This is a genomic window from Leucobacter sp. 7(1), assembly GCF_900163635.1.
GTDB lineage: Bacteria > Actinomycetota > Actinomycetes > Actinomycetales > Microbacteriaceae > Leucobacter.
In genome coordinates, this window is the sequence record NZ_FUID01000033.1 from 1 (window position 1) to 55,821 (window position 55,821).

Annotated in this window: 54 protein-coding genes; 22 read left to right on the forward strand and 32 right to left on the reverse strand. The window is 64.4% G+C overall.

Going from position 1 to position 55,821, the window contains the following annotated elements; genetic code table 11:
* Positions 1 to 2,070: acyl-CoA dehydrogenase (locus FM113_RS07240; protein ID WP_140393302.1), on the forward strand; the 2,070-nt coding region annotated here is incomplete at its 5' end.
* Between the two features lie 182 nt (positions 2,071 to 2,252).
* On the forward strand, positions 2,253 to 3,155 hold the full coding sequence (locus tag FM113_RS07245; RefSeq protein WP_087013244.1) for a neutral zinc metallopeptidase: 903 nt from the start codon (positions 2,253 to 2,255) through the stop codon (positions 3,153 to 3,155).
* Positions 3,156 to 3,170: 15 nt separating this feature from the next.
* Here FM113_RS07245 and FM113_RS07250 read toward each other — a convergent pair whose 3' ends face one another.
* The 5 genes from FM113_RS07250 to FM113_RS07270 all read right to left on the reverse strand — a co-directional run bounded on the left by FM113_RS07250 (position 3,171) and on the right by FM113_RS07270 (position 7,795).
* Entirely contained in the window at positions 3,171 to 3,812 is a 642-nt protein-coding gene (locus FM113_RS07250; protein ID WP_087013028.1) for a LysE family translocator, read from the reverse strand.
* A gap of 33 nt (positions 3,813 to 3,845) precedes the next feature.
* Positions 3,846 to 4,634, reverse strand: a complete 789-nt coding sequence (locus tag FM113_RS07255) for a LysR substrate-binding domain-containing protein (RefSeq protein WP_087013029.1) — start codon at positions 4,632 to 4,634, stop codon at positions 3,846 to 3,848.
* Complete coding sequence (locus FM113_RS07260; RefSeq protein WP_087013030.1) at positions 4,631 to 4,966, reverse strand: MGMT family protein; 336 nt, start codon at positions 4,964 to 4,966, stop codon at positions 4,631 to 4,633. Before FM113_RS07260 ends, FM113_RS07255 begins: the two co-directional genes overlap by 4 nt.
* A 26-nt stretch (positions 4,967 to 4,992) precedes the next feature.
* Positions 4,993 to 5,715, reverse strand: coding sequence for a VIT1/CCC1 transporter family protein (locus FM113_RS07265; protein ID WP_087013032.1), 723 nt, complete (start codon positions 5,713 to 5,715; stop codon positions 4,993 to 4,995).
* 205 nt (positions 5,716 to 5,920) lie between these two features.
* Positions 5,921 to 7,795, reverse strand: coding sequence for an ABC-F family ATP-binding cassette domain-containing protein (locus tag FM113_RS07270; protein ID WP_087013034.1), 1,875 nt, complete (start codon positions 7,793 to 7,795; stop codon positions 5,921 to 5,923).
* A gap of 242 nt (positions 7,796 to 8,037) precedes the next feature.
* Here FM113_RS07270 and FM113_RS07275 point away from each other — a divergent pair, with 242 nt between their 5' ends.
* Both FM113_RS07275 and FM113_RS18095 read left to right on the forward strand, forming a co-directional pair.
* Positions 8,038 to 8,541: an SRPBCC family protein gene (locus FM113_RS07275; protein WP_254908914.1), complete on the forward strand. Its 504-nt coding sequence runs from the start codon at positions 8,038 to 8,040 to the stop codon at positions 8,539 to 8,541.
* A gap of 207 nt (positions 8,542 to 8,748) precedes the next feature.
* Positions 8,749 to 10,998, forward strand: a complete 2,250-nt coding sequence (locus FM113_RS18095; RefSeq protein ID WP_176387109.1) for an LPXTG cell wall anchor domain-containing protein — start codon at positions 8,749 to 8,751, stop codon at positions 10,996 to 10,998.
* A gap of 114 nt (positions 10,999 to 11,112) precedes the next feature.
* On the opposite strand, the gene FM113_RS07285 is transcribed toward FM113_RS18095, so the two are convergent.
* A complete protein-coding gene (locus FM113_RS07285; RefSeq protein ID WP_087013036.1) occupies positions 11,113 to 11,391 on the reverse strand; it encodes a pyrophosphorylase in 279 nt (92 codons plus the stop codon).
* Between the two features lie 290 nt (positions 11,392 to 11,681).
* Between FM113_RS07285 and FM113_RS07290 the strand changes: the two genes are divergently transcribed.
* From FM113_RS07290 to FM113_RS07310, 5 genes are all read left to right on the forward strand, one after another.
* Positions 11,682 to 16,100, forward strand: a complete 4,419-nt coding sequence (locus FM113_RS07290) for an FtsK/SpoIIIE domain-containing protein (RefSeq protein WP_140393303.1) — start codon at positions 11,682 to 11,684, stop codon at positions 16,098 to 16,100.
* The gene (locus FM113_RS07295) at positions 16,081 to 18,015 is read left to right on the forward strand and encodes a hypothetical protein (protein WP_087013041.1); all 1,935 of its coding nucleotides are present in this window, start codon (positions 16,081 to 16,083) and stop codon (positions 18,013 to 18,015) included. The genes FM113_RS07290 and FM113_RS07295 overlap by 20 nt, the downstream gene beginning before the upstream one ends.
* Before the next feature lie 83 nt (positions 18,016 to 18,098).
* Positions 18,099 to 18,521 (forward strand): hypothetical protein, encoded by a 423-nt coding sequence (locus FM113_RS07300; RefSeq protein ID WP_087013043.1) that lies wholly within the window; start codon positions 18,099 to 18,101, stop codon positions 18,519 to 18,521.
* A gap of 24 nt (positions 18,522 to 18,545) precedes the next feature.
* Positions 18,546 to 19,169: a class I SAM-dependent methyltransferase gene (locus tag FM113_RS07305; RefSeq protein WP_087013045.1), complete on the forward strand. Its 624-nt coding sequence runs from the start codon at positions 18,546 to 18,548 to the stop codon at positions 19,167 to 19,169.
* Positions 19,163 to 19,672 (forward strand): GNAT family N-acetyltransferase, encoded by a 510-nt coding sequence (locus FM113_RS07310; protein ID WP_176387110.1) that lies wholly within the window; start codon positions 19,163 to 19,165, stop codon positions 19,670 to 19,672. Before FM113_RS07305 ends, FM113_RS07310 begins: the two co-directional genes overlap by 7 nt.
* Before the next feature lie 9 nt (positions 19,673 to 19,681).
* On the opposite strand, the gene FM113_RS07315 is transcribed toward FM113_RS07310, so the two are convergent.
* Positions 19,682 to 20,731 (reverse strand): FAD-binding oxidoreductase, encoded by a 1,050-nt coding sequence (locus tag FM113_RS07315; RefSeq protein ID WP_176387111.1) that lies wholly within the window; start codon positions 20,729 to 20,731, stop codon positions 19,682 to 19,684.
* A 165-nt stretch (positions 20,732 to 20,896) separates the two neighbouring features.
* On the opposite strand from FM113_RS07315, the gene FM113_RS07320 reads away from it, so the two are divergent.
* Positions 20,897 to 21,919, forward strand: coding sequence for an ECF transporter S component (locus FM113_RS07320; RefSeq protein WP_140393306.1), 1,023 nt, complete (start codon positions 20,897 to 20,899; stop codon positions 21,917 to 21,919).
* A 145-nt stretch (positions 21,920 to 22,064) separates the two neighbouring features.
* Positions 22,065 to 23,639 (forward strand): S-layer homology domain-containing protein, encoded by a 1,575-nt coding sequence (locus FM113_RS07325; RefSeq protein ID WP_087013054.1) that lies wholly within the window; start codon positions 22,065 to 22,067, stop codon positions 23,637 to 23,639.
* Between the two features lie 114 nt (positions 23,640 to 23,753).
* On the opposite strand, the gene FM113_RS18610 is transcribed toward FM113_RS07325, so the two are convergent.
* On the reverse strand, positions 23,754 to 24,725 hold the full coding sequence (locus tag FM113_RS18610; protein WP_254908915.1) for a tetratricopeptide repeat protein: 972 nt from the start codon (positions 24,723 to 24,725) through the stop codon (positions 23,754 to 23,756).
* Between the two features lie 10 nt (positions 24,726 to 24,735).
* Entirely contained in the window at positions 24,736 to 25,962 is a 1,227-nt protein-coding gene (locus FM113_RS07340; RefSeq protein ID WP_087013056.1) for a benzoate/H(+) symporter BenE family transporter, read from the reverse strand.
* A 22-nt stretch (positions 25,963 to 25,984) separates the two neighbouring features.
* Between FM113_RS07340 and FM113_RS07345 the strand changes: the two genes are divergently transcribed.
* Positions 25,985 to 26,500, forward strand: a complete 516-nt coding sequence (locus FM113_RS07345) for a helix-turn-helix domain-containing protein (RefSeq protein ID WP_087013058.1) — start codon at positions 25,985 to 25,987, stop codon at positions 26,498 to 26,500.
* Positions 26,501 to 26,540: 40 nt separating this feature from the next.
* Here FM113_RS07345 and FM113_RS07350 read toward each other — a convergent pair whose 3' ends face one another.
* Entirely contained in the window at positions 26,541 to 26,966 is a 426-nt protein-coding gene (locus FM113_RS07350; RefSeq protein WP_087013060.1) for an SdpI family protein, read from the reverse strand.
* 91 nt (positions 26,967 to 27,057) lie between these two features.
* Positions 27,058 to 28,038, reverse strand: coding sequence for an arsenic resistance protein (locus tag FM113_RS07355; protein ID WP_087013062.1), 981 nt, complete (start codon positions 28,036 to 28,038; stop codon positions 27,058 to 27,060).
* 228 nt (positions 28,039 to 28,266) lie between these two features.
* Between FM113_RS07355 and FM113_RS07360 the strand changes: the two genes are divergently transcribed.
* The gene (locus FM113_RS07360; RefSeq protein ID WP_087013064.1) at positions 28,267 to 28,587 is read left to right on the forward strand and encodes a hypothetical protein; all 321 of its coding nucleotides are present in this window, start codon (positions 28,267 to 28,269) and stop codon (positions 28,585 to 28,587) included.
* 92 nt (positions 28,588 to 28,679) lie between these two features.
* The gene (locus tag FM113_RS07365; protein WP_087013249.1) at positions 28,680 to 29,414 is read left to right on the forward strand and encodes an SDR family NAD(P)-dependent oxidoreductase; all 735 of its coding nucleotides are present in this window, start codon (positions 28,680 to 28,682) and stop codon (positions 29,412 to 29,414) included.
* A 51-nt stretch (positions 29,415 to 29,465) separates the two neighbouring features.
* Here the strand turns inward: FM113_RS07365 and FM113_RS07370 are convergent, their stop codons facing one another.
* Positions 29,466 to 30,311 (reverse strand): LLM class flavin-dependent oxidoreductase, encoded by an 846-nt coding sequence (locus tag FM113_RS07370; protein WP_254908916.1) that lies wholly within the window; start codon positions 30,309 to 30,311, stop codon positions 29,466 to 29,468.
* Between FM113_RS07370 and FM113_RS07375 the strand changes: the two genes are divergently transcribed.
* From FM113_RS07375 to FM113_RS07395, 5 genes are all read left to right on the forward strand, one after another.
* Positions 30,310 to 31,746: a recombinase family protein gene (locus FM113_RS07375; RefSeq protein ID WP_087013068.1), complete on the forward strand. Its 1,437-nt coding sequence runs from the start codon at positions 30,310 to 30,312 to the stop codon at positions 31,744 to 31,746. The two genes, FM113_RS07370 and FM113_RS07375, sit on opposite strands and share 2 nt — an antisense overlap.
* A gap of 187 nt (positions 31,747 to 31,933) precedes the next feature.
* Complete coding sequence (locus FM113_RS07380; RefSeq protein ID WP_087013070.1) at positions 31,934 to 32,125, forward strand: hypothetical protein; 192 nt, start codon at positions 31,934 to 31,936, stop codon at positions 32,123 to 32,125.
* 100 nt (positions 32,126 to 32,225) lie between these two features.
* The gene (locus FM113_RS07385) at positions 32,226 to 32,450 is read left to right on the forward strand and encodes a hypothetical protein (protein WP_087013072.1); all 225 of its coding nucleotides are present in this window, start codon (positions 32,226 to 32,228) and stop codon (positions 32,448 to 32,450) included.
* Positions 32,451 to 32,478: 28 nt separating this feature from the next.
* Positions 32,479 to 34,116 carry an N-6 DNA methylase gene (locus FM113_RS07390; RefSeq protein ID WP_217895972.1) on the forward strand — a complete coding sequence of 546 codons (1,638 nt, stop codon included), beginning with the start codon at positions 32,479 to 32,481 and terminating at the stop codon, positions 34,114 to 34,116.
* The gene (locus FM113_RS07395) at positions 34,085 to 35,047 is read left to right on the forward strand and encodes a XamI family restriction endonuclease (protein ID WP_217895973.1); all 963 of its coding nucleotides are present in this window, start codon (positions 34,085 to 34,087) and stop codon (positions 35,045 to 35,047) included. The genes FM113_RS07390 and FM113_RS07395 overlap by 32 nt, the downstream gene beginning before the upstream one ends.
* 18 nt (positions 35,048 to 35,065) lie before the next feature.
* Here FM113_RS07395 and FM113_RS07400 read toward each other — a convergent pair whose 3' ends face one another.
* The 3 genes from FM113_RS07400 to FM113_RS07410 are packed head-to-tail and all read right to left on the reverse strand — an operon-like array spanning position 35,066 to position 35,794.
* Positions 35,066 to 35,398 (reverse strand): hypothetical protein, encoded by a 333-nt coding sequence (locus FM113_RS07400; RefSeq protein ID WP_087013074.1) that lies wholly within the window; start codon positions 35,396 to 35,398, stop codon positions 35,066 to 35,068.
* Positions 35,395 to 35,601 (reverse strand): hypothetical protein, encoded by a 207-nt coding sequence (locus FM113_RS07405; protein WP_087013076.1) that lies wholly within the window; start codon positions 35,599 to 35,601, stop codon positions 35,395 to 35,397. The genes FM113_RS07400 and FM113_RS07405 overlap by 4 nt, the downstream gene beginning before the upstream one ends.
* A gap of 13 nt (positions 35,602 to 35,614) precedes the next feature.
* On the reverse strand, positions 35,615 to 35,794 hold the full coding sequence (locus FM113_RS07410; protein WP_087013078.1) for a hypothetical protein: 180 nt from the start codon (positions 35,792 to 35,794) through the stop codon (positions 35,615 to 35,617).
* A 129-nt stretch (positions 35,795 to 35,923) separates the two neighbouring features.
* On the opposite strand from FM113_RS07410, the gene FM113_RS07415 reads away from it, so the two are divergent.
* Positions 35,924 to 36,124 carry a hypothetical protein gene (locus tag FM113_RS07415; protein WP_087013080.1) on the forward strand — a complete coding sequence of 67 codons (201 nt, stop codon included), beginning with the start codon at positions 35,924 to 35,926 and terminating at the stop codon, positions 36,122 to 36,124.
* Positions 36,125 to 36,195: 71 nt separating this feature from the next.
* On the opposite strand, the gene FM113_RS07420 is transcribed toward FM113_RS07415, so the two are convergent.
* Entirely contained in the window at positions 36,196 to 37,179 is a 984-nt protein-coding gene (locus FM113_RS07420; RefSeq protein WP_087013083.1) for a site-specific integrase, read from the reverse strand.
* 221 nt (positions 37,180 to 37,400) lie between these two features.
* Between FM113_RS07420 and FM113_RS07425 the strand changes: the two genes are divergently transcribed.
* Positions 37,401 to 39,131, forward strand: a complete 1,731-nt coding sequence (locus tag FM113_RS07425) for a DUF723 domain-containing protein (protein WP_087013085.1) — start codon at positions 37,401 to 37,403, stop codon at positions 39,129 to 39,131.
* A 121-nt stretch (positions 39,132 to 39,252) separates the two neighbouring features.
* Here FM113_RS07425 and FM113_RS07430 read toward each other — a convergent pair whose 3' ends face one another.
* The 6 genes from FM113_RS07430 to FM113_RS18105 form a co-directional block, all read right to left on the reverse strand.
* On the reverse strand, positions 39,253 to 39,543 hold the full coding sequence (locus FM113_RS07430) for a hypothetical protein (protein ID WP_087013087.1): 291 nt from the start codon (positions 39,541 to 39,543) through the stop codon (positions 39,253 to 39,255).
* Between the two features lie 323 nt (positions 39,544 to 39,866).
* Positions 39,867 to 40,019 carry a hypothetical protein gene (locus FM113_RS18100; protein WP_176387112.1) on the reverse strand — a complete coding sequence of 51 codons (153 nt, stop codon included), beginning with the start codon at positions 40,017 to 40,019 and terminating at the stop codon, positions 39,867 to 39,869.
* Between the two features lie 68 nt (positions 40,020 to 40,087).
* Positions 40,088 to 40,729, reverse strand: coding sequence for a hypothetical protein (locus FM113_RS07435; RefSeq protein WP_140393307.1), 642 nt, complete (start codon positions 40,727 to 40,729; stop codon positions 40,088 to 40,090).
* A gap of 2 nt (positions 40,730 to 40,731) precedes the next feature.
* A complete protein-coding gene (locus tag FM113_RS07440; protein ID WP_087013091.1) occupies positions 40,732 to 41,256 on the reverse strand; it encodes a hypothetical protein in 525 nt (174 codons plus the stop codon).
* The gene (locus tag FM113_RS07445) at positions 41,249 to 42,031 is read right to left on the reverse strand and encodes a hypothetical protein (RefSeq protein ID WP_087013094.1); all 783 of its coding nucleotides are present in this window, start codon (positions 42,029 to 42,031) and stop codon (positions 41,249 to 41,251) included. Before FM113_RS07445 ends, FM113_RS07440 begins: the two co-directional genes overlap by 8 nt.
* Positions 42,024 to 42,176, reverse strand: a complete 153-nt coding sequence (locus tag FM113_RS18105; RefSeq protein ID WP_176387113.1) for a hypothetical protein — start codon at positions 42,174 to 42,176, stop codon at positions 42,024 to 42,026. The genes FM113_RS07445 and FM113_RS18105 overlap by 8 nt, the downstream gene beginning before the upstream one ends.
* 458 nt (positions 42,177 to 42,634) lie before the next feature.
* On the opposite strand from FM113_RS18105, the gene FM113_RS07450 reads away from it, so the two are divergent.
* Positions 42,635 to 44,080 (forward strand): type IV secretory system conjugative DNA transfer family protein, encoded by a 1,446-nt coding sequence (locus tag FM113_RS07450; protein ID WP_140393308.1) that lies wholly within the window; start codon positions 42,635 to 42,637, stop codon positions 44,078 to 44,080.
* Between the two features lie 70 nt (positions 44,081 to 44,150).
* Here FM113_RS07450 and FM113_RS07455 read toward each other — a convergent pair whose 3' ends face one another.
* The 10 genes from FM113_RS07455 to FM113_RS07500 all read right to left on the reverse strand — a co-directional run bounded on the left by FM113_RS07455 (position 44,151) and on the right by FM113_RS07500 (position 55,805).
* Positions 44,151 to 44,399, reverse strand: coding sequence for a hypothetical protein (locus FM113_RS07455; RefSeq protein WP_087013098.1), 249 nt, complete (start codon positions 44,397 to 44,399; stop codon positions 44,151 to 44,153).
* A 2-nt stretch (positions 44,400 to 44,401) separates the two neighbouring features.
* Positions 44,402 to 44,761, reverse strand: a complete 360-nt coding sequence (locus FM113_RS07460; RefSeq protein WP_087013100.1) for a hypothetical protein — start codon at positions 44,759 to 44,761, stop codon at positions 44,402 to 44,404.
* A 25-nt stretch (positions 44,762 to 44,786) separates the two neighbouring features.
* Complete coding sequence (gene mobF / locus FM113_RS07465; RefSeq protein WP_087013102.1) at positions 44,787 to 48,080, reverse strand: MobF family relaxase; 3,294 nt, start codon at positions 48,078 to 48,080, stop codon at positions 44,787 to 44,789.
* 371 nt (positions 48,081 to 48,451) lie between these two features.
* Positions 48,452 to 50,362: a hypothetical protein gene (locus FM113_RS07470; protein WP_087013104.1), complete on the reverse strand. Its 1,911-nt coding sequence runs from the start codon at positions 50,360 to 50,362 to the stop codon at positions 48,452 to 48,454.
* Between the two features lie 6 nt (positions 50,363 to 50,368).
* The gene (locus FM113_RS07475; RefSeq protein ID WP_087013106.1) at positions 50,369 to 50,890 is read right to left on the reverse strand and encodes a hypothetical protein; all 522 of its coding nucleotides are present in this window, start codon (positions 50,888 to 50,890) and stop codon (positions 50,369 to 50,371) included.
* 406 nt (positions 50,891 to 51,296) lie between these two features.
* A complete protein-coding gene (locus FM113_RS07480; protein ID WP_087013109.1) occupies positions 51,297 to 51,596 on the reverse strand; it encodes a hypothetical protein in 300 nt (99 codons plus the stop codon).
* Between the two features lie 156 nt (positions 51,597 to 51,752).
* Positions 51,753 to 52,403 carry a hypothetical protein gene (locus FM113_RS07485; protein ID WP_087013111.1) on the reverse strand — a complete coding sequence of 217 codons (651 nt, stop codon included), beginning with the start codon at positions 52,401 to 52,403 and terminating at the stop codon, positions 51,753 to 51,755.
* A 35-nt stretch (positions 52,404 to 52,438) separates the two neighbouring features.
* A complete protein-coding gene (locus FM113_RS07490) occupies positions 52,439 to 53,503 on the reverse strand; it encodes a DUF2637 domain-containing protein (RefSeq protein WP_087013113.1) in 1,065 nt (354 codons plus the stop codon).
* A gap of 2 nt (positions 53,504 to 53,505) precedes the next feature.
* Entirely contained in the window at positions 53,506 to 53,910 is a 405-nt protein-coding gene (locus FM113_RS07495; RefSeq protein WP_087013115.1) for a hypothetical protein, read from the reverse strand.
* A 14-nt stretch (positions 53,911 to 53,924) separates the two neighbouring features.
* Positions 53,925 to 55,805 carry a phage/plasmid primase, P4 family gene (locus FM113_RS07500; RefSeq protein WP_087013117.1) on the reverse strand — a complete coding sequence of 627 codons (1,881 nt, stop codon included), beginning with the start codon at positions 55,803 to 55,805 and terminating at the stop codon, positions 53,925 to 53,927.
* Between the last annotated feature and the right edge of the window lie 16 nt (positions 55,806 to 55,821).

The following is a 55,821-nucleotide window of genomic DNA, read 5'->3' on the forward strand; positions in this document are numbered from 1 at the left end:
AACCCCCGCCTCAACACTGAAGTCGTCAGCGACGCGTTGCTCGGCAAATGGAAGCGCGAGCGCCTGGAATCGCGCGCCCTGGTCGCGGACCCGCGTCTGCAAACGATCAACGGCCAGTCCATGGACGATCACCGGGAACGGGTACTCGGTCAGCTCGGCATCCTTGTTGAGCACGGCGCGATCCAGCGTGCATTCCCGTCTGACCTTGGCGGGAGCGACAACCACGGCGGAAACATCGCTGCATTCCAGGAGCTTGTGCTCGCGGATCCCTCAATGCAGATCAAGAGCGGCGTACAGTGGGGCCTGTTCGGTGCCGCGATCCTGCACCTGGGTACGCGACCGCACCACGAGGCATGGCTACCGGATGTCATGAGCCTGAAGCTTCCCGGTGCCTTCGCGATGACCGAGATCGGCCACGGTTCGGACGTTGCCTCGGTGGGCACCATCGCGACCTACGACCCTGAGACCGAAGAGTTTGAGATCCATACGCCCTTTACCGGTGCATGGAAGGAGTTCCTCGGCAACGCCGCCCTGCACGGTCAGGCTGCGGTCGTGTTCGCGCAACTGATCACGCAGGATGTGAACCACGGCGTGCACGCATTCTTCGTGCCGATTCGCACCCCGGATGGAAAGCTCCTCCCCGGTGTGGGATCCGAAGATGATGGCGTCAAGGGAGGCCTGAACGGTATCGACAACGGTCGTCTGCATTTCACGCACGTCCGAATCCCGCGCACCAACCTCTTGAACCGCTACGGCGATGTCGCGCCGGACGGCAGCTACTCTTCGCCGATCGAGAGCCCAGGTCGCCGCTTCTTCACGATGATCGGCACGCTCGTCCAGGGACGCGTGTCCCTCGACGGCTCCGCGGTGAAGGCGATGATGGCGGCGCTGACGATTGCGATCCGCTACGGCAGTGAGCGGCGTCAGTTCCCCGGCGCCTCCGGCCGTGAGACCGTGCTCATGGATTACGGGCTGCACCAGCGCCGCCTGATCCCGCGCCTGGCACAGACCTATGCGATGGCGTTTGCGAGTGAGCGACTGCTGACGGTGTTCGACGAGGTGTTCTCCGGCGCGAAGGACACCGATGAGAACCGTGAAGACCTCGAAACGCTCGCCGCAGCATTCAAGCCGCTGTCGACCTGGGCTGCGCTCGATACGCTGCAGGAAGCGCGTGAGGCCACGGGCGGCGCCGGTTTCATCGCGAAGAACCGCCTGGTCGGGCTGCGTGCAGACCTCGACATCTATGTCACCTTCGAGGGCGACAACAACGTGCTGCTCCAGCTCGTGGGCAAGCGTCTCCTCACGGACTACGCGAAGCAGTTCGCCGGCGGGGACAAGGCAGCGCTCGCAAAGGCCGCGGCGAGCCAACTGGGGGACCGAGTAAGCCGGTTCGGGCTCCGTCAAATGGGCCAGAGCATCGCGGATCTGGGCCAGATGGCGCGCTCCGTCGAGAGCCTGCGCTCACCAGAGGCGCAGCGTGCGCTGCTCGCCGACCGCGTCGAGACGATGGTCTCCGAGATCGCTCAGGCGCTCCGCGAGGGCACCAAAAACGTCTCGAAGCGAGACACACAGAAGTACGCCCAGGCGAGCGAGGACGCGTTCAACGCGCAGCAGCACAAGCTCATTGAGGCAGCTCGTGCACACGCAGAGCTGCTGCAGTGGGAGGCATTCACCGACGGGATCGAGCAGATCACCGACCCCGGTTCGCGCCAGGTGATGACCTGGCTGCGGGATCTGTTCGGCTTCGAACTGATCGAGCGTCATGCGGCTTGGTACCTGGTGCAGGGAAGGATCTCTGGCCAGCGCGCTACCGCGGTCACCGCCTACATTGACCGCCTGATCGGGCGGTTGGGCGACCACGCGCTTGATCTCGTTGACGCGTTCGGGCTGAGCCCCGAGATGCTCCGTGCAGAGATCGCGACAGGTATCGAAGCAGAGCGTCAGGATGAGGCGCACGCCTATGTCGAGGCGGAAAAGGCGGCCGGGACCTGGCCAGTACACGAGAAGGAACTCCGCAAGCGTGCGCAGGAGGCGAAACGTCGGGAAGCCGCGGCGCAGCGCGCCTCGTAGCCTGCGGCGTATCGGCGCACATCACGGGGCCCGCCTGGGCTGCTCCACTGAGCAACCCAGGCGGGCCCCGTGATGTTGGGTGGCAGTGCCCCTGAGCAACTAGAATCAGCACCAGTGGAACTGCCGAGGCGCCGCACGACGTCAGTGCGAATTGCCCCGGGCAGCGGGAGATGGGAAACTCGGTGACCTTCAACGACAACGTGCGGATCGACACCAGCAAGGTGTCGAAGCGTGGCGGCGGTGCACGCCGCGGTGGCATGATCGCGGGCGGCGGGATCGGCGTCGCCCTCCTCCTCGCTCTGGGCTCGCAACTGTTCGGCGTGAACCTCAATGTGTTCGCACCGGCGCTGAACCAGGCGCTGGGATCCGGCAGCGTTATTTCCGAACCGCAGCCCGGCACCGGATCTCTTGAGGGGTGTGCAGCGGGCGCGGACGCGAACCGTGACGTGGAGTGCCGCATGGCGGCGGCGAGTGATTCGCTCGACCGGTACTGGGCGACGCAGGTCGGAAACTACCGCGCCCCGGCGCCCGTGGTGCTATTCAGTGGGCAGACACAGTCGGCATGCGGTGCCGCCTCGTCGGCGACCGGCCCCTTCTACTGCCCGGGCGACGAGACAATCTACGTCGACGTCTCTTTCTTCGACACCCTCAGCCGTGACTATGGTGCCTCCGGTGGCTCCCTGTCGCAGATGTATGTCCTCGCGCACGAGTGGGGCCACCATATCTCGAACCAGATCGGGACACTCCAGAGTGTGGGACGTGAATCGGGCCCCACCTCCGGCTCGGTGCGGCTCGAACTGCAGGCGGACTGCTTCGCGGGAGCGTGGGTGCAGAACGCGTCGACGGTCACCGACGACCAGGGTGTGCCGTTCCTGAAGCCCGTCACACAGCAGGAGATCGCGGATGCGATGAGTGCGGCAGCGGCGGTGGGTGACGACCGGATCATGGAATCTTCCGGCGTTCGAGTGAATCCTGAGCGCTTTACCCACGGCACATCGGAGCAGCGCCAGCGCTGGTTCCAGGTGGGCTACCAGCAGGGTCCCACGGCCTGCGGCACCTTCGACGTCCCGGCTGCGCAGCTCTAGCGGGCCGGCGCGGGCTCAGCTGCGATGCCCAGTGAGGGCGAGTCCGCCGCCCAGTCCCACCATGATCGCGCCGCCCGCGGCACGGGCCCTGATCATGCGGCGTGGGGAGCGCGCGAACCAGTGCTGCGCCGACCCGGCGAGTAGCGCCCAGGCCGCGTCGCATACGAGCCCGATTGTCACAAAGATCGTGCCGAGCAGCATGATCTGGGCGGGCACCGCGCCAGCACTCACCGTCACGAACTGGGGGAGTACGGCGACGAGAAACACGATCGCCTTGGGATTGGTGATGCCCACCACAACACCCTGCCGCAGCATCACGACGGGGGATATCTGGTGCGCGCCCAGGCTCGCAGCATCCTCGGTGCCCTCGGCTCGGTGTCGGATCGCCTGCACACCCAGGTAGACGAGATACCCGGCTCCGAGGAACTTGATAATCGTGAACAATAGGATCGACTGTGCAACAATCGCGCCGATTCCGAGCGCGACGGCAGCCACGAGCGGCAGCACGCCGAGACTGTTCCCGAGCACACTCATGAGCCCTCCGCGGCGCCCGTAGCTCAGGGACCGGCCAATCACGAACAGCACGCTGGGACCAGGGACTACGATGAGTGCGACGGACGCGAGGATGAACGCGGTGAGCGTTTCCGGAGTGGGCATGGAGTCATCGTAACCCCGTGCGGTCCCCGTGAACTAGCGCCGGCCGCGGTGCGGGGGTTTCTTACGGGTCGCCGCGAGCTGGGCACCACGCGACCCCGGCTTAGGTCCGGACTTCGCACTCTTTGTCGGCTGCTTGGTGACACGCTTCGCTGGCTTCGGGGCGGCCTCGACATCCGTGTTCGCCCGCGAGCTGCGCGCTGTGCGGCCCCGCAGTACGCCCACGAGCTCCTGCACGTCTGCGGCGTCTCGGGCCACGTCCCAAGTAGCCCACACGGTCGTCGAGGGGAGGGCATCCGCGTCGGTGATCGTGAGGAGGGCGTGCTCGCGCTTATCGCTCAGGTGGCGCGCGAGCATCGTGGGAAGGATGATCCCGCCCGAACCGGTGGCAACGAGCTGGAGCGCGGCGCGCAGCGTGGTCGGCATCCAACTCGGATCCGCCCACGGCTGGGGAGCGGGCCACTCCGCCGGGTGCAGGGGGTGATCCAGGAGCGCCACCGTCGCAAGATCGTCCAGGGACACAGCGTCCTGCTCGGCGAACTCGTGATCCCGCGCAACCACCAGGCTGAGTTTCTCGGTATAGAGCTGGATTGCGTGCCGGGTGCGCCCGGGCTCGGCATTCCCCGCCGGCAGCTCACTCGGAAGTACACGCTCGAGCGTGACATCGGACTCGACCCTGTCGTTGCGACCGTACGCAATGTTGACGGGGACGAGTTCGAGAGGGACGCCCGAAACCTGAGCCCAGCGCTCCGCCCACCGGGAGGGGGCCATGCCGCGTGCAAATGCGAGGCGCAGCGGGGTGGGGGACGGGGGGACGTCGCTCATAGCGCCACCTTCGCGTAGATTTCGTGCGTGTAGGGGAGACGGGCGGCTGACAGCGCGATCCGGTAATCGGGCGAATCCGCGTGTCGGAGCGGGGTGCCCTCCTCCCGGTACCGGGGCAGGGCGAGTGTCGTGTGTCCCTGTGGCGGAAGACCGCTCGCGGGAACGACCCGCCACCAGGGCACGGCGTGCCCAAAGAGGGCCATGACCTGCCCGACCGCGCGGGGCGCGTTCGAGCCGATTGCGAGCGCCACGTCACCGTACGTCATGACTCGGCCCGCGGGGATCCGCGCAACGACGGCGAGCGTCGCGTCGACGAATTCGGGGCTGGGCATAGCACTAGCCTACGGTGTGTGCAGGGTTAGACGACCCCGGAGACGCCGAGCAGCTTGCCAATCGTGAAGGTCGCTGCGACCGCAATCCCGCCGAACGTGAGCTGCCTGATCGCGCCAGCGATCCAGCTGCGGCGGGTGATTCGTGCGGCGAGTGCCCCGGCGAGCAGCAGGCCAAGCCCACCGAACGCCAGGCCCCAGCCGAGCGTGCCGAACCCGAAGAGGAACGGCAGGATCGGGATCAGGGCACCCACGCTGAACGACAGGAGCGACGACACCGCGGCGATCCAGGGCGACGGACGCTCATCCTCGCTCATGCCGAGTTCGTGAGAGAGGTGCACGCGCACGGCATGGTCCCCGCTCGTGTGCACCTCGCCCGCGGCGATCCGGGCCGTGTCTTCCTGCATGCCGAGCTTTTCGAACATGAGCGCCAGCTCAGCCTGTTCACCCTGCGGGTTGCGGCGGTGCGCGTCCTGCTCTGTGCGGACCTCCGCGTCGAGCTGCTCGTTGGCGGTGCGCACCGAGGTGAACTCGCCGAGCGCCATCGATACGGCACCCGCGATCAGCCCCGAGACGCCAGTGATGGCGACCATCCCGGGGGAGGCCCCCGCCGCCGCGATGCCGGCGATGAGCCCGACGTTGGAGACAAGCCCATCCATCGCCCCGAACACCGTGGCGCGCAGCCAGCCCGACGAGATATCCGCGTGCCGGTGGTCGTATTCGTGTGGGTGTGCGATATTAATCTCGCTCATCAGTCAGCCCCCTCAACACCCGCGCAATTTCGCGCGTAAACCGCTACCGTAGCAAGCATTCGCGGGGAGGGAGAACCTCGCTCGCGGCTTCGAAATGGCGCGCTGCTGCGCTTCGTCTGGCCGGGTCTCCACGCTTCGCGCAGCCGTGTTCGGTGATTCGGAACGGGGGCATGTTGGGTTCGGTATACCGAACTTCCGCGCCACCTCAGCCGTCTGATCTGGTGTCGGAGATCTCCCGCCGATGTGGCGGAACGATCGTCTGGATCTCACCCTGCCACCGGCGGCGTAGCCACCGGTCGTGTGTCGCGATGATCAGGGCCCCGGGGAACTGCGCAAGTGCCTGCTCCAACTCCTCGACGAGCGTGAGTGAGAGGTGGTTGCTGGGCTCATCGAGCAGCAGGATCTCTGGCGGATCAGCCACAAGTGTTGCGAGAGCCAGGCGTCGCCGCTGCCCCACACTCAGCACCCCGACCGGCCGATCGAGATCGCGTGCAGCGATGAGGCCGCTCTCGACCAGGGGGTACTGTTCGGCTCGGGCCGAACCCAGGGTGTCCTCGTATGCCTGCGTTGCAGTGCGCTCAGGGCGCGGGAATACGACCTCCTGGGGGAGGTAGCCGAGCGTCGCGGTGCGGTTCGTGCTGCCGGTGTCGGGTTCAAGGACACCAGCGAGGACTGCGAGGAGCGTAGACTTCCCCGCGCCGTTTGGTCCGGCGAGGAGGATGCGACCGTTTTCGGGGAGGGCCAGAGACACCGGGGCCAGCCGATTCGCCACGGCGACGCCTGTTGCCTCGATAACCGGCGCATGCCGAACGGGACGCGCCGAGTGTTCCGAATCCCCAAGCGCGGGTGCACCGCTGCCCGAGAACCCGGCGAAGTTGAGCGGCGCGGGAGGTCTGCGCACGCGCCGCCGCTCGAGCGTCTCGAGCCGCACGCGCGCATTCCGTGCACGCCGGGATGTCACCCGAGCATCCTTGTCGGCGTAGAACTTCTTGGTGATCCGGCTTTCCGACTTCGATTCGTGTTTCCGATTCACCTCGCGGGATCCAACCGCAATCTCGTGTCGCAGTGCCTCAAGCTCGGCGCTCTCCGCCGCGTACTGCGCCCGCCATCGGGCGAGTTCGGCCCGACGTTCGGCGCGCGCCGCCGAGTACCCCACGCCCCACATGCGCGCGCCGAAGCCCGCGCCGGGGTCGTCGGTTTCCGGTGCGTCCACAGCGGGGGCGTCAATCCCTGCCTGCGGGCGTGCCGGACTCGTGGTGGCGGCTGCGTCTGCGAGCTCGCTTGCCGGGAGCGGGAGGGGATCCAAGTCGAGGATCCGAGTCGTGATGGCGTCGAGGAGTGTGCGGTCGTGACTGGCTACGATCACGATCCCGGGCCACTGCCCAAGCACGCGCTCGAGGTAGTCGGCAGAGGCGTCGTCAAGGTGGTTTGATGGTTCGTCGAGGAGCAGGGTGTGCGGGGCCTCGAGTAGGAGCGCGGCGAGCGAGAGCCGGAGCCGTTGGCCCCCGGAGAGCTGCCCGATCGGGCGCTCTTCAGAGATTCCGCCAAGGCCGAGTCCTGCCAGAATGTCACCGCGGTGGGCTTCTGCGGTCCAGGCTCCCGTTCGTTCGGCCTCGTCGAGCGCCTCCGCGTAGGCGTCCGCCACTGCAGGGTCCGCCGGAGCGTGTGCGAGCGCTGCGCCGAGGCGATCCAGTTCCGCGAGTGCGCTGCGGGCACTGGCTTGGGCGTCGTCGAGCACGCGCGAGAGCGTGACCTCATCTGCGTAGGGGAGTTCCTGTGCGAGGAGCCCGACAGATCCGGGCAGCTGCACCGTGCCGAGACTCGGCGTGAGTTGCCCGGCGAGAATGCGAAGCAACGTGGACTTTCCGGTCCCGTTCTCTCCGATGAGGCCGATGCGGTCCCCGGGGCGGGCGGTGAATGAGATGTCGCTGAGGACTCGGCGGTCCGGGTACGAATGGGATACCCCGTCGACGAAGAGATGCGCCGCAGCAGGGCGGTCAGTTCCGGGGGACGTTGCGTGGGCCGCGGCGCGCGTGGCACCGCTCAAGCTGGGAGTGGAGAAATTGGGTGATGCGGGCATCGGGGCCGCCTTTCGAACCGAACGGAGATTCCGCGGGGCGTTGCCAGAACGAAAAGCCTGCGACCGGCGGCACCGCAGGGTAGCCTGATCCGGGAGAGCGACGTTCGGGCACCTCATGCGCGAAACGGGAGCCGTGTTAGTTCTTCACAGGTTCGAGTGTACGGGGTGAGCCCCGGGACCGCGCAACCCCATCCATTCAATTCACACCGCACGAGTTTTACGCTGCACGAGGGGACACCATCATGATGACGGACATAAGCGGACGGCTCGTGAACTCGCGGCAGGGCCTGGACCTGGTGCTGGTTCGCTCGCTCGCACTCCCAATTTCTGAGGCGTGGGCGTATCTGACCGACCCCGCCCTGACTGAACAGTGGTTCGGCCCCTGGGAGGGTGACGGCCGCCGCGGTGGCAGCGTACGAATTCGTATGCGCTTTGAAGAGAACGGCCCGGCCGTTCGTGCGCAAATCGTGGCCTGTGAGGCCCCGCACCATTTGGCACTGAACACTGTCGATGAGTACGGCAGCTGGAAGTTGGAGCTTCACCTCGAAGAGGACGGCGAGGATGACACGCTGCTGCGCTTCGTGCACCACCTCGATGGGGATTCGGACGTCGGGGACATCGGCCCCGGCTGGGAGTATTACTTGGATCTTCTGGTTGCCGCGACCGAAGGTACCGAGAGCGCCGAGTTTGACCAGTACTACCCCGCATTGCGCGAACAATATCTCGCGCTCCGCCCCGGCCAGTAGTCGCGCGCGTGGGCGCCTCTGCCCCCAAAATCGGGGACTGCGTCTCAGTGTTCACGTATACCCCACCCACGTATTTTCCTGAACCCCCGCGTGTCGCTCACCCTCACGTTTTGAGGGGAGCCTTACCTCGGTATGATGATGCCCGGATGCGGCGCAAGATCGCCCGCGTACCGAGCCGACGCTGACGCGTCGGGAAAGCAAGGGGACATGCGACACAGGGTGGGGGCTGGCCTGCGCGCCAGTTTGGGGTTGGCTGCGTGTGCAGCGGTTGTGGTGGGGCTCATCGCACCAAGCGCCGCGGTGGCGACGGACGGCGAGGCTGCGCCCAGCAGCTATTCGGATGTGCGTCTGGAATGGGGAATCAACAGTGTGTACCAGTCGCCCAGCCCGGGTGGTACGGGGTGCTCCTTCTTCTCCGCGGGCACGCAGCTTGAGTTCGCCGCCGAGTCCGGCGACGTGCGGATCGTGAAGCGCGCCGAGGACGGATCCTCCGTCCCAGTCACCAAGAACAGCATTTGCTTGGGAAAGCCCGGCACTGAGCTCGGTCAGCGCATGCAGTTCAACGGCGGTTCCGGGCAGATCGACCCGGTCGCCGGAACCGGAACGCTGCGCTGGAGTGGCGCTGTGACCGCAAACGGGTACGGCGGCATGGTGCCGTGGTGGATTCAGGATCCGGCGCTGACATTTTCGGGTGACGGCACCGCCGTGCTGACTGCGACCGCCGGCGGTTGGGCCTCGTCGATGGAGAACCCCACGGAGATGTCGCCGCTCCGCCCCCGGGCCGTCACGGTCGCGACGTTCTCGAACGTGGAGCTTGGGGCCGATTCGCTGAGCCTCACGCCCGACTTTGGTGGGGTTGATTACTTCAAGCTGAGCGATCCGGCAGATCCAGCCTCCCCACGGGCGACACAGTCGACCGTGAACAAGGGAAATCCCGAGTGGGGCTCCTGGCCGGAAAGCTTCGTGGACTTCCACTACGAGACCGGGCTCGAGAGCTACTGGCATTCTTCGGGCAGCGGCGGTGACGGTGAGAAGCCGGGCATGCCGATCGTGATCGAGCTGGGCGAACAGGACGAACCGGTTGTCATTCCGCAGGTTGTGCAGCACGTTGAGATTGACCGGCCACGCCCGCTGATTGTCGGCCACCCGGTCACGTTCTCTGCGGTGATCGATGGAGCAGAAGCGGTGACCTGGGAGATCGCGCCCGAGCCTGAGGGGCCGTGGACACCAATCGCGGGGGCAACGACGCAGAGCTGGGCGGTGGACTCGGTTACTGCCGAGCAGTTCAACGACCGCTTTGTGCGGATGTCGGGAACAAACTCGGTGGGCACCGTATCCGCGGGCTCGCTGTATGTCCGCACCGTGCCGTTCCAGGAACTTGCAATCACCGCGCAGCCGCTTCCGGTACACACGACCGAGGGCAACAAACCAGTTTTTTCTTTCACCGCTGAGGGCTCGCCTGCCGCGACAACGTTCTCGGTGGAGCAGAGCCGGGATCGGGGAAAGACCTGGCAGGTTGTCGAAGGCACCAGCTACCGGAAGGCCCAGCTGGGGCGACTGGACCAGCTCACGCTTCCGCCCGCAACCGCCGCGGACCACGGCACAGTTCTGCGCGGCGTCGCGAAGACGGGGAAGGTCCCGGGTGTTGCTGAAGCGGGATACACCGCGACCACCACGCCGGTGGTCTATGTCGTCGCTCAGAAGACAGGAAAGCCTCAGATCAGCGCATGGAAGCTGCCGGGGTTCAGTGAGGAAGCGGGCGGTGCGATTGCCGTATCCGGGGCCGGATTCACGATCCCGAATTCCGAGACCGGCGGCAGCTACTCGCTTGACGTCGCGTTGTTTAATCGGGACGTGTGGGTTCCCGGCCACGCAGGCGAGCCGCAGTGGGTCAGCCTCTCCGAGGATTCGCGCAACGGTCAGTACTACCAGGCCTATATGGCCTACTACGGTGGCAGCTTCGAAACCGTGATCCAGGTGCCTGCGGGCGCACTATCTGCAGACAAACCGTACGGGGTGGGAACGCTGCTGCGCCACTACGCCGGAGGGGTCAATACCTACGAAAACCGGGACATGGATACCCTGTCCGAGGTGGCGGATCCGGTGCTTGTGGAAATCGTCGATCCTGAACCCGAACCTGGGACCGAGCCGGGAACGGATCCCGGGACGGAGCCGGGCACTGAGCCCGGGACCGATCCGAGCACGGAACCGGGGACAGATCCGAGCGCGGAACCGGGGACGGATCCGGGCACGGAACCGGGGACGGATCCGGGGACGGGTGTGACGCCGGTCCAGCCGCAGACCGGAGCAAGTCCGGGCGGCCAGGGCACGTCGGCGAAGCTTGCGCAGACGGGCTCTGGTCCCTCCGTAGTTCTGCTTCTCGGCGGGATCTCGCTGATTGTCCTCGGAGCTGGCGTAGTTGCGTTGCGCCGCCGGGCGGTGCAGACACCCGAGTAGAGGAAGCTCACTGGGGAATTGCTTCCTCCTGAACGGCGCGGCATCGGTGGATCACCGGTGTCGCGCCGTTGTGTATCGGTCCTCCCACTCGTGGCTCCTGAGTCGACGGAGCATCTAGGCTCCTCCCGCGGCGAAGATGTCCTGCGAAATTCGATCGAGCTGAGTGCGCAACTGTTCAAGCTCATTTTTTGCGGTGTCCAGGGCGGACTTCGTATCGGGCCACACGGAACCGCGGAACTGGGCGGCGAGGGGACCGTCCCACACGTTGGCGTCGGACAGGATCCGGCCTTGGGTGTCGAGCCGACTGATCTGCTCGGTGAACCCGCCTCCAATGATTGATTGGATTTGCCGGATCGCGGAGCGGGCTTCTTCGGTGGTGAGTACACGGGACACAGTGGAACCTCCGTTGCTGGGTGACTGGCGCACTTGGGGGTGTCAGTGCGTGGCCACCACGATAGGTCTCAACTGAGGCGCTCGGACGGCCCCTGGCACACTCTGTGGAGAACTCGTCTTGGACGGGGCCTGTGGACGGGGAGAGCGTCGTCCACAGGCCGATCGAGAGACCGAATAGGCCGGAAAAGTACGCTGTCTGTGGATAACGAAGACGGCTCTGCGAGGAGCTTCGTACACTCGTGGCCACCGAACCCACTTCTGGGATCGGGCGGACGACGATCGGAGCTCACATGCGAATCTCGATAGTGCACGCCGGAAGGAGCGTGACGTGTGAAGTCGTGAGTTGGCGCACGGCTGCGACGGTCGCAGATGTCCTCGTGGACCGCGGCTACGCTCCGATGGACTTTGTCGAGATTACCGTTGACGGGCATGCGGGCCTGTCCGTGCCGATGCAACTCGGAGCACACACGTCTCTGAGCGCTGCGGGGCTGCGCGAGGGCAGCACGCTGTCACTCGAGGGGAGGCATTCCGACGCCGCGGCACTCGACCCGCAGCCGCTGAGGTCGCCCACTCCGGGGTGGTGTGTGTCCGTGATCAGCGGTGCCGACGCCGTTGCAGGGATCCAACTTCCGCACGGCGTGACGCGGACGATCGGGCGGTCCCCGCGCGCGGACGTCACGGTGAACTCCCGAACTGCGTCGTGGCTGCACTGCACAATCGAACGTGTGGGAGCGGGGATCCGAATCCGCGATGCCGGATCTCGCAACGGCACGTACGTCGCGGAAACACGCGTCGACCGGGCCGGGGTAGCAGTAAGCTCCACTCAAGTGTTCTGGGTGGGAGACGCTGCGCTCACGCTTGGTGAAGTGGGGACAGCACCAATGGCCACGCTCCCCGCTGTGAGTCGTGACCCCGGTTGCGGCACAGTGCCCTTCAATAGACCGCCGCGTGTGCGCAACGTCATTGCCACTCTCAAAATCCCCGTTCCTTTGCCACGAGAGGTGCCCGAGGCCAGTTCGTTTAGTTGGGTTACCACCTTGCTTCCTCTGCTCGCCGCTGGGGTACTCATCATGGTGCTTGGAGATCTGCGGTTCGCTCTGTTTGCCCTGCTCAGCCCGATGCTGGCACTCGGAACTCACGCCGAGCAGCGTCGACGACGGCGCCAGCTGTTGCGTACGGAGGAGACACGTTGGAGCGCTGAACTGGGGACGTTCCAGGCGCGTGTAGAGGCCGCGGCGAGCGCGGAGTCGACACGTCGGTCCGTAGCGACGCCGGATCCTGCAGTTATGCTGCGGCGAGCGCTGGCCGCGTCGCCCCAGTTGTGGCAGCAACGCACAGACGCTTCGGACTTCCTGCACCTTCACCTCGGGATAGCGACACTTCCGTGGACCCCCGACCTGGACATCGGGCCGAGTTCCTCAGTGGAGGCTGGTGCACAAGCCATCCTCGACCGGACCGTGTTGCGAGATACCGCGCTCGCCGCAGACCTGGGGAACGCTGGAGTCGTGGGGATCGTGGGGGATCGCGACCACGCGTTGGCTGTGGCCCGGAGCCTGACCGTTCAGGCGGCGTCGCACTGCGGACCCGCGGACCTTTCAGTGAGCGTGAGCTGTGATTCGGGTCGTGAGGCAGCGTGGGGGTGGGCCGGGTGGTTGCCTCACACCGGGGTGCGTGACGATCCTCGGGGTGTGCGTTGGCTGTCGGGCACCGTCGAGGACGGCAACGCGATGCTGCGTCGCCTTGCCCGTGCGCCGCAGTCCGGTGGGGCACGGGCGCACCTGACCATCATCGACTCTGACTCGATGCTGCGCGGTCAGGATTCGCCCGCCCGTGGGCTGCTGGGGCGGGGACGAAACAGCGAAACGGGGCACCACCCATTGCGAGGTGCCGCGATTGGTGAGTCCGCACCTCCGCCTGTCAGCGGAATAGTGGTCGTGTCACGAGAGACCGACCTCCCCGCGAGCTGCACCACAGTGGTATCGCTCACTCCGGACGGCCGCGCCACTGTTACTGACACCCGCACTGCGGCTCGAGTCGACGGGGTGGTGCTCGGCCGCGTCGGTCAGACAGACGCGGAAGCCGCCGCACGTGCGCTTGCGCGGTTCACAGACCCAGACTCGTCCAACGCCACTGGCGCGATTCCACGCCAGGTTCGGCTTCTCGAGTTGCTTTGCGATGGCCCGCCCAGCGCGGCCGTCATCCAGGATCGATGGTCACGTGCGTCCGGACTGGCAGTTCCTATCGGGCGTTCCAGTCATGACGTGGTCTCCGTGGACCTTATTGCCGATGGCCCGCACGGGCTTGTCGGCGGGACTACCGGATCTGGCAAGTCGGAGTTTCTCCGGACGCTCGTCGCTGGGCTTGCGGCGAGCCACGATCCCAGTCGACTCAACTTCATCCTGATCGATTTCAAAGGAGGCGCCGCCTTTGCCGCCTGCGAACGGCTGCCGCACACGATCGGGACCATTACGAACCTCGACGCAGGGCTTGCCTCCCGTGCGGTGCGAGCTCTGGAGGCGGAACTGCAGCGCCGACAGCGGCTGTTCGCAGGGGCGGAGGTCGAGAGTCTCCCCGCCTATCTCGCCACGAGTCCTGCGTCGCCGCTGCCGCGGATCGTGCTCGTGATCGACGAGTTTGCGATGCTCGCACAGGAGTTCCCGGATGTTCTTGCCTCACTCGTCAGTATCGCTGCGGTGGGGCGCACTCTCGGTGTACACCTGCTTCTTGCGACGCAGCGTCCCGCCGGGGTGGTGACCGAGGACATCTTGACGAACACCAACCTGCGTATTGCGCTGAGAGTGCAGAGCCGGGAAGATTCATCGAACGTCATCGGCACCTCGCAGGCTGCTGAGATCCCGCGCCAGTTCCCGGGCCGAGCGCTGATCCGCCGCGGCGCAGACGACCTCGTCCCCATACAGACGGCGCTCGGAACGGGAATCCCCCAGAGGGAGGACGCCGCTCCCGTGACTGTGCGGGCCGTGAATGTTTTTGGGGAACCGATCCATGAGTCGGCGACACCTAGCGAGTCCGGGAGCGCTCCGCAACCTCAGACAGAAAACGAGCTGGATCACCTGATTGATGCGATCATCGACGCACACCGGGAGCTGGGACTCGGCCACCCTCGACCAGTGTGGCCTCCGCCGCTCGGAGATCGGGTTGACCTTGGCAACCCCGGGCCAGGGTCTCTACAACCGGGAGGGACCACAGGCGCCGGCCCGGTTGCAGTCGTGGCACTTGCGGACGAGCCGGATCTCCAACGCCAGGTTCCAGTGGGCTGGGAACTCACTCAGGGCAATCTCTTGCTGCTCGGCCTCCCCGGGAGTGGCACGAGTACGGCGCTCCTCAGCATCGGGGTGGCGCTTGCACAGGAGCACGCGCCAGGAGACCTGGAACTCCTCTGTCTCGATGCCGGTGGCGGCAGGCTGAGCGACATCGCGGCGCTGCCGCATACAAGCACCTGGGTCGGTGAAGGAGACGGGGAACGCCGGGCACGACTGCTGCGCTACCTGACTGGCGAGGTCCGTCGGAGACAGCGCGTAGCCGGACCCTGGCGGCGCACAGTAGTGCTCATCGATGGACTCGCAGCGCTGCGTGACGAACTCCAAGAGCCAGCGTCACTTGAACTCTGGGACGGTCTTCTGCGGGCATACACTGACGGCCCGGAGGTGGGAGTATCGTTCGCAGTTTCGGCGGCCCGCCCTCGTGCGGTGCCGACGGCGCTTGAAGAGACAACCGGACAACGCTGGGTGTTTACGTTGCCAAACGTATCTGCGTACGCGGCGCTCGGGATTCGCGGCGCGGCAATCCCCGCCGCGGTGCCCGGCAGATGTGTGGACTCGGCCACACTCAGACAGCTGCACGTTGCGACGCCCGCGGAGCCGTATTCCGTACGTGTTCAACACATCGCAGAGCGCTGGGCCGAACACCCCGCGCTCAGTGACCCGGTCGGCTCACTGCCCACAGTGCTCACCGCCGGGGAGCTTGCCCATACTGCGGACCTCGCAGGAGATCCAACACGGATCCCGATCGGGATCCGGGAAGACACCCTGGAGCCTGCGGTACTCGAATTGTATGAGGGGGAGCACGCACTCATCGCCGGCCCACCCCGCTCGGGGCGTTCGTCATTGCTCGTCGGGATTGCCGAGCTGGTGGCTCTGGCCGTGTCCGAGCCTGGCGACGATGCTGGCGCCCGGAATTCCCATGCAAACCCCGGACGTACTCGGGTCTGGGGCATCGCGCCACGACGATCGCCGCTGAGCATGGCACCCCTCGACCGGTTCGCGAGCAGCTCTGCAGACATCGAAGAAATGCTCGCGCAGCTTGCCGGGCCCTTGCCGAACACAGAGCAGGTGGTGCTTCTTGTCGACGACGCGGACCGACTCAGCGACCACGATGCGGCGTTCGAGGAATTTCTGCGCGCGGTGTCCCCGCACCACCACCTGGTGTTCGCTGGGCGTGCAGCTGAGCTCCGGTCACGCTATCTGCATTGGACCACTGATGCGAGAGCCGCCCGCACCGGTATCCTCTTGCAACCGGACACCGACCTGGACGGCGAACTATTCGGGGTTCGACTTCCGCGTCGCGCTCCTGTGCAGATCACCCCGGGGCGGGGATACCTGTGCGTGAGCGGATCCGGCGTGCTTGTACAGACGATGACCGCTGGGACACACGGCACTGAGGAGGTGCCGAATGCCGGTGCGCTTCGATGAAGAGGCTGCCGAACAGTTCCGTCGGGCCGCACGCCACGCTGCGAGCGAGCTTCACTCCCAGGGCGGATCGCGACGGGCTGCCGCAGAGCAGGCCATCTCCGGTTGCGTTGGTCCTGTGGCGCGTCTCCTGGAACGAGCCTGCACACTCGAAGCAGAAGACCGCGGCACCCTCGCTGGAGTGCTGAGCAAACTTGCGGAGCAAGTGGCGGAGGCTGGGCGGGTGGCCCGTGAAGAAAAAACGCGGGAGCGACTCGTCGCGGAGTGGGAAGCACGGCAGGCACTCCGGGTGCACGACGCCGCGACCCCGGTCTCTGCGCTCCTGCACGCCAGCGGGATCGCGCATCCGAGCGCATTGGCGGGGGATCCGCGACCGCAACAGGCAGACGGGATCTCACCGGTCTTGGCTGCATCGTTTAGCCCGCGTCGCCGGGTACGGACACCGCACCGCACCGCGGAGGGCAGCAGCGGCGCACACCCAGATTCGTTGCGGCGATTTGCGGCACGTTCTCGGACGAACAGCGCCGCGCTCGAGCGGGAGCTTTCGACCCTCTGGTCTGCGTGGACACAATTGCTTGCCTCCTCCCCGTGGCTCCGCGTGGACTCGGCCACCTTTCTCACGGGGTTCCAGGGGTACTTAGCCGAAAATGAGGCGGATGCGCAGTGGATCGGCAGGGTATCTGATGCGTTCCGTGCGGCCGGCGGCGGGACGCTCCGACCGAGCGTGTTGCGCGGCCTTGCGACCGTGCGGCCCCGCATTCGGAGCGACTCCGAACTGCTGACAACTCTTGCGACGGCAAGCGACGCGGAGCTTGCAGCAATTCTCGCCGGGATCCCCGGAATCGGGGCGCAGTTGCAACAGTTCAAACCTCGCGCGGTCGCGGATTGGTGGACCCAGATGGCGGCAGGGGCAGAACCAGGCAGCACGGGCCACACCGCACGACAGGAGCGACTTCTGCGGAACTTGCCGGATGTCCTCGGGAACCTCGACGGTATGCCAGTCGCGGCGCGCGTCCGGGCGAACACCCTGCGCATCCCGGCCCTCCTACGTGCGGTCCGGGCTGAGCTCCGCGGCGTGGAACGTGGCGAGATTGCCGGCGGAACTGGCCGGGCAGGACAACTTCGCTCCGAGCTCTCCTATCTGCGCCGCGTTGGGCAGGGAGAAGCCCAGCTGTATCTCTACGACCGCCACGCTTCCCGCATCGTGGAGGTGCTGGGTGCCCCGGGGCCCGGCACGCAGCGTGCCATTACCTACGTGCCCGGTACCTATACGGGAATGAACTCGTTCTACACAGGGCGGGTGCAACAGCTCGGGCACGCACTCACTCAGGGGACCCCGGGAACCATAGTTTTTGTGTACAAGGATGGCCCGTTCCCGGGCGAGGAACCGTCAGGTCGGGGGCCACGGGCGTTGCGTATTCGGGAAGCAAACAACGCGGAGACCGCGCTCACGGCTGGCGAACAATTGCGCCGCTTCGGCACTGGGGTGCGGAGCGATCCGTCGTTTGCGACCCTGCCACAGATCGGCATCGGACACAGTTGGGGGCTCGCGAATCTCACCGCCTCTGAGGTCGTCGGAGCGCGCTATGACACGGTCATTTCCCTCTCGGGGGCCGGCATGCCCGCAGAGTGGTCCGCGAGCCCCACAACGGGGTACTTCGACCTGAGCTATCCGGACATTCTCCAGGGAGCGCAACAGCAGGGATACGTGTGGAAGGGACACACCCCACGCAACAATCCCGGCTTCGCGAAATACCCCCTGTACTCAGGTCCCGATGACGCGGTGCTGTCGAGCTCGGCACTTTCAGACACCCCGGAGAAACTTCGGGTACTCACTCGCAACCACGACCTGATTGCTACGAAAAGCCCGACAAACAGGCAAGTCTTGGAGGACCTGGGAAGGTTGGTAACGCAATGAGTAGGACGACAGGCGTCACTGTAGCTGGCGCGATCTTATGCGTGCTCTTGTTGGTGGGCTGCTCCGGAAAAGTTGGTACAGACATGAAGAATAGTGAGTCAGGCGCGAGATGGTCCGAGGTCAAGGAACGGACGCAAACTCAGGAACTTGATATTGCAGCATCACTACCCGAGGCGTGGGTATCGGAAATCGAACAGGTACCTGACGGCTTCTTGCTCGACTGCAGCTCGACGGAGATGACTTGGAACGGACTGACGAAAGTCGGGCTCTCTGCCGGAGTCGACCCGACTGACGCAGTGCACCATCTCGAATCTCGATTCGCAGGAACAGCGTTCACGATCGGAACACGGCTAAATGTCGTGGGCCAGTATGAACTCCAGCTTGTCGCCCAGGATGGCGTCGAAAACTACATCATTGCCGAGGGCGAGCCCGGCACACTCCGCATTGCCTCCGGCTCGCCGTGCTTTGTGCTCCCCGAGGACACATACCCTGGAGGGACGTGGTGATGGGCGGCAGACAGGAGGACCGGAATGAACGGGCCGAACGATCCAGTGAGCGCTGCGTACGAAGCACGTGCGGCGGAATACATTGAAGTGTGCGGCACGATCGATCGAACCGCATCCGTCGACCGGGACAACATTCTGGGTTGGGCTCAAGACCTGAGCGGGCCGATCCTGGATGTTGGATGCGGGCCGGGCCAGTGGACAGAGCTGCTGCACACCCAGGGATTCGATATCTCCGGAATTGATCCTGTGCCCGGGTTCCTCACGGATGCGAGGCGACGCTACCCCGGTGTGAGGTTTTCGGAGGGGAAAGCGACCGCCCTGCCCGTCAGCGACGGTGCGCTCGGCGGGGTGCTCTCATGGTTCTCGCTGATCCACACAGATCCCGGTCTCCTCAGCCTCCCGCTCGCGGAGTTCGCGCGCACCCTCGGGCCCGGTGCCGGTCTAGCGCTTGGCTACTTCGACGGCCCACACGGAGTGCCGTTTGATCACGCGGTGACCACGGCCTTTACCTGGTCGGCCGACGAACTTTCGGCACTCGTGAGCGATGCGGGCTTCCAAGTGGTCTCCATACAATCTCGGGCCGAGCCGGGGAGCCGTCCAGTGGGAACGCTCTTTGCAACCAAACGCGGGGGAGCGGACGCGTGCTGATCCGGCCCTACGCCTACGCGGACGCTACTCCCACCCTCAAGGTGTTCTTCCGTGCAATCGAGCTCACCGCGCGGGCACACTATTCGAAAGCACAGCGAGCGGCGTGGGCGGACCGAGCCGGTCGCACGATCCCGACCTGGCATGTGGCTCGTTCCGCCGCCGACACGTGGGTGGCCGAGGTCGAGGGCCGCGTTGTCGGGTTCGCCGACCTGGACGCTTCGGGCACGATCGACATGCTCTTCGTGGACCCCGACTTTGCTCGCCGCGGCATCGCCGCAGCCTTGCTCGCCCGGCCGCTCTCAACCGCACGGGCGCGAGGCCTCACCCGGGTGCGGACCAACGCGAGCGACACCGCCTGTCCGTTTTTCCTCGCCCACGGCTTCCGCATCGAAGAACAACGCACAGTCGTCGTGCGGGGAGTCAGCATGTCACACACGGCACTCGTGCTCGACCTGGAGCCAGAAGCAGAAGCAGAAGCAGAAGCAGAAGCAGACGCAGAATGATCCTGCGTATCACCCGAGCGTAAACCGCGCGGGCCTGCACCCGGCCAGTTCGCTGGCGTCAACTCCGGCGACGAGCTCCTCTGCGAGTAGGCGGCCGACCGCGGCGCCCAGCGTCACACCTTGATGCATCACCGCCAACGTGAGGCCCGGAACCTCTGGATGCGGCCCGATGAGGGGTTCACCGTCAGAGGTCATCGGTCGCCAGCCGATCTCAACGGAGATCGGCTCCAACCGCCCGGGGTCAGTGAAGTTCGCTTCGAGGTCTGCGATGGTCGCACGCGCGGTGGCGTCGCGATCTGCCTGAGTCTTCTCGCCGGAATAATCCCGGGGACACCAGAGCGTCCCATCGGGGAGCTGGCGCACCTCAAACTCATTGGTGCCGACGATCCCGCGCACCAAACCACGCTCAGCCCGGAGCCTGACGAGCACAGCGGGCGAACTGTGGATCACTGCATCGGGACCGACTGGCGGGAAGAGCGGGACTGCTCCGGCACCGGCTGCGAGGACAACACTGTGGCCACGGACTTCGCCCTGAGACGTGTACACGCCCGCAACTCGCCCGTCGCCCAAGAAGAGGCCGGTCACCGGGGTGTTGGTGCGCAGTTCTGCGCCGAGTTCGCATGCGGCGGTGATGAGTCGGTTGGTCACGTGGCCGGGGTTGATCGCCCCGTCGTCCGGACTGAAGTACGCCGTGGTGGGCGGGTAGGCCAGTCGCGGCTCCCGCGCGTGCGCGTCACGGATGGCATAGCGGGGGTTCGGATTCGGATCGAAGCCGTCCCACGTCAGCGACCCCGTCCATTGGATATCCAAATGAGGGAGCTCAGCATCAAGGCGGTGATACTCGGTCTGGGCGATCTGTCGCAGGGGGTCCGACGGCCTGGGATCCACAGGCGGGCGCCCGACCCACCCGAAAGAGCTGCCGGTAGCGCCCGCGCCGGGCTGCGCGCTATCGATGAGGATGACGCGTTCACCGAGCGCGCTGAGATGGTAGGCGATCGACGCACCCACGATTCCGGCACCGACCACAATGTGGGTGCCTCCTGCGGAACTCCGGGGCATGCATCTCCAAACAGCGTGAATCAATGATGGGAACGGGACGAGTGTACGTGGAAAGGGGACAGTGGCGCGCGGGATCGCACCGGGCTGGCGTAATACCTGAGTTCTCGCAGGTATTCTGGGAAGCCGGGGGTTGACCGGGCCAAACAGGTGGGAAACGGGGTATCGATGCAACCGGAACCTCATGAGCGGGAGCACTACACCCGCTTCGACGAGATCGCGTCAGAGCTGCTGAATCTGAAGACTGCGGAATCTGTGTCCTACGCGGATCTGGTGCGCAGGATCACCGAGCAGCGCCTCGCCCGCGGTGTGGATCCCGCAACCGCGGCGCCCGCGCGCTCAACGATCTATGACGCCTTTCGGGTGGGACGGGTGCGGGTTGACGTGGCGCTGGTGCGAGACATTGTCCTCGCGCTGGGGGCTACTGACGTTGAGGCTGACGGCTGGGTAGAGCGCTGCCGTGATGCACAGCGCCCGATCATCCCTGCTCTCGCTCCGGGCGGGCACACTCCGAAGCCCGCAATCCAGGTGGAGCAATCGACACGGTTTGCGGTCCTGCGCGCCGGGTACCCCCGAGGCTTTCTGGTGCCGTTCCTCTTGGGCTGCATCATCCTGAACTTCGCAGGAGACATCACCGGGCGTGCGCTGGGGGTGCCGGTCTATCTGGACATGATCGGAACCGCGGTCGCAGCACTCGTGCTCGGCCCCTGGTGGGGTGTAGGAATCGCGCTGCTCTCGAACCTTGCAACGCTCCCGATCGCACAGGGTCATTCGCTCTCGCTGGTGCTCGTCGCGATCACCGGGGCTCTGGTGTGGGGGTACGGGGTGCGGAAGTTCAATATGGGCCGGGATTTCTCGCGATTCTTCCTCCTCGCCCTGACGGCCGCCGTGATGTGTAGTCTCGTCGCGGTCCCGATCCTGATGTTACAGTTCGGAGGCGGGAACGGGCACGCCGGCGACCAGATATGGCAACGCTTCACTGACGCCGGGGTTCCGCTTGTGCTCGCGGTGTTCTTCTCGAACATCACGACGTCGGTGATGGACAAACTCCTGAGTAGCTTCATTGCCCTGGCCGTATTTGCGGGCTTGCACTCGAAGTTCGGGATCCCCGCGGACCACCTCCCACTCGTGGGGCGGCTCGGGGCCGAGCCTCGCGGCCCGGGCGTGAGCGCGGCTCTGTCAGCGGGGTAAGGCGGAAAGCCTTCAGTGAGCGTAGGATTTATACGCAACTTCTGGGGTATGCGCCCTGCAAAATTGTTGTGTTAACTATGCGAATACTAGGGTGGATTGAGACTGTGCCGTTTCAGGTCTCTCTCACTCGAAGGAGTTCGCCATTTTGAAGAAGAACCTTGCCGGGTTTGCGCTCGCATGTGCGCTTATCCCCGCGCTCACCCTCGGCGGATCGGCCGCCTTTGCGGTCGCGGATCCCGAGTTGCCGGCCGCGCTGGTGAGTGCAGAACTCGATGCGACGGGTGGCGCCGAAGAGGGTTCAGCACTACCCGAGGTCGCCAGCGAACTCTCAGAGCTGAATCCCGGTGTTGCTAGCGAAGACGCTCAGCTCGAAACGCTGAGTCCCGAGGAGTCGCCGCCCGCTACCGGCAGTTCGGTACCTGGCACCGAGGCCCCTGCTCCGAACGCTGCCGAAGCACCGGCACACAGTCGCGAGGTGAGCGGCGTGGTCGTGTTCCCCGCGGCTGTGCCCACGGACGTCCGCGGAAAGATGCAGTACTCGTTGTTTCCGACCACAGGCTATGACCAGAAGTGCCTGCCCCCGAGCACCTCTGGGAAACTCTCTTTCTCGAACCTGACAACCGGAGAATTTCGGCTGACCGAACTCCCCGCCTGCGACTACAATCTTCACCTCTACTACTCGGTGGATGCCGTTGAACGGACGGTGATTGCGGCTGACATGATTCGGGTCGATCTGCGTGCAGGGAACCAGCGCGGGGTATCGATTTCCGCCCAAGTTCGCGGTGGTGCCACGACATCAATCCAAGGGAAATCCGAGAACAATCAGTTCCCCGGGAAGATCTACATGCAGGATGCTCGGGGGGCGGAAACAGATGTGAGTCACCACCTCGGGGGCTGGGGTGGCGGCGGACCCGAAGGCTGGGTCCAAGGATATGCGTTCGCTGTCCCCGGTGGAACGTACACCCTGCGACTGCAACTCGAGAACGGCACCCGCCTGTACTATTCGGCGTCAGCGAAGCAGGGGCTGACGACCAGCGCCGCGCAGGCGACGAAGTTCACGATCACAAACTTCGTGAACATCAGGCTCAAAGAGATGTCCATCAATGAGTGGTTGAAGCCGGCCCCGAAGCCGAAGCCAACGGCCCCGACCTTCACGGATGTGAAGCGGGGTGCTCCGTTCTACTCGGATATTCGGTGGCTTGCCGATTCGGGGATCACGACGGGTGTGAAGCAGGCGAACGGGTCGTACAAGTTCCTGCCGAAGGACAGCGTGACGCGTGAGGCGATGATCGCGTTCCTGTACCGCGCGAACGGTGTGAAGAACTACACGCCCAAGGGTGCGTCTCCGTTTGTGGACGTGAAGAAGGGCGACCAGTTCTACACGCAGATCATGTGGGCCTACGAGAACAAGGTCACCACAGGCATCAACCTGGGCAACGGCAAGCGGAAGTTCGACCCGAAGGCGACGATCACCCGTGAGGCGATGGCGGCGTTCATGTACCGTCAGTACGCGAAGTCGATCCCCGTGGGTTCGGCTCCACAGAACTTCACGGATATCCCGGCGAACCACAAGTTCGCGAAGGAGATCAAGTGGATGGCGTCGAACAAGATCACCACGGGTGTGAAGCAGCCGAACGGGACGGTGAAGTTTGTTCCGAAGGGGGCGACGAGCCGTGAGGCGACCGCCGCGTTCCTGCATCGCGCGGAGCTGAAGAAGTAACACTCTCCGTTGTGTACACGTGTGGCCCCGGCATTGTGCCGGGGCCACACGCGCGTTGTGAGTGGTGGGTGCCGGATCCGGCACTGCCGATGTTGCGTGCGCGGCCCGCCGCCCCTATTCGGGAAGCGTGAGGTGCAGGATCGGGTACGGGCGGCCGTCGCCGTCGAGCTCGCTCCGTCCCGTCTGCACGAAACCGCGGCTGCGATAGAACCCGGCAGCCCCGGGGTTTTGCTCGTTCACGTCGACCCTGGTGACATCGTGGCGCGCGATCGCGTCCGCGAGGAGCGCGGAGCCGACACCGCCGCCGCGCACCGCGTCCGATACAAACAGCATTTCGAGGCCGCCGGCCACGGTGCCCGCAAAGCCCACGGGCACCCCGTCCCGCTCGGCCACGGTGAGTGTGACGGCGGGGAAATACGCGGGCGCGAGCTGCGCCTCGATCCGGTGGAAGTCCTCCTCCGCGAGAAAATCGTGTGTCGCGCGCACGGCGCTGCCCCAAATCGCCACGAGCGCCGGGTACTCATTTGGGCCGTGCACGGGCCGCAACACCAGCGGCCCGGATCCGGCGCGGTCCGAGCTGTGCCCCGCTGAAGCCGGAGAAACCGTGGCGTCTGTACCAAGTTCCTGTGCGTACTGCTCGACCGAGCGGCGATACAGCGGCAGTGTTCGCGAAAGCGCGGTGAGTGCGGTACTCAGCGCAGCGGCTGGTTGCCCAGTACTCCACTGAGACAGTGCAAGAAATGCCTGCGCCGCGTCCCCAGTGACGGGATCAGCGTCCAGGTCCTGAAGGATTCGGATAGCCTCGTCGGCCCGCCCGACATTGCGGAGTGAACTCGCGAGCTGGATGAGTGCCTGTGGCCGGCGCTCGCCCGCGAGCCCGTGCGCGAGCGCCGCCTCATACAGCGGGATCGCCTCGGCCTCCCGCCCCAGATAGTCGTGGACCGAGGCCCACTCGTAGACGGCGGCAGGGTCCTCAGCGGGGCGCTCCGCTACGATCCGGTGCATAGCGGGGAGCACCGTGTCCGCTGGGATCTCTTCGACGGTGTCCCAGAATGCGTTGATCCGGGAATCCCACTCGCTTGTCATGAAGTCGAGTTTATGGGGTGTCCCGTGTCGCTTTCGGTGCGTGCGCGCCGCGAGGTCTCCCGATCGTGAGGACCCCGCGCACGACGAGGCCTGTGGCGAGCGCCCAGAACGCCGAACTCAGCCCGAGCACACTGATGCCAGATGCCGCGACGAGGAAGGTCAGCGCGGCCGGCACTCGCTGTGCCGCGATCGCGAACGACTGCGAGATGGCGGACACGAATGTGGGGAGGAGAGCGACGCCGGCGAGTGCGGGCAGCACTCCGGCCGGACCCGCGAGGATCAGCGTTGCAAGGCCCGGGCTAAGGATGCCCAGCATGATGGAAGTGCCGCCGGCGGACATGCCCGCGATCCAGCGCCGGCCGTGCGGGCCGGCCTCAGGACCGGCGATCAGCGCTGCGCTGATGGCAGCGAGGTTGATGGCGTGCCCGCCAAGCGGCGCGGTGAGTGCGGAGCCGACGCCGGTGAGCGCGAGCGGGGAACGCCACGGGATTGTGTAGCCGAAGCTCTGCATGACCGCGACGCCAGGGATATTTTGCGATGCCATTGTGACGATGTAGAGCGGGAGCGCGAGGCTGATGCACGCCTGGAGCGTGAACTCGGGGGTGGTCCATTCGAGGCGCGGAATGAACTCCGCGGGCGCGAATGTGATACCCGTGCTCGTGATGTGGAAACCGATGACCGTGAGTGTGGTGACGAGCGCTCCGAGGATCGCCCACTGGGGACGGAAGCGATTGAGAATGAGCCAGACAATGAGGATCGGCGCGACGGTCAACGGGCTGCTCGCCACGGCGGAAACGGGGGCGACCACGAGCGGGAACAGAATCCCTGCGAGCATGGCCTGGATGAGGGTTGCGGGAATTCGCTGCACCAGGCGGGACACGACGGGGAAGAAACCGGTGACAGCGAGGAGGATCCCGCAGACCACGAAGGCCCCGACCGCGACCGGCCAGCCGCCGGCGACAATCGGGGTGGCCATGAGCAGCGCGGCACCGGGGGTGGACCAGGCCGCGGTCAGCGGCATCCGGGTGCGCCAGGACATGAACACGGAGATTGCACCGCTGACCACCGCAAGGATCACGAGGCCGGACACGGCCTGGGTGTGGCTTGCGCCCGCGGCTTCGAGGCCGCCGATGACGATGGAGAACGCGGCGCTGAACGCGACAATGCTGGCGACGATGCCAGCGCTGATCGGGATGCGAGTGGAAGTCGCATCCGTTCTCTTTACCGAACGTTTCATAAACAGAACGTATCATGGGGGCATGACGCTGCAAGACATCGGTGAGAATCTGCGCGGGATCCGTGCCGGGCGAGGGATCAGCCTCTCAGAGCTTGCCCGCCTCGCCGGCGTGAGTAAAAGCTCGCTCTCAGAGCTCGAAGCGGGGAAGCGGAATCCCACAATCGAGACGCTGTACGCGCTCTGCGCACCCCTGAACGTGCCGATCACCGCAATCCTCGGGGAAACTCCTGGGGTTGACGCCGCCACGGACGCCGGGGTGCGCACTATCCTCCTGTCAGTGAGACACCTGCCGGATCGCACGGTCGAGGTGTTCAGGGTCGAGTTTCCTGCTGCCGGTGGGCACACCTCGCCAGGACATGGCCCGGGCGTCCTCGAACACTTGATGGTGATCGAAGGCGCGCTCGGCGTCGGACCGGTGGGAGCCGAGTCGGTGGTGCACGCTGGGGAGTCTGCGAGTTGGTCGAGCGCCGCGGCACACAAGTACCGGGTCATTGCCGGACCGGGCGAAGGGGTGCTTGTCATCACTACGCCGCGGTAGGGCGTGAGCACTTGCGTGGCAGGTGGCGGCGTAGAGGTACCTACTCGGACTCGCCCAGTTTCGTGCCGAGAGACTGTTCGGAAACTGCTCGCGCGGCTCGGTTCGCTGCGGCCCCGGCAGCAAGCACCCAGGTGACAAGCCACACGCAAGACCCCAGAATCCCCGCGGTGATCACCCCGTTCGTGAGGTTCTCCGACGCCCCAGCAAGGGGGAGGAAGCCGCTGGTGACGGCGACCGCGGCACCGATCACGCCGCCGATTCCGGCGACGTGCACGCGCGGGGCACCCGCGCGATGACCGGCGTCCCAGGCTTTGTCCGAGGCGAGAGTCCAGCGGGTGCGCAGGCCGACACTGTGGTTGCGCCCGAGCGATCCTCGCGCGGATGCCCGCCCCAACCAGAGCACCACGAAACTGCCGACGAGGAGCACCGCAGCGGACGCCATGCCCATCAGTACGCTCTCGACCATCACTCTACGGTAGCTGGTGCCCGCGTCCCGCGGAGCAGGGTGCGCAAGGCTGAGTGGCGATCGGGGTGCCTGAGTGCATAGCCTGGGCACCTCACGCTGGCTCGCGGCCCCGCTGCTGGGACATGAGCCGGGGGAGTCCACGCACAAGCACGACCATCGTGAGGAGTTCGATGAGTGTCTGCAGCACGACCGCGAGCGGGGCGATCTCAAACCCGCTGGGAAGCGCCAAAACGATGGGCAGTACCACGAGCGAGTTTCGGGTCACCCCGCTGAACACGACCGCTCGCCGCCCGCTCAGATCGAGCCCTGCTGCTCGTGAGACCACGGTGCCCAGCGGAACCATCAGGACGGCGAAAGCGACATAGATCGGGATCGCAGGGGCCAGCGCCCCGAGGCGACCGCTCACCCCGCCGATCTGCGACGCGACAAGCACCGCAAGGGTGAGCATCATCACCGGCACCATGCATCGCGACGCGACATCCGACAGGCGCCGCCCCCAGCGCGCCCGCGCGGCGGCGAACTGAGTGAGCGCGGCCGCACCGAGTGGGATCAGGATCAGCGTGACAAACGCCTCGACAAATGGGGCCGGATCTACCCGGTCCACAAACTCTGACCCCACGAACAACCACAAGTACAGCGGCAGCACGAGCATTTGCGCGAGCATCAGGATCGGTGCGGCGGCAACGAGTCGATCTTGCGCGCCTCCCGCGAGCCCGGTGAAGACGATTACGTAGTCGATGCAGGGGGTGAGGAGCACGCAGAGTACGCCGACGAGCAGCGCCTGATCATGCGCGATCCAGCGCGACAGCACGAACACAACAACCGGCACAATGAGGAAGTTCAGGGCAAGTACGGCACCGAGGAAGCGCCAATCGCGCAGCGCGATCCCGATCTTGCCGAACGGCACCCCGAGGAATGTGACATACAGCAGCAGGCCCAGTGCAGGGGTGACCGCGAACCCGGCCGGTTCGGCAATACCAGGGGCGAGGAGCCCCGCTGCCGCTCCCGCGGCCAGAGCGAGCAGGTACAGCGCGATCTGCCGCCGCTCCATCCAGTTCACCGCGGCGCTCATGGCTCCAGTATGGCAAGGCGAGGAGAGGGGAGCTGTATCGCGATCAACCCCGGTTTTTCCAGCAGCCCGGCCCACGGCGATTGCATGCGTATGTGGGGCCTACTTGGCAGTATGGGGGCAGCTTGGAGGCAAATCGTGGTGAAGGGACGTGGTGCGAGGCAGCCGTGAGACGGTCCGTCAGCACCTCAGCGCGGTGTTGCACTCCGAGAATGGGTAAGCCTCGGGCTGATGCTCGTCCCGCTGGCGCGTGTCGCGGCGGCGCTCTGTGCCTGGGTCGGCATCCTGGGGACCCGAGAACGGTGGAAGGTGAACCGGCGTTGGCAGCGGGGACTTGTCGGATCGATCGGCGCGACACTCGTGACGGTGCTCCTCAGTGCGTGGTCCCTGGCTCATGCGCTCGAGCTGGGCGCACCTCCGAATGTGGGATTGGCGATGTTCGTCACGCTGTGCGCGATGCTCTACGGGGTGCTGTGCGCGGCGCTCTCGCCGCGGGACGCCGTGTACTCCTGGGACGAGCCTGAGCCCGAGGGGGAGAAGGACGTGCGGTAGGGGTACTGGGCCCCTGTGGATCTGTGCGGACGCGTCTCCGCACAGAGAAGGTGACGATCCCGGCCACGGCACCGCGTTGTTACGCTGAACCGGTGAGCACACGAACAATCCTGATCACCGGCGGCACCCGCGGCATCGGCCATGCGTGCGCCCTCGCGCTCGCCGCCGAGGGCTGTGACCTCGTGCTGGGGTATGCGCAGGATGCCGCCGCGGCCGCGCGGGTCGAAACCGAGGTGCGCGCCGCGGGTGGCAGGTGCCGCACCGTTGCCGCGGATCTCACCACTGACGCGGGCATCGAAACACTGTTCGCGAACGCACTCGCGTGGTCCGGTCGGATCGACGGGGTCGTGAACAACGCCGGGGCAACCCTGCATGTCGGCCGGCTCGTGGATACCGCCCCGGAGACGGTGCGGCGGGTTGTCGAACTCAACCTCACCGCAGCGATTTTGGTGGCGCGACGGGCCCTGCAGATCCTTCCTACCGGGGGCGTCCTGGTGAACATTTCATCCGGTGCGGCGACGACAGGTTCGCCCGGCGAATACGTGCACTACGCTGCGGCGAAGGCGGGCGTCGACGCGCTCACCAAGGGCCTCGCGATCGAGGCGGCGGATCAGCGGGTGCGCGTGGTCGGCGTGGCCCCGGGCACCATCGACACGGAGCTCCACGCAGCCGCGGGTGATCCGGATCGCGCGACTCGGGTCGCGGGGCGGCACCCGATGGGGCGGGCTGGCGCGCCGAGCGAGGTGGCTGCGGTCGTGGCGTTCGCGCTCTCGGACGCCGCGAGTTATGTCTCAGGCACCACGCTCCGCGTCGCCGGCGGGGTATAGCGCACACGGCAAAGCGCGGCGGAGTTGCCTCCGCCGCGCCCTGGCGACCGCTTAGATCGCGTCCCCGACCACGGGTCCCTCCGTGTTCGGCTTCCAGCCGAGCGCCGGGGCGACGTGCTCCGCGAAGGCCTGCATGACGTGCAGGTTGTACTCCGGGCCGAGCTGGTTCGGGATCGTCAGCATAAGCGTGTCCGCCGCCATCACTGCATCGTCCGCGAGGAGCTGTTCGATGAGCTTGTCCGGGGTGTCCGCGTAGGTCTTGCCAAACGTGGAGCGCATCCCGTCGATGATGCCGACCTGATCCTGGCCGTCCCGCCCGCGCAGCCCGAAGTACATTTCGTCCTGCTCGCTCACGATCGGGAACACGCTGCGGCTCACCGAAACACGCGGCGATCCGGTGTGGCCCGCAGCCTTGTATGCGGCGCGAAAGCGGTCGATCTGATCCTTCTGGAGCACGTGCAGTGGCTCGCCGGTGGCCTCGGTGAGGAGCGTTGAGCTCATCAGGTTCAAGCCCTGGCGGCCGACCTGCTCGGCCGAGTCGCGCGATCCGGCACCCCACCAGATGTGGTCGCGAAGCGTGGGGGACTGGGGCTCGATGGCGAGGCGTCCCGGCGGGGCCATCTGGGGGTCGGACTCCACGAGGGCCTCGCCCTCAACGGCCTGCATGAACAGCTCGAACTTGTCGCGGGCAATGTCGGCGCCGCGCGGATCCTCGGATCCGGTGTAGCCGAACGCTTCGTAGCCACGGAGCGCGGTTTCGGGGGATCCCCGGCTCACGCCGAGGGCGAGTCGTCCGTCGGCGATGTAGTCGAGCGCGGCCGCTTCTTCGGCGAGGTAGAGCGGGTTTTCGTAGCGCATATTGGGGTTGTGACACCCGTGCAATATGCTGTCTGACATGGTCGAACTGGTATCCCTGCGCAAGACGAACGAGATCGCGGCGTACGTCCGCGCCTCCATGGACCGCAAGGGCGACCGATGGACTGTCGACACCCAGCTGAAGAAGATCAGGGCGCTGTCCGAAGCCAAGGACTGGGTAGTCGTCAACGTCTACGAGGACAACGCCGTCTCGGCGACAAAGAAGCGCCGTGCTGACACGCAGTGGGCGCAGATGCTCGAGGATGCCAAGGCCGGCAAGTTCTCGATGGTGGTCGCCGTTGACATCGACCGCCTCCTGCGCAGCACCAAGGACCTGAACACCCTGATCGACCTGGGTCTGCGCGTCGTCACCGTGGACGGCGAGATCGACCTCTCCACCGCCGACGGCGAGTTCAGGGCGACGATGCTCGCCGCACTGGCCCGATTCGAAGCACGGCGCAAGGCCGAGCGACAGATCCGGTCGAACGAGCGCCGGAGGGCCGAGGGCATCCCTGCATCCACCTGGAAGGCGTTCGGCTGGACACGGGATGGCAAATTGATCCCGGAGGAAGCAGCCGCCGTCCGACAGGCTTTCGACTCGTTCCTCGGCGAGCCATCGCTGTCGATCCGGCGCATCCGAGAGGATCTGAACAAGGCTGGCCACCAGACCGCTCGCGGCTCCGAGTTCTCTGTTGACGCTGTGCGCTACCTGCTGGCCAACCCGCTCTACGCTGGCTACATCAAGCACTACTCCTCAGGAGAGCTGTACCCCGTGCAGGGCGACAAGTTCCCGCCCATCGTCGGAGAACAGACCTGGCGGGCCGCAGTGGCGAAGCTGGAGGACAACGTGAGGCGTGCTGCGAAGCAGGGCAACCAGCCGAAGTACCTCCTGTCCACGATTGGCCTGTGCGGCAAGTGCGGTGCGACGCTGGTCGCCGGGCGCAACGGCCATGGCGTGCCGACCTACAAGTGCGGCGAGCACTTCCACCTGTCCCGCCAGCGCGAGCTCGTCGATGTCATGGTTACCGAGGCTGTGCTTACCCGCCTGTCCTCCATGGATGTCCACGACCTGGTAATGCCGCAGGAGGACCAAGGCCCGGACCGCGACGAGCTGCTGACCGAGCGCAACGCCCTGGTCGAGCGCGTGAAGGAGCTGAGCCCGCTCCTGCTCGACGTGCACCAGCCCGTCGTGGAAATCACCACGGCCATCCGGCTGGGCAAAGCCCGCATTGACGAGATCGACGCGCACCTGCTCGATCGATCCGTGTCGGCCGCTGCAAAGCTACTGGCAGAAGTCGGCGAGTCGATGGGCACTGCAGAGCAACGCGCTGTCGTGGAGTCGAAATGGGAGGCGCTGGACGTCGATCGCCGCCGCATGCTCGTGGACGAGCTGGTGACCGTGACCATCGATCCGATCAAGCCTGGCCACGTGAAGTTCGACCCCGACCTCATTCGAATCGAACCACGTCGCGCCTGATCTGGCTTTGCTCACAGTGAAATGGCTTTGTCCTAGTCAGACCGCTATGGCAGGATCATTTCTGCACGATCCCACCGGGGGCCAGACTTAGAAGCTGGCGGTACTGCTCCCGGATGATTAGCCGGTAAAAAAGGGCCCAACGACAGTGGCGGGGAACCGGAAGTTTACTCATGCCTGAGGACTTCCAATGCCTGTCGTTACCGACACTCCCCGCACCACCGCGCCCGACCGTCCTACCTCGAAGCCCGACCGCCACGCCGCGGCCCTCGAAGCCGCCCGCGCCGCAGGCCGCCTGGCCGGTGAGCGCCTGAACCGCACTTCCCTGGATCCGCGCCAGCGTGCCACGGTAGCTGCCGTGATGGGCGATGGTCCCTACTGACAAGCCCTACATACCAGGATCTACGCGAGCCGGTGGGGCACCGAGCGCGATCTGGTGCTAGTCTCGTGTCGACGCTATTAGGTCGACGATAGGAGCGAGCATGGTCGAGCAGAAGGTGCGCCTGCGCCGCCCCCATAACGAAATCAAGAACGCGATGCGCGAGTTCCTTGCCGACAAGAACGGTGAACCAGCATCCATCAGCGAGATCAAAGCCGGCATCCTCGAGGTGGTTGGCGAAGCGCCCGACTCCTCATACCGCAGCGCACTGCAGGACGAGCGCTACTTTGAGCGCGTCGAGCGCGGGGTGTTCAAACTCCGTGGTTGATTCCCAGATGTCACCAGTGGATGAGAACATGTCGAACATGCGTTCTATCACTTCTCTTCCTGACCTCGTCCGACTCTGTGTCGCTCTTGGCGCAGAGAGCATCGGCTCACTCAGCCGTGGCGAGAAGAAGCTCGTGGACCAGAACGCAGGCTTGGCTCCGGAAGCGGTCACGCAATCACTGGCCGATCAGATCAAGCAGGGCCTTGACCCGTTGGGCGACGCATACACCCAGCTCCTTTCGCCCCAAGAGCGTCGGCCGCTCGGGCAGACCTACACGCCAGCAGACATCGTCCAGTCAATGGTCTCCTGGGCTACCGACCAGGGCGCACCGGATCGCATTGTCGACCCCGGTGCGGGATCGGGCCGGTACCTCCTGGCCGCAGCCCGGCAGTTCCCCGATGCACAGGTCATCGGCGCTGACATCGATCCGATGTCGGCGCTCATGCTTCGTGCGAACATCGCCGCCTCAGACCTTGCGTCACGGGCAAAGGTCGTCGTCGGCGACTACAGGGCGATGAAGCTGCCCAAAATCGCCGGACGTACGCTTTTCATCGGCAACCCGCCCTACGTCCGACACCACCAGATCACCTCTGAATGGAAAGGGTGGCTGGCGGCAACGGCCAAGAAGCGCGGATTGAAGGCAAGCGGTCTGGCCGGCCTGCACGTCCACTTCTTCCTCGCGACCGTAGAACACGGACGTCCTGGCGACTACGGGGCGTTCATCACCAGCGCGGAATGGCTGGACGTCAACTACGGCAGTCTGGTCAGGGAGTTGCTGCTTGATGGCCTCGGTGGCGAATCGCTGCACGTACTCGATCCCAAAGCCGCACCCTTCGCCGACGCGACGACCACCGGCGCAATCACCTGCTTCAAGCTTGGCGAGAAGCCCGAGTCGATCACCGTTCGCCGCGTTGAAGAGGTCGCCGACCTGGGCCGTCTCGATCTCGGCCATTCCATCTCCAGGCAGCGGCTAGCGGAAGCGAACCGCTGGTCTGTCCTCACTCGTGTCACGCCGAAGTTGCCGGAGGGCTACATCGAGCTCGGTGAACTGTGCCGCGTGCATCGCGGGACTGTGACCGGTGCGAACAAGGTGTGGGTACACCGCCCTGAGGAGATCGACCTTCCCGAAAGTGTGCTGTTCGCATCGGTGACCAAGGCGCGAGAGCTGTTCGGCGCAGGCGACCGTCTCTCAGCTGCTGACAGCCTCAAGATCGTTGTCGACTTACCGGTCGATCTCGATGTGCTGGATGCGGCCGATCGCAAGCTGGTCGATCGATTCCTTCGCGTTGCCAAGAAGCAGAAGGTCCAGGATGGCTACGTCGCATCCAACCGGAAGGCATGGTGGAGCGTTGGTCTCCGTGAGGCTGCACCTGTCTTGGCTACCTACATGGCCCGCCGTCCGCCGGCATTTGTCCGCAACGACGCCAAGGCCCGGCACATCAACATCGCCCATGGCTTGTATCCCCGCGAGGGGCTCGACACGACGACACTCGACAATCTAGCGACTCATCTGCGGTCAGCCGTTACCCTGAGTCAGGGACGCGTTTACGCGGGCGGGCTCACCAAGTTCGAGCCCAAGGAGATGGAACGTCTGCCTATTCCGAGCCTGGAGTCCCTGAGCAGAGGAGATTTCAGTGTCGCAGGTGCCGCCACCACGTTGGAGTGAACCCGATCTTGTCAAGGACGCCGCGGAAGCTGTGCGTCGGTTCCGCGAGATCCGGATGCATGAGCCGCTGGAGCAGTACCTCGAGCAGTTCGACAGCTTCCGCGGCACCATGGAGGAGCTCATTGAGGGCACTGTTGACCTGACCCAGCTTCGCGACCAGGCCGCGGAACTTCTCGCGGAGCCCGATGTGCTCACCTCGGCCAGGTACTTGGCTGGACCGCCCATCAGCGCTGACGATTTGAAAGAGCTCGCTGGCGACGTCAGCCTCGCGCCAGGAAGACTCAGGGCAGATCCCGCGATGGCGCAGCGCGTCATTGACACGATTTTGCTTGGGCTCGATCGTGTGCGTTTTCCGTGGGTCAGCGAGGATCGCGAGCCCACCGACGCCGAAAGGGAGATCGCAGTCATCGCCACGGCTGCGATGATCGCGACCCAGAAGGTCCAGACTGCACGGCGCAATGAGGCCAAGGATGAGCAAGAAGAGGCCGTCGCCGCAATCTTGAACGAGAACGGCTTCACGCAGATCGCCACGCGACCGATCCTGAACATCTCCCATTTCCCCGACGTCGGGGAGTTCTGCCGGGAATCCGACTTCGGCGGTCGCAAAGCTGATCTTGTCGTGCGTCTGTGGGATGGCCGCGTCATGCCTATCGAGTGCAAGGTCAGCAACTCCTCGACCAATAGCGTGAAGCGTTTGAACAACGACGCAGCCGTCAAAGCTGGCGTCTGGCTCAGCGAATTCGGTACGGCCACCGTTGTGCCAACCGCTGTGTTGTCAGGTGTGTTCAAGATCCACAACTTGGAAAATGCGCAAACTCGCGGCCTTTCGCTGTTCTGGGCACATCGCCTTGACGCGATGATCGAGTTCATCGAGTCAACTCGCGCCCTACCTGAACCAAAGGCTCAGGGCATTGCTCGCAATCCTCGCTGAGCAGTAGCCGCGACCCAATCAGCGAGCGGTTGCCTCGTACGCCTGGGCATCGAGCACTGCATGGCGGGCATGCTCAGCCCGGTCGTCGATGAAGCGCTGGCATGCAGCCCGCATGGCCACGGTGTCCTCGATCTGCAGGATCCCCCAGACCTTGGCTTTGCCGATGCGGATATGGCGGAGGAAGCCGCCGGGGGTGCTGACCTCGATGTAGACGTCTTCGCGGTCCGAGTCCTCGGTGCGCAACACCAGCTTCATCTCCGCTGGGGCATCCTGCGGCATCGGCCTGCAGGCGGCACGCATGGCCGCATGGCCGATGTTCGTCTCGTTGATCGTGAAGAACTCGCCGATCACTGCTTCCTCTCCTCCTCGAACGGATCCACGACGCTGTGTACCCCGTGCTCGGGGCAGACGAAAGCGATGCGCACTCCCATGCCATCCGCGCCGGCACTGGTGTCCGGGTAGCAGTCGCCGCCGCACTCGGAGCACGTCCTGTAGCTCTGGTCTTTGGGCACGGTTGTTTCGCCGTCCAGGTCGCCAATCTCGTCGTAGTCCATGGTCAAGCCCGTTTCATGGCGTCTCTACGGCGTCAGACTGCACCCTCGGATACTTCGCTGCATACTCCTGCTGGATCTCCAGCGGCAGCGACAGCCACATGGTCGCCACGGAGTCCCAGAACGCAGCCCAGCACTCATCCTCGGTGGGCCGCGGACTCGATGCCGCCTTTGCTTCCCCCAGGTTCTTCTCCATTCGCTGATTGTACTTGGGGGCTACGACGCGCTGCCGTGGAGAAAGCCCTGCTTGAGCCATCGAACCCAGCAAAGCTGTGCCGGGAGATCGCCTGAGAAGAAGATCAGCGACATCGAACAGGACAGCCCTATGAGCGCCATTGCCTTTGCACCAGTCCAGCCCACCCTGTTCGACTTCGCCCCGGCCTACACCGACGCCGATCGCCGCGCAGATCGCCAGCTGTGCCGCAAATACCTCAAGCAGTGGGCCGGCTCGTTCAAGCGCCGCGGTATGGCTACCGAGATCAGCGTCGATGATTTCAACGCGGCGGCAGCACGCCTGGCCCAGTAGCACCAAGACACGACAAACCCCAGTGGATGACTCCACTGGGGTTCTTGCTTTCCTGGCTCAGCCGGCGACTACTACAGTCCAAGCTCTTTGGCGGTGGTGTCTTTCAATACCTGGGCTGGTCGCACGTACTTCGCCAGCGTCTCAAGACGCACGTGTCGAGTCGTTCGAGCGATGCGAGCTGCATCCACGCCATGCTCTGCAACTGTCGTGGCATGACCTGCGCGTAGCGAGTGCCCGGAGATCGGCAGGCTGCCAAGGCCAGCCAGCTGGGCGCGGGACTTCACGATCTGGTCAATCGACTCTCCAGTCAGACCCTTGATCGTCAGGGGCACCGTATTGTGCCTGGTGACCCGTCCGAAGATCGGACCGCTGTCAACACCCAGTAGCTCCAGCCAGGCGTCGAGCGCGGTGACGGGGCAGGTCTCTTTGTGCTCACCCCACGTCACGCCGACCTGCTGGCCTGCCTTGAGCTGGTCGCCCTTCGACTGCCTGATGGTGATCACCAGACCATCGCGCATGCGACCGATGTCCTCGACCTGGAGTGCTGCCAGCTCAGATCGACGTAGAGCTCCCGCGTAGCCAATGAGCAACACCGCCTTGTCGCGCATGCCTCGGACGCCGTCATCGTTGCAAGCATCCACCAGGCGACGCATCTCGGCCAAGGTCAAAGCGTGTGCCTGCTTGGACGACGCCACGCCCAGCCTGCGAGTCAAGCCTGCGCGCACCCGGCGCACGCCAGCGGCCGACGTTGGATCATCGAGGCCGGCGTCCTCGTGGTACGCCCGTATCGCCGCGGCTGCGCCATTGACCGTCGACAGCGACGCGCCCTCGGCCATCTCACTCAGGTAGGCGGCAACATTCTCAGGGCTGGCAGGCAGTGCGCTGCGCTGGGTGATGCTGCACCACTTGACCCAGCCCTTCCACTTGCTTGCATAGGCACGTCGGGTAGCCGGCGATCGCGACTCAGCCAACGCCGCAACGACCCGTTCGACTTCCTCCTCGGTCAAAGGGGAGTTGACGAGCTCGGTGCCCGTCGCTTCAAGTTCATTTGTCATAGGACAATTCTACCTTTCAACTCGTGATATTTGAACTCCTGAGAACAAACATTTCAACGAGTTGTTTGATATGATGGAACTACGCCGAAGCGCTCTCGCGACCGCTTATCAGACACCCCCAAGTGTCCGGCGCTTCGATCTGCCCGGGCGCACCCAGCTCGGAAGTGGATCATGAAGCAATACTCGACGTTCCCTGCAAGCCTCAGTCACGGTGACCTGTAATGGCACGGCGGCAGACCACCGAAGAATGGATCGCCAAGGCTCGTGCCGTGCACGGCGACCTCTACGACTACTCACAGAGCGTGTACGACAAGGCCACGTCGAAGATCACGATCATCTGCGAACTGCACGGACCATGGCGTCCGATTGCTCGCGACCACACCAATAGTTCGGCGGGATGCCCTGAGTGCGGAGGTGTCCGTCGTTTGTCCCGAGAAGACTGGATCTATCGTGCTCGCCAGATCCACGGCGATAAGTTCGACTACTCAAAGGTCAACTACACGACGCTCACCGCTGAAGTGGCGATCATCTGTCCTGCTCATGGTGAGTTCCTTCAACAGGCCGAGGTGCATCTGCGCGGCTTTGGCTGCTCGCAATGCAGTGGTCGCCGCAGGGGGACCACCGAAGAATGGATCGCCAAGGCTCGTGCCGTGCACGGCGACCTCTACGACTACTCAAAGGCGGTCTATGTCAACGCCAATACGAGCCTGATCATCATCTGCCCGAAGCATGGCGAGTTCCAGAAGCAGCCCCGGAAGCACCTTGATCGAGCGTCTGGCTGCACACGGTGCAGCGGCCGCTTCAGCCCGACCACTGAGGAGTGGATCGCTCAAGCGGTTGCTAAGTTCGGCGGTCGCTTTGACTACTCAGAAGTCACCTACCGTGGAGCCGACGCAAGGATCACCATCCTTTGCCCGAGCCATGGCTCGTTCAGCTCTACGCCCTATCGGCATCTGCTCAGTCGCCACGGGTGTCCTGAATGCGCCAACGCTATGGCCGGGGATGCTAGGCGGCTAGGGCTTGACGGCTTCATCGAGCGGGCTCGCCTCGTCCACGGTTTCAAGTACGACTACGCGCAAGTCGACTACAAGAGCACCGAAGGTGCAGTAACCATCGTCTGCCCTGGCCACGGGCCGTTCTCACAAAGCGCCGGCAACCATCTCAACGGTGCTGGCTGTCCTCGATGCGCTGGCCGCTACAACTGGACAACCGAGGAGTGGGTCGCGCTCGTCGATAAGGTCCACGGCGGCCGATTCGACTATTCCTTGGTCGAGTACGTGAACTCCGCGACGAAAGTAACCATCATCTGCCCTGAGCATGGCCAGTTCACCCAAATTGCCAAAGACCATCGCCGAGGCATCGGGTGCGCCCGCTGCAGCGGCTACATCCCGCCGACAACAGCCGAATGGGTCGACATGACCAAGGGCGTCCACGGCGAGCGGTACGACTACAGCCAGACTGAGTACGTCAACCAGAACACGCAGGTGACAATCGTCTGCCGCAATCATGGCCCTTTCTCGATGAGCCCCCGGGGCCACGTTGAGGACGGTAGCGGATGCCCCTCCTGCCCCCGGAACAAGTCTCGCGGCGAAGAGCTGGTCGCCCAGGCGCTGAACCAGCTTGGTGTCGCATACGTGCGGGAGTGGAAGCACTCAACGCTCGGAGGCCGTGGTAAAGGTCGAATGCGCTTCGATTTCCTGCTGCCTGCATTCAACGCCTTGGTCGAGTTCGATGGTCGGCAGCACCGTGAACCAGTCCGCTGGACGAAGCAGGTCTCCGTCAAGCAGTCCAAGGTCATGTTCATCAGGGTCCAGCACAACGACCGGCTGAAGAGCAGATGGGCCGCGGAGCACGGCTATGAACTCCTGCGGCTGTCGAACTTGCGCACAGTGGACGACGAGATCAAGCAGTTCATCCAAGCGCTGTCAGCCATGCCCAGCGACGCCGTGTAGCTATCACCGACATACGAAAAGACCCCCGAAGCATCGCCGCTTCGGGGGTTTTGCTCTTCCTATTTCCTTGTGTCCTGTTCTTCCCCGCCGGCATCGTCGGAGGCGGGCTGGCCGTGGTGGGCTACGCGGCCAGCAGGGCGTCGAGCCGCACTTCGACGAGCATCCCGCCGAAGTGCGCGTAGTACTCGTGGCCGTCGTCGGTGATGCAAGGCTGGCTGGTCTTCACATACGAGCTCTGATCGTCGGGGACAAGGTCGAAGCCGAGTTCTTCAGTGTCGCCGAGGGCCAGCCGTGCGAGATGTCCGGTAGCAAGGTGATCGAACCCCTCGCGGTCGATGCCCTGTCCAGCGAAGAAGGCGTCTGCGTCGATCTCGGTGCCGGTGATGCCTGAGGCGGTAATGGTGGTGATCATGTTGGGCACTCCTGTGTTGAGTTGGTTTCGCGGCCGGCCGGGTGGCAGCGCGCTGGTGAAGGGCCCCGTTGCGGTGGGGTGTTCCTTTCCCCTTCAACCCATCCCCCGGCCGGGCTACTGCCCGGCTGAAAGTGCTCCAAAAGGGTGAAGAAGAGGGCACAGCCCTCTCGGGAGACAACTTGGAGCACTCCACCTCCATCAGCGGGGCCCGAGCTGTCGATGTGAACGTTGCGGTGACCGTCGGCTGCAATGCTCGCCCCGCAAGAGACCCCCGTAGCGTTATCGCTACGGGGGTCTTCTTTTTCTTCGCCGGTCTACTGCTCCTACCCGTCGCTCTCGACGATGATCGGCTCCAGGAACGACTCGATGACGTGCTGTACCACTGGCTCGACCGCCTCGTGCTTCTCCGTCTCAGTGCAAGCTGTCAAACCGACCAGCACCGCCCCCAGCAGCATCGCTGCCATCAACCTCTTCATGTCCGCTCCCTGATGCGACAAAGGCCCCGGCTTCCACCGAGGCCCTCGTGCGTTGTGCTGTGTCGTGCTTAGAGGATGAATTCTGCAATGGACTGACCAGCGTCCAAGCACATCGAGCTGAAGGCGTTCTGCTGGGCCTCGAGATCACTGGTGGCCATCTCGTCGCCGGTGACGTACATGGTTTCCAGGAACTGATCAGAGACGGCCACAGGGCCGGTCTGCAGATCCGAGTCGCCTGGCCACTGGATCTCCTTCTTCTGCTCGTTGACGCTCCATGGCTTCAGCATCCCGGTGGCCCGCGAGCCCTCGTCCTCGCCGAGGCACGTGTACCGCGAGTAGTGCAGGGTGTCGCCGTCGACAACGAACTTGCTCAAGTACGGGCTGAAGGACTGGACCGCCTCCAGGTAGACCGTGCCTTTCACCTCGTCGCTGCCCAGGTCGATTGTGGTGCCGGCCTCCTGCGACGGAGCCGCCGACTCGGTCTCAGCTGGTGCCGAAGACTCGACCTCGCTGCCCGGCGTCTGCCAGCCCTGCTCTGCGTCCTGCGACGGCTGGGCCGGAGCTGGCGCGGCAGGTTGGGTCTGCGCCTGCTGTTCGTGAACCTGCTTCTGGTACTCGGCGGCAACCTCGTCGCTTCCGGGGTAACTGCAGCCGGTCATCGAGATCACGGCCAGTGCTGCCAGCGGCAGTGCAATCAGATGCTTCTTCATGATCACGCACGACCCTTCTTGGCGTTGAGCTTGCGCAGCCACGCGAAGATCTCGTTCTGCGCGACGATGGCTCCACCGATCAGCAGGCCAACGCCGATAGCCATCCACATGTTGCTCAGCAGTCCGAACAGAAAACCCATGGCCGCACGCAGGATCAAGAATCCAACGGTGTACGCGGCCGCGAACAGGATCAGCTTGAACGCTGAGCTATTAGCGATCGACGTCTGGATCTCGTCGTAGATCCGACGCAGCGTGCTCTTGGTGAACTCGAGGTCGTCCTGCTCGCTTGTCCGCTCGGGCATGCGCAGGATGCCTGCCTTGAACATGTAGCCGATCAACGTCACCAGGAACACCGTCATGCCGGTGGCCACGTTCTCGGCGAACGGACCCAGCGACAGCTGGTAGCCGATGGCCATTAGTCCGCCGGTCACCAGGAGCGTCACCAGGATGCTCCATCCACGTCCGCCCTCGATGCGGATCACGTTTTCGATGCGAGTCTGCTTCGACTCGTTCGTGTCGCTAGACATTGTTCTTGTTCCCCTCGTCTTCGCTGGCCTTGTTCAGGCCGGAAATGATCTTGATTCCCGGATCGCCGGCGTCGGCTGATCCCTTGTCTTCGTTCTTCGGCGCATCCGGATTGCTGATGATCTTGATCGCCTTGTCGGCGGTACCCCCGGCGCGGGTCTTGTGTCCACTGCGTACCGATGGGGCCGCCCAGCCCCAGGCGTAAGCGCGCCATCCTGCGGCGGCAAACCCGAGCACGATCTGGATCTCGATCCAGCTGACCCACCCTGCGGCGTACCAGCCCGAGAGCACCCGAGGTGCGATCCAGCCGCCGGTGCTGACCTCAAGCCAGCTGGCCAGCGCGTTGATCAGCCAGAGGTCGCCTCCGGCTGGCCGGCCGACCATGAACAGGACTGCGACGGCGGCAGCGGCTGCGAAGTACGGCCACACCATGACGCGGTGCTTGTCGGCGACCGTCTCCCAGGCCTTGTAGAACACCCAGCTCAGTGCCCAGGTGATCCCGAACCAGAACAGCTTCAACCCGACAAACATGACGTAGGCGATGGCTCCCAGCGCCGAGGTCTTGGCATCTTCGCTGCGTTCGGTCCACAGGAGGAACGTGCTCTTGAGCTTCGCCTCGTGCAGTGCCGAGTCGCCCAGGCCCATGCTGGTGCGCTCCAGCTTGCGGGCACGTCGTGCCAGCAGCTCTGCGCGCTGGGTGGCCGAGTGCTTGTCGAGCCACTGCCGGCCCTGGATCCACGCGGCTCGCTCGGACTCGAACTTCGTTGCGTCAGCCATGGGCAACCACGCCCAGCGGTGCGTCAGCCAGCGCAACGGCTGAAACATTCAACGGGGTGACGGTGCTGCCGACGATGAACCCGGCGAAGAACACGAAGCCCAGGACGAACAGGACGACGATAGTTCCGAAGATCATCTTCCACATCTGATTTCCCTTTCCGAAAGTGCGGCGGCATCCGGAAACAAGAAAATCCCGGACACCAAGTAGGGCCTCTGAGGGCCGAAGTTGATGTACTGCAAGCGGTCGATTAGAGCGCTTCGGGATGCCTCAACGATAGCATAAGATCGTAGACTTTGCTACAATCTTATTAACTGGTCGCCCAAAGAAAGGAGTCGACGCAATGGTCAATTTGGACGCACGATTGACAGTCCCAATGACTACACGCGACAAGGCCCGCCTTCGACGCAAGGCGGCCGATTTGGGTGTCAGTCCAGGGGTGCTTGCACGTGCATTCATCCTGAGAGGTCTGAAGTCTTTAAATGACCCACAACTTGTCGCACAGATCGAGGCTGAGGCTGAGGCTGCGACTGAACGAGCATCCGCCGCCGGCAAAGCAGCCATGAAGGCGCGTTGGAGCAAAGAGCAGGCTAGAAACAAACGAGGTGACCCAGGCAATGGGAATGTTCGACAAGATTAAGGAAACGGCGACGAGCGTCGCCGAGAAGGTTGTTGCGGAGCCGCAGAAGGCTTGGGTGAGTGACGAGCGCACGCCCTACCTCGGCTTCGAAATGGATGAGAACGGCAACGTCCTCGGGAAGGCCAAAGGCGGCGTCCACGCGCTGATGCTGGCAGGTTCGGGCACCGGCAAGTCCCGCACGGTGCTCGCACCAGCAATCATCCTGTGGAAAGAGGGGGTGGTCTTTGCTGTCTCGGCCAAGGGCGACCTTGCAGAGCTCACCGCGGCCCACCGTAACGGTGGACCTTGCTACCTCATGGATCTGACTGGCCAGGTGGATCCAAGCGAGATTCCTGCCGACGTGACCCACGTTGTGAGCGACCCCTGCGCACTGCTCGTGCCCGATGCGACCGGCTCCACTGACGACTCGGCCTACGACATCGCAACCCTGCTGGTGCAGGTTGGCGCGGCAGGCCTGTCCGGAGGCAAGGATTCCAGCGGCGACTCCGCGTTCTGGGCCACGCTCTCGCTCGGCGTGCTGGCCTGCCTCCTGCAGGCCGGGGCAGGCTACCCCGACCCCGAGACGGGCGAATGGGTCGATGGCGGCGGGATCAACTGGGTTCTGGCAGCATCACGGAACTCCAGCAGCCGGGACAGCGACGAGGACGGCACCGACCTGTTCGACCTGGATACGCCCAGCTGGGACACCGCTGCCCTGCGTGCGGGTCTGGTCGACTCCATCCATGCCGACGACGTCGAAGCCACCAAGAACCTGGACCCCAAGCAGGTCGACAGTGTCAAGATCAACCTGAAGGTCGCGACCTCGGCATGGACCAAGCGCGCGATCCGCGGAACTGGCGACTCGGTGCCCTTCACCCCGGACATGCTCGAGCAGAACAACGCCACCTTCTACATGGTCTCGCCCTCGAATGGTGCAGGCGCTTCGGCAGCTGTCTCCGTCATCGATTCCGTCGTGAACCACTGGGTGCTCAACGCCGCCCGGAAGATGCCCAAGATGCTGATGGTGCTCGACGAGATGCCGGTCATCGCGCCATGGAAGCGTCTTCGCGAGGCTGTTGGCCTGCTGCGCTCCTACGGGCTGACGTTCCTGGTCGCAGCCCAGCACTCCACCCAGTTCACTGCCCGGTTCGGCAAGGAAGAGGCTGACGCACTGTTGGCCATCTTCCCCTCGATCCTCGTTGGAGTAGGTGCCATCGAGGAGGATCTGCTCAAGCGGGCCGCCTGGACGATCCCGGCCACTGAACGCCGGACCGAGTCCAAGGACTCAGCCGCGCGAAACAACTCGTCCAAGGACAGGGCAGAGACTGCCCAGGCAGCAGAGCTGCTGCCGCGCCACACGGGTGAAGGCCAGCTGCTGATCCGGGGCATGCCAGGGCCGAGGGTCAAGCTGGTGGATCTCAAGTACATGTAGCCAGATCTAGCCCAGGACAGGCGAAGACCCCGGTGGAATCTCCACCGGGGTCTTGTTCTGCCTGCCGCACCTACCTCCGACGCCTTTCCACGTCGATCGCCTTCTCGAAGCCGTTGCTCGTCATGACGTAGACGTTCGGATCACGCCGGGGCAGCGGCTGCCGCTGCAGTGCCCTTGCCTTCAGCCGGGCCATCTTCGGACAGTTCTCGGCATGCTCGTAAGTCCCATCGCCGTCCCGGCTGGACTCGCCGCACTCATTGCACAGGCTGAATCCGCCGAGGCCGAGGATGGCATCTCCATCCCTGCTCAAGAAGGCCATGGCTACATCCCCATGCCCTGCGACTGGGACTGGCTCTGCTGGCGCTCCTTGATGCGCTGGTTCTGCTGAGCCTGCTGCTCCTTCATCGCGGCGATCTTCTGCTGGGCGGCGGTGCGCTGCAGATCCTGCCCCTTCTGGCCAGCGGACTGGCCCTTCTGGCCCTGCTGCTTCTCCTGGGCCTTTTCTGCCGCCTTCTGCTGCTGCTTGCGGGCGTACTCCATGCGCTTCTGGCGGTCCTGGGCTGCCTTCTTGAACTCGGGGGACTGCTCGTCGAACCGCTGCTTGGCCTTGCCGGTGCCGTCCTGCGACATCGAGGTCTTGATCTTCTGCAGTTCCCGCTCGTCCATCTTCACTTCAGCCATGACTGGCTCCTTTCATCGGTTTCTTCTACAACCCCATGCCGTATGACTGGGACTGGCTCTGTTCGCGCTCCCTGATGCGCTTGTTCTGTGCGGCCTGCCGTGCACGCATGGCCTTGATCTTTTCCATGGCCGGCGTCATCGGCTTGGCCGGTGCCGTCTCGGTGGCCGGCGTTGCCGGTGCCGCGGTGGAAGCCTGCTTGTGCGACTTGTCCTCGGCAGCCCGCTGGCGGCTGAGCACGTCCTTCTCGATCAGCTCGTGCTGGGCCGATGGCTTCATCGACGTGAGGTCGACCTGGTAGCCGCCTTGGCTGTCCTGCGCGATCGAGCCGCGCACAGCCAGGACGTGCTTGCCCTCGACCACCGTGGAGTTGCCGCCCGTGGCATCGAGCTGCAGGCCGATCTCCTCTAGCGTGGAGTCCTCGAACTCGTGCTTCGTGGCACCGGAGGCGATGGTCAGATCGTCGTACTCGGCGGCGCTCAGGCGCTGCCCGGTCTTCTCGGCCTGCAGACGCAGGCTCTTCTGGCCCTGGGCCGCGTCGTCATAGGCCGCCAGCTGGAAGTCGACGTCCACGCTGCCATCGGCAAACTGCTCGCGGACCACGGCAATCAGTTCAGGCTGCTCCATGTCCTGGCCGGTCAGATCCCGCACTACGCGTGTCCGTGGCTCGACCACCTGCGGCTGCTGTGGCTGGCTCAGCTCTGCATCCAAGTCCAAGCCGTCCATCTCGCGCAGGCTCTGCGACAGCGCGTCGTCCAACCCGAGATCGGCACCTTCGCGGGTCATGGCTGAAGCGAACTGCTCGCGGACCTCGTCCCGGTCTGCGGCTACAGCGTGCAAGACGTTGGCCGTGCGTCCGCGGGTCAATCCGACATACGCGCCAGCAGCGCCCATCTCGTCGCTCAGGACAGTGTGGGCGGTATCAACCGTCATGCCCTGGCTGCCGTGCGCCGTCACGCAGTAGGCCAGCTGTACGTTCTCAGCGACGTACTGCGCGTTCAGCTCCTGGTAGCGGCCCTGATCGTCGATCACCGTGATCCGGCCATCGTCGGTGACATGGTCAACGGTGAAGCTCTGGCGGTTGGCAACCTGCAGCTCGCGATCGTTCTTGCGAGTTGCTACGCGAGCACCAGCAGCGATTGAATCGCCGTCCATGCCCTCGACGACGCGGGAGCTGTCGATGACACCAGCTGCGCTCAGACGATCGAACACTGCCTGGTTCACGCGCTGGGCGGTGGCGTTGGTCGCGGTGATCGCCAGCGACTTCTCGCCGGCCATGCTCTCCAGAGCCACAGTCTCTGCCACGCGGTCGATGACCTCGTCGGAGGTGCCGATCTGGACCTGGCCCCGCTCCTCGAGCAGGTGGTAGAACTCGTCCACGTTCCCGCGCTGGCGCAGCTCGACGCTCGCATCGGCGTACTGGGTATCCAGCTGGCCCTCCGGGGTACGGAAGCGGCGGACGTCGGTCAGATCAGCGTAGGAGGTCGACAGCTTGGCGGCCTGCGCCATGTAGCCGCCTCGACCCACCGCAGCCAGCTGCTTCGTGTCGCCGGTCAGCACCAAAGTGCCCAGCTTTGCGTCATCGACGTACTGGTGCAGCACCCGGGCGGTCTCCTGGTCGAGCATGCCTGCTTCATCGACCACGAGCACGGTGTTCGCATCGAGCTTGGTCGCCTCAGGCTGTGCCTTCCACACCTGGGGAAGCACCCACTTGCCAGTCTCCTCGTCGATGGAAGCTCCGGCGCGATAGAGCAGCGCGTGGACCGAGTTGCCCTCGGCACCGATTGCCGCGCCGGCTTCCAGCGCACCGCGCTTGGTAGGCGAGACCACGACCATCCGGCGACCGTCAGCCTGCAGCTGCTCGTTGGCGGCTTCAAGCATCGAAGTCTTGCCAGCGCCGGCCGCACCTTCGACGACGACCAGGCTGTGTGAACCGGTGATGGCCTGCGCGGCCTTGATCTGCTCCTCGGAAAGGTTGTAGGCACCGCGGTCTGCATTGACTTCGCCGTCCTGGCCGCCGCGCTGTGCGCGTGCGTCCAGCCGGGACTCCAGTTGCTCGTGGGTGGCCAGTACAGCGTGCGACGTGAAATGGCGGTTGCCCTCCACAACGAGCCCGTCGTCGTAGAACGAGTGCTGCTGGACCATGGCTGCTTCGGCAGCGGCGGTGCGCAGCTCTTCAAGGCCGTCGTCGCCCAGTAGGTAGGTCTGCGCGATGCGGCGGTCGATGGCCGCCTTCATGTCGGCGGTGGACCAGGCCGAATGCTGCTGGGCGAGGTCATCCAGCGCGGTCATCGCAATGATCTCGGGGTCGATCTGATCGGCACGCTGGCCAGCCAGGATCTGGTCGAGGTTGGTGCCTTCGACACTCTCCAAGCCGCGTCCGAGTTCTTCCACGTCGAACGAGGCGTCCTGGCCCTTCACGGACTTCTGGGGACGCTGCTGCGCCCAGCCCAGCTGATCCCACGCACGAAGCTGCTTCGGTCCTGGCTCCTGCCCGGGGTGCTCTGCACGCCACTGGGCTTCCTGGGACTCGCGGTTTGCTTCGATCTGATCGCGTCGTGTCGAGAAGCTGTCGACCAAAGGCTCGAACTCGGCGATCTTGCCACCGCCTTCGCCTGGAATCCACGTGTAGCCGGCCTGGGCAATGGCCTGGCGAAGCTCCATGTCGGTGGACATCGACAGATCAGCGGCAGCGTGCACGCGACCGGAAAGGCGGTACAGGGTCTTGCCGTCGATGGCACGCCATTTGCCCTCGGCCAGGCCCTTCGGCACGAGCTGCACGTGGCGGTGGAAGTGGGGGTCGCCGGCTCGGGAAGTCTTGTGCTGGACGGAGGTGATCTCCATCTGCTCCAGCTTCACCTGGTACTGCCCGCCCTTGGGGCCTACGCGGGTTACTGCGTGCTCCTTCAACGCCACAGCGCCGGCGACGGCGGCGCGGGCCTGGGCGGCTTCCAGCGCCTCGGCAATGCGGGGGTCGGCTGCTGCAGCAAGGGAGAGCGACTTCGACGAGGAGATCAGGGTCTCCTGGAAGAGGGGAGTGCCGCCCATCTTCAGCGCACCGTCCTCGCCCACGTACATGCGCTGGCGGAAGGTGCCGCGCTGCTGGCCGGTCTCCGGGTCGCGGTGCTCCATCCACGCCTTGAACTCCTCGGAGCTGAGGGTGCCTTGCTCGATGCCGCCGTCCGACAGGACGACGTGCTGGATCGAGCGGTCCTCGCCTTCGGAGTAGTACTCGTCAAGACGTGCAGAGGTGGTTTCGAGCAGGTAGGCAGAGGCCGTCGCGGAAGATCCGCGGAATGCCTTGAAGCCGCCCTTGCTCATGTCCGTCACCCGCTTGCTAGGCGGTGCCCGGACATAAAAAACGCCCGGACACCTAGTGGTATCTAACAAGCGGTCGATTAGAGCGCTTCGGGGTGCTTCAAGTGTACCAAGAAAACTAGGTCACTACCACCGGTAGATTACGTGCTTCCACTTTCCCCTTCGTCTTCTGCCTAGCATCCCCGCCCGCGGGCTGGAACAGCCAAGGGACGGGGTCCGCAGCACCCCTGAAGCCGTCCTTTGTGCCGCTCGCCAGATGCAGCAAGCCCGGTGGCGCATGAGCTCCCAACCAGCACAGATCCACGACCACAGTCGGACATAGAAGAAGCCCACCTGCCATGAACGCAAGTGGGCTTCCGCCTTTGGAGGGTCGGCTACAACGTCGCCGTGTGCTGGTCGTCAGCCCCACGCCCCTCGATCAACGCTGCGCGCTCGGCTATGTGGGCCTTGAGATATGCCGAGCGATCCTCGTCGCTGATGTCGTAGCGCCCGGCCTCCAGCTGGCGCTTCATCCACGCACGACGCAGGTTCGACAGCGCCAGAGCTCGGTCGTTGTCCGCAGCCTGAGCATCAGCACCTCGCTCGAACTCCTGAGCCATCTCTTCCTTCAGCGTGGTGCGCAACCACATCTGCTCGCTGACTGATGGATCCAGCTTGCTGCCGAACTCCTCCATCCACGCGCGGCCGACACCATCTGGCACCTTAGCTTCGTCGAACGGCTGACCCTCGGCCAATGCCTGCCAGGCGTGAGCCTCTTCGAACTCAGCCATGGCCACAATGATCTTCTGCTTGCGTCCGCTGTGCGAGTCGAAGTCAACCGACCACAGCAGCGACTGGCGGTCCTCGATGAGGCCAGCATCTTCGATCTGTGGCTCTGCTAGCTCTTCGGCGTCCTGCACAGCCTCTGTCGCCTCTACGGCCGGCAGAGCCTGCACAGCGGGCTCAGGAGCAGTAGCCGGCGCTACCGGTTCCTTGGCAGGCTCCACTGGCTCAGGCTTCGCTGCCGCCCGTTTGGTGCGTTGCTTGGGCACGGGGGTTTCCTCCGCCACCTGAGCCTCGAAAGCCTCCATCTCAGCAGCCTGCGTTGCTCCTTCGGTCGCCGTGGCCTTCGGTTCTGGACCTAATGAGGGGATGAATGCGGCGTCCCTGGTGCGCATGTCGACCATGAGCTGATTGATCGGGCCGTCTACCGTACTGAAGCCGGCAGGATTATCGGCGCGATTAGCCATCATGGTCTCGTACGCAGCCTGCCCGCGAGCGTCGGCAGACTGCATCAGGTCGTCGAATGCGGCCTGGCGGCGTCCTGCGCCAGCCATCATGGCTTCATACCGCTCTTCGGGGGTCGACTCCGCTGGCCCTGCGCTCTTTGCTGCCTCGTCATTGGCCGCAAGCTGCGCCAAGATCACCTCGCGCCCGTAGAGCGCAACAGGCAAGCGCGTGGAACCAGCACGAGCACTGCGTACCTTGCCATTCTCGTCAGTGTGCTTGAACGTCCAGGAAGTCCCGTCCTTGCCGCGCTTGGTCAGCGCCACGGTGCCGTCCTCTTCCACCAGCTGGATGAACCGCTCTTCGTCGAGCGCCTGCGCCTTGGCGGCGTCGATCTGCGCCATCAGGCTCGGCAGCCACTGGGCGTTACGACCGCTGCGACTTACCCGCATCAGCTCCTTGTTGTCGTAGGCGTGCTTGCTCTTGAAGCCCTTGAACCTCTTGCCGTTGCGCTTGGCCTCGTCGGCCAGCGCAACGGCCAATCGGGAATTGTCGTAGCCGATCGACGCCATGAACTCTTCGTCGGCCAGCACCTCATTGGTGATGGCGCGGATGCGGTACACGTTCGACATCGCCGAGGAGAACGGCTTGCCGGCAACGACGGCTTCGGAGACCTTCTCGCCCTTGGCGGTATGCGTCATCTCGGCATCCTCGTGCGCCAAGTTCGGCACGACGCCGTGGCTATGAACCAGTCCGCTTGACCCGTCACTCTGGGTGCCGACCAAATTCATTCGACCTCCGAAGGCTCGGCGCACCACCTCAGCGACGACCTGGTGGTGCTGGTAGACCTCTTCGGGGTTGTTCGGATCGAACTCGGCGGTCGACGCGCTGAGCACCAGGCCGAACGCCTCGACCTTCAACTTGCCCTGCGGATCGAACATGTCGCGTACGTCGCGGAAGTCATCCTGAGCCGTTGTCGCGGTGCACCCGTAGCCGGTGGCGAACTCGCAGCGGTCATCCTTCAGGATGTACGCCAGCAGTCGGTCAGCGTTCGTGGTGCTCTGGATTCCAGTGAACATCGACGATCACCACTCCCGGCGTTCGAGGACGCTGCGCAGTGCCCCAGCCCGCTGTGCGTTCGCAGCCATCAGCAGGGCCAGCTTCTCGTTGACCTGCTCCATCAGGGCGACAACCTCGGCGTTCTCAACGTTCTCCGCAGCCCAGTAGCGCTGCAGCTGGGGCATGACGTTGTTGCCGAGCCTCTTGAGCTGCAGTGCTTCGGCCTCTGAGGCAGTCTGCGCGGCACGTACCTCTGCTCGCACGACATCAGGTACCTCCACGCGGATCTTCCTGGCATCGGCTCGACCTTCGCCGATGAACTGCAGGACTGCCAACGCCACCAGATCGCCGCGTTTCATTTCTCCGCGCTTGGCAGCATCATCAACTAACGACAAGACCTCTAAGTCGACCCTCCCGCTGATCGGATACGTCGCCTTTTTCTGCCGCTTGCTGCGGCCTTTTTTCATCACGACTTTGTCGTGGCCGGCTGTGCCGGTTGCCTCCGTGCTCTCCGACAGTTCGATGTCCCGCTGTTCCTTCGTCACCATTGCTGGACCCCTCTCTATCTCCGATCACGGCATGCAAGTCGCGATGGTTTGTGACACTGCGTGCCTGTAACCATTATATCGCGACTTGCATAGGACGAGGACCATTGATTGTGTATACAGTTTCGCTTCGCTCACTTCGGCTAACGCCGCACACAATCATGGCCCCGAGGGGTCTCACGCTCATTCCGCTACGCTCCATTCACTCCGACCCCTTCTAATCCCCGGAACCCCCGCCCACTGCTTCGCGCGGGGGCGGGGCGTTGCTGCCGCCAGCCGATACCCAGATGACCCCATAGCGTGAGCGCAGAGGCATCGGGCTTGGCTGCAGCAACGTTGTGCCAGCACTGACGCAAAGAACCCCCAGTTGCGTCTGCAACCGGGGGTTCTTCTGTAGATGCCCAAGGCATCAGTACTGGCTCATTGCCGCCTCGGAGGCCTCCTCCTCGGCTTCCACCAAGTCCGCAGCGCCTGCGTCCTTGGCCTGCCTTGCGGCTTTGGCCTTGCGGCTGCGCTCTTCCCGCTGCGCGGTCAGCTTGCGGAATGCCCGCTCGTACATCTCGTTGTAGAAATCGCTGTGCTCGTCCTTGAGTTCGACCAGCATGAGATCAGTGATCTTCTTTTCCTCAGCGGCCTTCTTGCGATTCAGCTTCGCCAGCTGCTTCGCGTAGGCTGCCTTGGCCTTCAGCATTTCTTCTTCAACGGTCATGGCGACCACCCTTTCAACAGTGATTCTTCAATTGGTGCAGCATTTGCTGCTGGAATATCCGCACCCGGAGCGTGAGCGCAGGGGTCGGGGTTTGCCAGGAGCCGAAGACGGGTCGCACAAGCTGCACGGCCCGCCCTGAGCGGCCTGCTGGCGGGTCTACGAGGCCTTCACCAGGTCTTCGGCTTCCTCGGCATCTGCGAACGCCTCAGGAGCCTGCTGGCGGGCTTCTCGCAGCCGACGCTGGATGGTGCGATCGCTGACGTTGACTCCTGCATTGGAGAACAGCTGCACCGTTGACCGCCAGGACACGTCTTCACCAGCACGAGCACGAGTCACGAGCCAGTCAATCTGCTCGTCCTTTTCGGTCGGGACCCGATCGATGACTGCATCGTTCTTCGCCGTTGACTGCGTGACTGCGTCACTCTCAACTAACCCAGTCACTGGTGAATCACTGACTGGAACCGTGACTTCCTCGGCAGTCACACGGTGAATCTGCCCGTCAGGGGTGACCATCACCGTTGACCCATCGGAGAAGTCAACAGTCACCAGACCGTCAGCGGAAACGCGAACTTCCTGGCCGGCCGGCTTCGGCATGACCGTGACCATACCTTCGTCGTCTACGTACAGTTCCTGCTGAGCCGACGTAGTCACGTCCAGGTAGCCGTTATCGCGCAGCGTGACCTTCGCCGAGCTCGGCGTCATGCCACCGCGGCGCTCGACCTCGACTACTCCGTAGCCCTCGGCGTAGCGGAACGGCCCCCAGCTGCGGGTCTGCGAACCGATGTCGGAAGGTGAATTGTTGCTCATCGTAGAGCTCCTATCTCTTTGTTGTGGTGAGTTCTCTAAGCTGCTGCGAAGACCTCTGGCGCTTTCGCACGGGCCTCTCGCAGACGCCGCTGTGCAGTGCTATCGCTGACCGGCTGACCGACCTCCTCGAAGACCGCCAGCAGTGCCTTCTTCGTTACGTCACGGCCAGCTCGTGCCCGGTCAACGATCCAATCGACCTGTGCAGCCGGTTCGGCGGGAATGTTCTCGATCGCATGAAGCTGGGGCGCTGACTCGACGACTTCAGCCACCTCAGTCACGGGTGCGTCAGCCTCCGCAATCACGACTTCACGCTCAGTCACGACCTCTTCAGTGACTGACTCACTGGAATCAACCGGGTCATCAGTGACTGCCTGCTGCGGCTCGTCGTGACCGTCAAGCTCAGTTGGTTCCACCACCGACTGGACCGTTGACCGTGCAAAATCAGGTTCAGAAGTCTCGGCCACCACGTCGTGGTCAGGCGCTTCAGTCAGCTCAGCCAGCTCAGTCACGACCGGCTCAGGCTGGCTCGCGTCGGCGATCGCCGCGGGCGCTGGGGTGGCGATAATCGGCACCGGCTGGCTCGCTTCGGTAGGGACCTCGGCCACGGCATCGACGGCTTCGTCAGACTTCGGCATCTGTCCGCGTGTGGTCATCAACGACGCGAGAATGTGGACTGTAAGCAGCAGTCCGACTGGCGGCACCAGGTTGATGAAAACGATGAGTGCACCGCGGATGAACCAAGCGACCTCTGCCCCTGCGTCGGCCAGCAGGCCGTGTGCCACGTTGCCAAGAATCGACACGATGGCAAAGCTGATCAGCGTCCCCATCGTGAACGTCTTCAGATCGGGATCCCGCTTGCCAGCCACGAAGTACACCACCGTGGCGGCGAGGATCGTACCGTCGACAGCAACAGGCCACAGCCAAGCGACGGTCGCCGAGATGTTGCCGTACTCGGCAAGCTCGCTCAGCGAGTCAAACGAGATGACGAAGATCGACACTACGACCAGCACCACCAGGGTGACGGCGACGATGGTCAGCCCGTGCGTGTCCATCCAGGCAAGGAAGCCGGAGCCCTTGCTCTTGGTCTTTGCGTTGCTCATGGCTACTTCTCCTTGCAGTGGGTGGGCTTAGTCGCGTCGTGGGTTGCGCTCATGTCGTGAAAAGAGGGGGACAGGCCGTAGGCCTGCCCGATGGCCTGGGCGACCAGCACGAAAGCCTTCGGATCGATGCCGGTCATCACGTCGCCCAGATCCACTGGGTGCTTGGAAGACACCAAGCTCATTGCGACCTGGAGCACGCGGCGCTGTCCGCCGCTGAGGTGGCCGCATTCCGCTGCAGCGACCTCCGGGTCGAACCAGCAGCTGCCAGCGTCCGTGCGACGCACCCAGGGACCGTCGAGCAGGTGTCCACCGTTGAAGCTGATCAGCAGTTCGACGGCAGCCTGCTCGCAGGTCGTCTCGGCCCAGTGCCGGAGACCCATGTCGCGGGGAGTGGAATCGTTCTTCATGGGGATCTCCTTGGTTAGTTGGTGGCGGCGCTGCCGGTGTTGCGCAGCAGGCCGTCGTACTTCGACTTGAGAATCGGCTTGCACAGGGCGTCCGGATCGGGTCGACGGCTAGGCTGCTGGCGCTGCAGGAGCCTTTCTGCCGGGTTCATCCAGTCCTGCAAGTCGTATCCGGCAATGAGCGGCTCGGGATCATCCATTCGACGAGCTGGCCGGGTGTTGCCAGCTGCGGGCCTGTACCAGCTGTCGTCGTTCCTGACGATCTGCGTCACGTCGCCAATGAAGCGCTGGCGGGAGATCGGCGATCCCGAGGGCGACACCTTGGCGAACCAGCTCTTGTAGAGGTCGTAGAGGAACGGGAACGGGAGCAGGTCCCATACGAACTCGTCCTTGAACTCCTCCCAGAAGGAGCGCACCGGATCGTTGTTCTCCTTGTACTCGCCCAGCACCACCTGAGTCGCGACCGGCTCTGACAGTTCGTAGTACGAGCCCGGGGCCTGAACGCCGGCCTTGTGCAGGACGCGCCAGAGCACGTACTCCAGTACCTCCTGACGCTGCAGGTAATCGCCCTTGATGTACTTGCGTTCCATGCCCGTGTAGCTCTTGATGAACGGCACGAAGAGCTGGCGGCGGTAGAACGACTCCGACTTGTCCTTGACCAGCGGGAACTCGTTGAGGCACTGCACCATGAAACCCCAGAACTGGAACGCAATCGGCTGCTTATGCTTACGATCGATCTGGATCACGTCATTGGTGACAATCGCCTTCATGTTGGCGGCCTTGTCGATGAAGGTGCCGACGTCGTTCTCGTCGACGATGATCGCGTTGGCACGCACCAGCGGCTCCAGGGCGAAGTTCTTGCCGAAGTCGCTCAATGGGATCGATGTGTGCGATCCATCACCCACCAGGTTGCGCATCAGGGAACACAGCGTGCCCTTGCCGTTATTGCCAACCTCCGAGTAGAACCACGCCGTTTTGCCCCAGCGCACATGCGGCCGGACGATCGCACCCAAGATTTCCCAGATCAGATCCGACAGCCCTTCCTGCCCTGGCTCGTCGAACATTTCCTCGAGCCAGCCCTCCACATCCCAGACCGTGCCGTCTTCGGGATGGGTGATGACCTGCTTGGGTGCATCTTTGACGTAGTTCACCTTGCTCTTGGCCACGAAGACGATGGCTGGATCAAACGGATTCAGGCTCTTGGCTTCGAAGCGGAAGCTCTTGCCGGCGAACTCCATCTCGGCCGGCTCGACGCCGTAGTGGAAGATCCCGTTGTTCACAGCCACCAGGTCGCGTTCACCGCACTGATGCCTGCGCGGGGCATCTTCCTTGAGCACCGCCACGACTTCCTTGAACTCGTTCAGCATCAACCGGGCGTTGTAGGAGCGAGCCACCGTTCGAATGTCGTCTTCGCTCGTGGTGTAGGTGCCCTTCAGCTTGCCGGTCGTCCGGTACATGGCCAGCAAGTCGTACTCGCGGTCGGTGTCCTTGGCGTTGGGTGCGATGCGGATGACATGGTGCAGCTTCAGCAGGATCTGCGCGACCTGCCAGTAGTCCAAGCGGCGCACCGCGGGGAGCTTGGGCTCGCCCTTGTCGATCTTGCGGTTCTCCTGGCGCAGAACGGCAGCGGTGAGCTCCAGCAGCTGCTCCTCGATGGTCTTCGGCCCAGGATTGCCCAGCTCGTTGATGCGCTCGAGATACGTCTCAGTCACGTAGGTCGTGATCAGGTTCTGCGGAGCCGGCTCCTTGGAGTCGCGCAGTGCGAAGTAGTCGAGCATTTCGCCGGTCAGCCGAGCCAGTGGCGTGGGTGCCGGCCGTCCCGGCACGGCATCGGCAGAAGCCGATGCGGGCGATGATTCGAAGTTGGCTGGGGTCCCGTTTTCGGGTACACTAGACATAGATGTCTCCTCGGAG

What these genes read in the sequence shown, in the direction of transcription:
- FM113_RS07440 (WP_087013091.1), bottom strand. Translation starts at nt 41,256, where the DNA reads ATGTCTAGCGACACGAACGAGTCGAAGCAGACTCGCATCGAAAACGTG.
- FM113_RS07490 (WP_087013113.1), bottom strand. Translation starts at nt 53,503, where the DNA reads ATGAGCAACGCAAAGACCAAGAGCAAGGGCTCCGGCTTCCTTGCCTGG.
- FM113_RS07275 (WP_254908914.1), top strand. Translation starts at nt 8,038, where the DNA reads ATGATGACGGACATAAGCGGACGGCTCGTGAACTCGCGGCAGGGCCTG.
- FM113_RS07385 (WP_087013072.1), top strand. Translation starts at nt 32,226, where the DNA reads ATGGTCGAGCAGAAGGTGCGCCTGCGCCGCCCCCATAACGAAATCAAG.
- FM113_RS07425 (WP_087013085.1), top strand. Translation starts at nt 37,401, where the DNA reads ATGGCACGGCGGCAGACCACCGAAGAATGGATCGCCAAGGCTCGTGCC.
- FM113_RS18610 (WP_254908915.1), bottom strand. Translation starts at nt 24,725, where the DNA reads ATGACAAGCGAGTGGGATTCCCGGATCAACGCATTCTGGGACACCGTC.
- FM113_RS07370 (WP_254908916.1), bottom strand. Translation starts at nt 30,311, where the DNA reads ATGTCAGACAGCATATTGCACGGGTGTCACAACCCCAATATGCGCTAC.
- FM113_RS07405 (WP_087013076.1), bottom strand. Translation starts at nt 35,601, where the DNA reads ATGGACTACGACGAGATTGGCGACCTGGACGGCGAAACAACCGTGCCC.
- FM113_RS07250 (WP_087013028.1), bottom strand. Translation starts at nt 3,812, where the DNA reads ATGCCCACTCCGGAAACGCTCACCGCGTTCATCCTCGCGTCCGTCGCA.
- FM113_RS07500 (WP_087013117.1), bottom strand. Translation starts at nt 55,805, where the DNA reads ATGTCTAGTGTACCCGAAAACGGGACCCCAGCCAACTTCGAATCATCG.
- FM113_RS18095 (WP_176387109.1), top strand. Translation starts at nt 8,749, where the DNA reads ATGCGACACAGGGTGGGGGCTGGCCTGCGCGCCAGTTTGGGGTTGGCT.
- FM113_RS07495 (WP_087013115.1), bottom strand. Translation starts at nt 53,910, where the DNA reads ATGAAGAACGATTCCACTCCCCGCGACATGGGTCTCCGGCACTGGGCC.
- FM113_RS07270 (WP_087013034.1), bottom strand. Translation starts at nt 7,795, where the DNA reads ATGCCCGCATCACCCAATTTCTCCACTCCCAGCTTGAGCGGTGCCACG.
- FM113_RS07375 (WP_087013068.1), top strand. Translation starts at nt 30,310, where the DNA reads ATGGTCGAACTGGTATCCCTGCGCAAGACGAACGAGATCGCGGCGTAC.
- FM113_RS07320 (WP_140393306.1), top strand. Translation starts at nt 20,897, where the DNA reads ATGCAACCGGAACCTCATGAGCGGGAGCACTACACCCGCTTCGACGAG.
- FM113_RS07265 (WP_087013032.1), bottom strand. Translation starts at nt 5,715, where the DNA reads ATGAGCGAGATTAATATCGCACACCCACACGAATACGACCACCGGCAC.
- FM113_RS07355 (WP_087013062.1), bottom strand. Translation starts at nt 28,038, where the DNA reads ATGAGCGCCGCGGTGAACTGGATGGAGCGGCGGCAGATCGCGCTGTAC.
- FM113_RS07485 (WP_087013111.1), bottom strand. Translation starts at nt 52,403, where the DNA reads ATGAGCAACAATTCACCTTCCGACATCGGTTCGCAGACCCGCAGCTGG.
- FM113_RS07475 (WP_087013106.1), bottom strand. Translation starts at nt 50,890, where the DNA reads ATGGTGACGAAGGAACAGCGGGACATCGAACTGTCGGAGAGCACGGAG.
- mobF (WP_087013102.1), bottom strand. Translation starts at nt 48,080, where the DNA reads ATGAGCAAGGGCGGCTTCAAGGCATTCCGCGGATCTTCCGCGACGGCC.
- FM113_RS07260 (WP_087013030.1), bottom strand. Translation starts at nt 4,966, where the DNA reads ATGCCCAGCCCCGAATTCGTCGACGCGACGCTCGCCGTCGTTGCGCGG.
- FM113_RS07470 (WP_087013104.1), bottom strand. Translation starts at nt 50,362, where the DNA reads ATGTTCACTGGAATCCAGAGCACCACGAACGCTGACCGACTGCTGGCG.
- FM113_RS07380 (WP_087013070.1), top strand. Translation starts at nt 31,934, where the DNA reads ATGCCTGTCGTTACCGACACTCCCCGCACCACCGCGCCCGACCGTCCT.
- FM113_RS07390 (WP_217895972.1), top strand. Translation starts at nt 32,479, where the DNA reads ATGTCGAACATGCGTTCTATCACTTCTCTTCCTGACCTCGTCCGACTC.
- FM113_RS07435 (WP_140393307.1), bottom strand. Translation starts at nt 40,729, where the DNA reads ATGAAGAAGCATCTGATTGCACTGCCGCTGGCAGCACTGGCCGTGATC.
- FM113_RS07430 (WP_087013087.1), bottom strand. Translation starts at nt 39,543, where the DNA reads ATGATCACCACCATTACCGCCTCAGGCATCACCGGCACCGAGATCGAC.
- FM113_RS07290 (WP_140393303.1), top strand. Translation starts at nt 11,682, where the DNA reads ATGCGAATCTCGATAGTGCACGCCGGAAGGAGCGTGACGTGTGAAGTC.
- FM113_RS07315 (WP_176387111.1), bottom strand. Translation starts at nt 20,731, where the DNA reads ATGCCCCGGAGTTCCGCAGGAGGCACCCACATTGTGGTCGGTGCCGGA.
- FM113_RS07420 (WP_087013083.1), bottom strand. Translation starts at nt 37,179, where the DNA reads ATGACAAATGAACTTGAAGCGACGGGCACCGAGCTCGTCAACTCCCCT.
- FM113_RS07360 (WP_087013064.1), top strand. Translation starts at nt 28,267, where the DNA reads ATGCTCGTCCCGCTGGCGCGTGTCGCGGCGGCGCTCTGTGCCTGGGTC.
- FM113_RS07340 (WP_087013056.1), bottom strand. Translation starts at nt 25,962, where the DNA reads ATGAAACGTTCGGTAAAGAGAACGGATGCGACTTCCACTCGCATCCCG.
- FM113_RS07445 (WP_087013094.1), bottom strand. Translation starts at nt 42,031, where the DNA reads ATGGCTGACGCAACGAAGTTCGAGTCCGAGCGAGCCGCGTGGATCCAG.
- FM113_RS07255 (WP_087013029.1), bottom strand. Translation starts at nt 4,634, where the DNA reads ATGAGCGACGTCCCCCCGTCCCCCACCCCGCTGCGCCTCGCATTTGCA.
- FM113_RS07305 (WP_087013045.1), top strand. Translation starts at nt 18,546, where the DNA reads ATGAACGGGCCGAACGATCCAGTGAGCGCTGCGTACGAAGCACGTGCG.
- FM113_RS18100 (WP_176387112.1), bottom strand. Translation starts at nt 40,019, where the DNA reads ATGAAGAGGTTGATGGCAGCGATGCTGCTGGGGGCGGTGCTGGTCGGT.
- FM113_RS07460 (WP_087013100.1), bottom strand. Translation starts at nt 44,761, where the DNA reads ATGGCTGAAGTGAAGATGGACGAGCGGGAACTGCAGAAGATCAAGACC.
- FM113_RS07455 (WP_087013098.1), bottom strand. Translation starts at nt 44,399, where the DNA reads ATGGCCTTCTTGAGCAGGGATGGAGATGCCATCCTCGGCCTCGGCGGA.
- FM113_RS07300 (WP_087013043.1), top strand. Translation starts at nt 18,099, where the DNA reads ATGAAGAATAGTGAGTCAGGCGCGAGATGGTCCGAGGTCAAGGAACGG.
- FM113_RS07410 (WP_087013078.1), bottom strand. Translation starts at nt 35,794, where the DNA reads ATGGAGAAGAACCTGGGGGAAGCAAAGGCGGCATCGAGTCCGCGGCCC.
- FM113_RS07415 (WP_087013080.1), top strand. Translation starts at nt 35,924, where the DNA reads ATGAGCGCCATTGCCTTTGCACCAGTCCAGCCCACCCTGTTCGACTTC.
- FM113_RS07295 (WP_087013041.1), top strand. Translation starts at nt 16,081, where the DNA reads ATGCCGGTGCGCTTCGATGAAGAGGCTGCCGAACAGTTCCGTCGGGCC.
- FM113_RS07345 (WP_087013058.1), top strand. Translation starts at nt 25,985, where the DNA reads ATGACGCTGCAAGACATCGGTGAGAATCTGCGCGGGATCCGTGCCGGG.
- FM113_RS18105 (WP_176387113.1), bottom strand. Translation starts at nt 42,176, where the DNA reads ATGTGGAAGATGATCTTCGGAACTATCGTCGTCCTGTTCGTCCTGGGC.
- FM113_RS07350 (WP_087013060.1), bottom strand. Translation starts at nt 26,966, where the DNA reads ATGGTCGAGAGCGTACTGATGGGCATGGCGTCCGCTGCGGTGCTCCTC.
- FM113_RS07480 (WP_087013109.1), bottom strand. Translation starts at nt 51,596, where the DNA reads ATGACCGTTGAAGAAGAAATGCTGAAGGCCAAGGCAGCCTACGCGAAG.